This window comes from Ruegeria sp. CDSA077 (assembly GCF_059612265.1).
In genome coordinates, this window is sequence record NZ_JBXWQG010000004.1 from 56,522 (window position 1) to 114,192 (window position 57,671).

The following is a 57,671-nucleotide window of genomic DNA, read 5'->3' on the forward strand; positions in this document are numbered from 1 at the left end:
TTTGCAGATGGTCAATTTCACGATATGGTTGTGGTCGGGTTGCTGAGCAGCGATTGGTTCGAAAACCGAAATTCACTGGCGAAAGAATTGGGCGGTGAAACCATCGTTAAGCTTGGCAATAATGCCTCGGATTGCTGGTGTTGGCCCCCGCAAGAGACTGGGTCGGACTAAGAGACGTTATTACCAATCATTTCAAATCTTTTTTTGTTATACAAAAGTTAGGGTTCGTTCAGAACTCAGGAATCGAGTACCGCCAGTGAATACAGTTAACCCGAATTCATCAATCACTCAGAAGCTGGGTGCAGTCTTATTTGCAGATGTCGTCGGCTATTCTCGCCTGATGAGTGAGAACGAACTCGACACCTACAACGCATTGAAGACACTTCTATCGCAGATCGAAGCCGCATGCGCCCGTTATCAGGGGCGTGTTGTCGAAGTGCGCGGTGACGGCATCCTGGCCCTGTTTGAAACAGCGACCAGCGCGGTCGAATTTGGTGTTGAGCTGCACCAAATTTCTGCCCAGCACAACGATTCAGGATCAGATCAACAGCAAATCAAGTTTCGCGTTGGCATCCATCTTGGAGAGATCCTGATAGATGAGCGTGGAATTCATGGCGACAACGTCAACATTGCAGCGCGATTGCAAGAAATTGCGGAACCCGAGCGCGTCTATGTCAGCTCTGCGGTGTATGATCAGGTTTGTAACCGGTTGCGGTATGGGTACGAATTTCTTGGTCCGCAGCATCTGAAGAACATTCTTTCGCCGGTTTCAACCTACTGTGTCCGCAGCGAAGTTGCCGGTGCTACTTTGGCGGGCACCATGCGTCCCGACGCTATTGTCGATCTGTTGGAACGCCCGGACACTCCGTCGGTCGCTGTGCTACCGTTCAGCATCAGCGGCGGGGATGAGTCTGACGGCTGGATTGCCGATGGTCTGACCGACGACATCATTCTGAACCTTTCCAAATTCAGAAACCTGTTCGTCATCGCCCGAAACTCATCATTCTTCTTCAGGGCGCAGTCCATGCCACCGAAGGAAGCCGCAAGAAAGCTGAATGTCCGGTATATCGCCCGTGGCAGTGTGCGTCGCTCTTCCAGTCGAATCCGCATTACTGCGGAACTGGTCGATGCAAACACTGAACGCACGATTTGGGGTGAGCGGTTTGATCGAAACATTGACGATATATTTGATATTCTGGACGAGGTGACTGAATGTATCGTCGCGGCCACGGCCGTAATGATCGAATCCCATGAGCGCCAAGTTATGGTTCAGGCCGTTCCTTCAGATCTGGAGGCATATGGCTCTGTCCTGCAGGGGCAGCAGCACATCTTCAAATACACGCGCAACGACAACCGCAAGGCACAGAATTTCTATCAATCTGCGCTGGAACGGGACGGCAACTATGCCCGTGCCGCCGCCGCCTTGTCCCGAACGTTGAATCTGGATTGGCGATACTCGTGGACCGAAGATCCAGGCAGTGCTTTCGAGCAGGCGCTGTCTTTGGCACAGCGGTCGATCGAATTGGACCCAACAGACGCACGGGGATTTGGCGAGCTGGGATTTGTCCATCTGTATCGCAAGGAACATAGTGCGGCGCTTCAGTCTTACCAACGTGCTTTGGCTCTCAACCCCAATGATGCGGATATGCATTCGGATTTCGCCGATGCGCTTGCACATTCGGGGGAAAATGAGACCGCCATCACGCATCTGCAACAGGCCATGCGTCTGAACCCGTACTTTCCGGATCAGTATCTCTGGCACCTCGGCGGCGCCTATTACAATCTCAGGCGCTATGAAGATGTTATCGAAACCGTCAACAAGATGAACAATCCGACCGAGGGTCAACGGATGCTGGCCGCCAGCCATGCGCAGCTGGGCAACATGGATATGGCACGCATGATTGCTGAAAAGCACCGCGCCGCACACCCGAACTTTTCTTTGTCACGCTGGGCCAAGGTGCTGCCCGACCGTCTGGAAGACGACACGCAGCACTTTGTCGAAGGGCTGAAAAAAGCGGGATTTTAGAACGGAAAAAGGCGCGAGAACCCGCGCCTTCTTTGCTGACTTTGTCCGAAAATCAGTCGCCGCCGCGCACTTTGGCTCCGCTAACCTTGGCGCCACTGACCTTGGCACCGCTGACTTTCGCGCCACTGACCTTGGCACCACTTACTTTGGCACCGCTGACCTTTGCACCGCTAATAGCAGGGCTGTCAAAGCCGAAATAGAGGTCTAAAAGAACCTGTTCGAACTGGCCTGTCGTGACATCCATGCGCATGGTCTGATCGGACTTATCATAACTCCAGAACTTGATACCGTCAGCGACCTGATAGTCCGCCGCCGCAACACCGCCGATCGAAGGATCCGTGGGCGCGCGCGAGGCCTGGTTTGGTGGCTCGCCCTTTTTGGCGACATCTTGACCATCGCCGTGAACCAGGAAAATCACCGGCTCGGGCAGGTCGTAGTAGGTGCCTTCATAGGCAAACCCGTAAATCTTGGCAAATTTTGCTTCGTCATTTCCTGAGCTCGCGAGTTGCTCATCAAGATGTTTGTTGTTGCCTTTGCCTCTGCTTTTCTTTTTCGCAGGGTCGTAATCCAAATCGTCGATAACTCTGCCGTAAATCAACACTTCCGAAAAACTGAGCAAGGATTCCGCCATAAACTCATCTCCCAAATATGGGTTCATCACCCGAACCCCCTTCGATTAAATCCCGAGGATGACCGCATCGGTGTCTCCTCAAAAATCACCCCGCCTCTAAATGCCATAAATCTGCCGAAAAAAAAAGAATTTTGCTGTCATCAGTCTGGAACCTGCGTGCGGACGGAGTGTGCGTGACTGTCTTCATCGGGGTCCGGCAGCCGCGGACCGGCAGTTGCCACCCCTATATCACGCATCCGAAAGTTACCTTCGATGATCCGACGGAAGGCACCCCCGGTAATTTCCTGATCCACCGCCAGCATGGCCTTTTCCACACCGAAATAGCTGAGCATATCGGCGTCCAACATGCTCCAAGCGTCGGCCAGATAGGTGCCCAGGAAATCGCGCGCCTCAAGAAGTGCTACGCGGAATCCATCAGGGTTTTCGGCATATCGCTTGTCAAAAATACCCTGCATGACCGCGCTGTAATCGGGTGAATCCTCTAGCTGATCGGACAGGTCTTCCTCGGCCTGTGTGATAAGGTCATGAACCAACAGGCGCTCATGATAGATGTCCACCAAAATGTCGAACATTGCACCTGTCAGTGGCTCGGAAAGTGCATGTTCACTGGACCATCCGGCAGCGAATTCCGATAGTGACCGGTTGTTTGCGGCCGTTCTGATCTGTGCATTTTCCGAAAGCTCGGCAAAGCGATTCAGCCGGTTGAAGCTGTAGAGATTGCCTTTGGTGTTTTCCAACAGCGCCTCTACCACCGAGCCAAAATGCAAAGAGGCCAGAAGCGCCACCATATCGGCGGCTGATTCATGGAACCCGTAATATTCACCCGAGACATCTCCGTCGGTGGGCATGCCCACGACGCTGTAAATGATTGAGTGGCCGATTTCATGTGCGACCACGTCGAAATTCAGGCTGTAGGGGCGATATTCGTCCCCGTGTTCGTGGGTGCCCCCGGTTTCAAGGAAACCCCAACCGATATGCGCATTGTCCAGGCTTGGCAGCAGCGACAGTTCCAGCCGGTCAAAATCGCGGGCGAAATGCCATGGGATTGGTCGGTCAAAATAGCCCTGCCAGACGTCCATCGTGAAATGCGCCGAGCCAAACAGATGCGCTGCCTCAAAAGCCGGGTCCGACGGGCCAATATGGATAAAGTTACCGAACTCATCAGGCATTGCAGGGGGATGGATATATCCGTTCCAGGGCGGCAGATACATTCCCGGACCATCCGGTCCGGGCACGATGGCCCCATAGGGTGTAGTCTTTCCGACAGGGTTAACCGTGTACATGCGCGGACCCGATGGACCTGGGCCGATACTGCCCTGCGGGGCCGATATTTCGACTAGCTCAAGCTGTGGGTCCTCTTCCAGAAAAGGGGATTGCGGATACAGCAGAAATCGCGTTCCAGGCTCTTCTTCATCAAGGTGATCTGGTAAGTTCACAATACCCCCCTTTCAGGCCACGCCTCGGATCCGCCTTGGGGCGGCTAGTCAACGGTACTATTTAATCCGGCATCCGCGTGACAAAACAAATACTCTGCTTCTATCAAATCAAAAAATGCTTCCCGCCCGGCCAATCCAAGTGAAACTGCATATGATTCAAGATCATCCGGCACTGGTTGGTCAAGCTGTGTTTCAAAATACCACATAACCATAGGTAGGCGCCTGCTTGCGGGACCGCCTCGGGCAGTCAATGATTCAGCTCCCCTTTGTGCCTTGCGATGGGCACGATCCCGCAATTCGGCATAGCTCCCGTCACGGCGCAACTCGCGCAAAAGCGATGACTCAAGGACCGAAGCCCGAGAGGTAATGTGGCCGTGCACCCGAGCGGCATCGGCCAGCATCGCCTCGTATTCCTCGACACTCAGATCATTCTCGTCCAGCCATGCCATCAAAGCGGCGCGGCGCGACAGGCCGGCTTTTTGCCGGTGCGCATCCATTTGTGCCATCAGGGCAGGGCGGTCAGGTTCCTCATCCCGCCGATCAGCCTCTTCCCGCGCTAGCAGTGTCAGCGCGGCCCGTTCACGCAGCCGCGTATACATGTCCGGGTTCAGCCTGACTTCGTCGATAACCGCCTGATCGGCCTTCTGATCGGCATCCACTCGGGCACGCAGCCCTTTCCACATCAGCGTTTCTTCGGTCGGTTGCTGCGTCGCCGGGAAGGGAAGGTCGTTTGCCAGATCTTCGGCCATACGCCCAAGCATCTCAACGGCATCACGCGCTTTTGCATCAACCTTGCCGTTTGGCAGCCAGTCCACAAAGCCCTGGATATCAGAAAGCCCGTTCAACGCGTCAATTATGTTGGGCCAACTGCGCTGACGATAGTTCATGCCTTTGGCAATCCGCAGAGCCTCTGCGGCACGTTCATCGACCAACATGCCTAGATTTTGCGCCTCCTCAACCGTTGCTCGGACCGAGACCATGGGCTCGCTCAATGGCAAATAGCCCAATTCTGCTGGGCTGTGCAGGACCGCAACTTCGTCGTCATCCTGCAGGGTTTGGCTGTAGAAATCCTCAAAGATTCGACCCACGCCGATCATACCGAAATCAGCCAACTCTGCCGCGCGCAAAGCACCCATGCTGGCACTGCCATAAACGGGGATTCCCTGATCCATCGCCCAAAGAATCTCTTTGTGCCAGACCGACGGGACGCCCTCAAAAAAGCCGTCTATTATCCCGATCGCACGCGGACGATCACGTGCCACGCGATATACGTCCCCCTGCCGGACCGGGGGCAAGATCACAGGGTCCAAACATTGGGCCACAGCATCGGCAGTCAACGTCGGGCCCACAAAAATAACGACACTCATCAGTATGTTTCCATTACACGCTGCGCGCGTTCCCCGGCGATATAATCGGGGTCGTCATGAGGCGCTTCAAGCCCCGGTATGACAGCTCGGACAACGGCGATCTCATATTCCGGGCGCGATAGATCGACCGTGATCACCTGCGAAATACCTACAGTTTCGAGGCGGGTAGTCAGCAAGTTCAAATCCTCTTGGAATGAACCGGTGGCATATGTCGGAGTATTCGAAAAATCCTGCGTCGCGTCCGAGCTGTCAATCTGATTGCGAATATAGGCACATCTTTCGGTCTGCGCCTGGTCAGTAAACTCTTCTGGGTCCAGATCATCACGTGCGCCAGAGATATAGGTGAGGCGGGTTTGTGCCGCTTCGGTCAGGGCCCGCAACAAAGCGATGGCGCGATCTGGATGGCAGCCATCACCGATACCGATGTGGCCGTTCTGCCCGTCCGGCTCGCTGATCGTACAGCGGAAACAGGCGATTCCGATGTCCGAGGTGGTGTCCCAGATGCCCAGGTTCAGGCCCGCCGCCTCAATCATGCTTATTGCGTCCTTGCACCTGTCATCATCGATAGTGTCTGGGTGGATCCGTGCTGGCGCGGACTGAAATTGCCACAGTGTGGTGGCATCGCGTTCGATGAGTTCAAAGATCGCATGGCAACTGGCTTCAAACAGGTTGTTGCCGGATGCCAAACCGTTTGTCGTTCTGGGAAAAGCAACCTGCCCACCCATCGGCAAAGACGTATAATCGGTATCGACCATCTCCATTGGAACCCAACGGGCGCAAGCGGAATTCAAATCCCGACCCTCTACCCACAATCTGTTCGCATCAGGATCAAATCGGCCACCAGTCACCCGAGGCAGCTTATCAACATCCACCACCGGCGCATCGCGCGCTATATCGGTAAATCGTGCCAGACGTTGAGGCGCCGTTACCCGTTCCGCGTGCCAGCTTTCGATCGCTTCCATAACCCCCGACGCTTGCGCGGCCGGGACTGACAATCCTTTGCCGAGCGACACCGAAACCGATCGTGAATTCGGGCGCGCAACCATGACCGTGGGCAATCCGATACGATCCAGGCCGGTTAAGTTCGCTATTCGAGTAATGCCCATTTCACGCAAATAGGGCGTTACGATTTCCAATGTTTGGCTGGGGCTTCGCAGGCGATGAGTATCAAGCACATATTGCTTTTCCGATACGTCAGACATGATGCAACCTTGCCAAAAACAAAAGAAATTGGCCACCAGGCGAAAATACATGCCGGTGACCGGATCAGCTCAGGATGGGGGATGATTTCATATGGGTCAACTCTGCCGCCCATAATTGTCTCAACACGACAATCTACTTGCTGGACAATGATAAGCGCGGGCTGAACCAACTGTGTCCAGCAGCCAGCACCTAGAATCGAATTGCAGCAACGATAATCAAAGGATGTCGCACTATTTTAACATAATCTTCATTCTGCGGCATTTATTGCTAGACCGGAAACCCAAAATGTCTCGAAAAGCTGTCAGAAGCGCGCCTTCTTTCGTGCGAAGGTCCCAGGGCAATCGGGAAAGTTGTTCTATTGGGTCTAATTTATAAAATATAATCAATGCAATACACAGAACTATGGTGCGGGTGGAGGGACTTGAACCCCCACGCCTTACGGCGCCAGAACCTAAATCTGGTGCGTCTACCAATTTCGCCACACCCGCACGACCAGCAGCAGCTGCCGGAATGCCGCTCAATAGCAAAGCTTTTGAACGAGTGCGAGAGGGAAATTGTAGTTTACACGAAGAATATTGATGCCCGTTTCAGAACAAACCCAACCTCTGCTCAGAGGCACCACACAACCCGAAAACATATGAAAGACCGCACGACCACACCGACCGGAAAGGCCAATGGGCTTGCAGCTGACCAAGCTTTGCCTGACGCCGCCTAAAACAGAAATCTCGTAGACCAGGCAGACCCAAAAAAGACTTTGTGAAACATAGCGTCCTGTTAAAATTCACCATTGATGAACCTGCCAAATTTAAACACCCTCACGTTGTGCCGTGTTGTTGTTGCCTTTCCCGAAAGCGCACTTTGTTTGGGCGATGGATTCTGTCTCATGACAAGATTTTGCCAAATATGGAGCTGACCGCATGTATGTAAAACTATAATTTAATAAATAGTTACACCCCATTTAGGGGTCAGTTATCAAATTCGGCTCGCTGTGAACTTCAGCTGATATGCTCATATTTTTATACGCTTTTTAGTTTAGTAGTGGGCCCCGGCAACTCCGCAGCCATACTTGCGCCACAATTCAAACGCCAAAAAATCTTATTCGCGTCAAAATAAGACCGCCTTGCCAGTAGTTGATGGGTGGAAAGGAGTTAATGAGTCTTTTGCCTTCGGGCGTCTTACCAGTTCGTTCGCTCAACTCCAGTACAAGGGTCTTTACCGTGACCAACATGATGAACTCTGCATCTGCCGAGCAAGACGCGATTGGTCTTGCACGCGAAAGTTTTCTTGGTGAACTCAAAACCCTGAATCGCGAACACCCGAATACCGGGTTTGGCATCTCGCTGCGTACGCATTCTGGCGGGCATTATTTGCTTGCCAATTCCCGAATGCCCCTGCCCGAGGTCAAATCCCAGGGTTTCCCAACAGGGCGCAGTGTTGCGTGCCTGGAAAATAGCGACTGCTTCAGCTCGATCGAAGTGCTGGCCGATGCCCGCGCATATGAATCGATCACACCAAGCGCCGAAGCCGCAATTTTGGGCAACGCCCTGAACCTGATCGCCCGGATTGATACGCTGACTAGCGCACCTCACGGGCAGATCGAACCTCATATCGCCGCTACAGGAACCGGAGGCTAACCATGGCGCGTAACGATCATCTTTTGTCTGTTGGAAACGAAGCGCTGACCCCAATGACTTCGGCCATGTCGGCATTGACGACACAGATTGACCAACTGACAGAGGTGGCGGACGCGCGCTCCTCGGCACGTCTTGCGACGCTCAAGACACGCATGGAGAATTTCACTGCCAGCGTCACGCTGGTCGGTCAGGTCAAGGCGGGAAAATCTTCGCTTGTGAACATTCTGTCCGCACGCCCTGCCCTGCTGCCTTCGGATGTGAACCCCTGGACCTCTGTGGTTACCACGCTGAACATCAACACCAGAACCCAGGGTGATACAAAATCCCGGTTCACTTTCTTCGAACAAGAGGAATGGGACAATCTGATGGTTGGCGGCGGCCGGCTGGGAGAGCTGGCCAATCGGGCCGGCGCCGACGATGAAATGGACGATATCCGCCGTCAGATCGGCGAAATGAAAGCTAAGTCCGAGGAACGACTGGGTAAGCATTTCGACCTGATTCTGGGGCAAAGCCATCAATACGACTATTTCGATGAGGAACTGATCCAAAGGTATGTGTGTCTGGGTGATGAAGACGACCCGGACATCAACCCCAAGACCGGTCGTTTTGCGGATGTGACAAAGTCGGCTGAGCTGTACATGGACATCCCCCAGTACCCGATTTCCCTCAAGCTGTGCGACACACCGGGTGTAAACGATACGTTTATGGTGCGTGAACAGATCACCCTGCGCAGCCTGCGCGGGTCCGAAGTCTGCATTGTGGTTCTTGCAGCCAGTCAGGCTCTGACCACAATGGACATGGCGCTGATGCGGATCATCGCTCAGTTCGAAAATCGTCAGATTATCCTGTTTGTTAACCGAATTGACGAACTTGCAGATCCGGTCACTCAGGTTCCTGAGATTCGGGATCGGATTCTGGACACGCTGAAACAGAACAATATCGACACCAAGGCAAGTGTCGTGTTCGGCAGCGCCCTGTGGGCCGAGGCCGCGATAACTGGCAATCCCGATATTCTGTCTGAGGAATCCCGGAAAGCCCTTAACACGTTCTATCTGGCGGCCGGGTTTGGCGATCAAGCCCCGTCACTGGACAAGATTTGGGCGTTGTCCGGTTTGCCCGACCTATTGCTGGCGATGAATGAACGCATTGCCGAAGGCGCAGGAACTCGACTTCTGGACCGTGTACGCCACCGGGCGCGCAACATCGCCAGTCAGATCCGGGCGACCGCCGTGGCCAAAAAACTATCCGACAGCGAAGGGATCGTGCGAGAGCTGAACGGGGTAGCACCCGAAGACGCCGTGGCCGAGGTCAACGCAGAATATGAAAAGAAGGCCACTGAGCTTACTGCTTCCTTGCGCGCGAAAGTGCTTGAGCGTCTGAACTCGGCCGAAGCCAACTTTGTTAAACGTGCCACCGATTCTCTGATCGCGCATCTTGAGCAAAATGGCGAGCAAGGAACGTGGCAGTACGATCCTGCCGGGCTGCGGACCTTGCAAAAAGCGGCCTATTTTAGCTTTGCCCGGTCTATGCGCAAAGAAGTTGGTGCGTTGTATTCAGCGGCAGCCGCTGACATCGAAGCGTTGTATCAAAGCTTGCTGGGCAACCATCTGGGAGAGTTCAGCATCGAGGCACCAATCGTCCCGCGGGTACCACCTCCACTGGGTATCGGACGTACGATTGCCCTGGACTTGCAAAGCACATGGTGGCGCCGCTGGTGGCAACGCCGCAATGGTTTCGAGGCCTATGCGGCGGATTATACGCGCCTGATCACATCAGAGGCGAATTCGATCACCAAGGATATCGAAGAAAACCAGATTGCAGCCGTTCTTGAAAATGTCCGCGCCGCCCTTTCCGACTTTATGCGCGAGCAAAAGGAGACTCTGTTGAACATTTCGGCCTCGGCCGAAAAGGACCCCGTTCGCAGTGCAGCGCTGATGGAGGGGCTGGCCCCTCAGAAATCCCGCGACGATATCCTCGGCGATATTCTGAAAGATCTTAGTAACGAGGCAGCATAAGTAGCGATATGGCAAAAGATTCACAAACCCGCTTCGTCTCTTCAAAAGCATGGGACCGCATTGAGAAATGGTCCCGCAGGAAACCTGTTTTCGCACTTATGGGGGAATTCAGCGCCGGCAAATCAACCTTGATGAACTTTCTGCTGCGCTCGGAGGCACTGCCTACACAGGTTACAGCCACACAGCTGCCACCAGTTTGGTTCAGCTGGGGTAGAAGGTCGGCCTATGTACAACGCCCTGACGGAACTCGCGAAAACATTGACCTGGACCAGCTGGAACAAGTCGGGGTGAATGATGCCCAGTTTATTCGCATATTTCTGGAATCCGACATTCTTGAAGCCGTCGACCTGATCGACACTCCGGGTATTTCCGACCCCAAGATTTCTACTGATGTCTGGCGACGGGCTGTCGGTCAGGCAAATGGCGTTATTTGGTGTACGCACGCCACGCAGGCATGGCGCGAAACGGAACGGGCAACCTGGGTTTCCCTGCCCGAACGGTTGCAACACAATTCATTGCTGCTGGTCACACGTGCAGACGTTTTGGATGTCAAGGATCGCCAAAAGGTCCTTCGTCGTGTGAACCGCGAAGCAGGTCACCTGTTCAACCGTTCGATCCTGTTTTCAGCCCGTGATGCCATCATGGCCCGCGACAAAAGCGGGGACGCCGAATTGTGGACCCGCAGTGGCGGTGGCAAGATGGTCGACAGCTTCCTGGAAATCACAGAACTGATCATGGACAGCCGCGCTCATCAGCTGGCGCGTTATCAAATTGACACCAGCTTGTCCGATGCTCCTCAGGTACACCCGCTGCGCCCGCGGCGCAATTTCTCGAATGTACAGGGAACCGCTCCGCTGAAGCTGGTAAATCCGCTGCATGAGGGAACAGAGCCCGAGGTGGTGACACAATTCCCCGTGCGCCCTGCCCGGGTCGAACTGCGCCCTGATGAGGTTGAACGTGCCCCGCGCATTGACCCACAAGAGGCCGAACGTCTGCGCGCCGACATGACCTCGGGCGCCGAGATCGTAAAAGAAGAAAAAGAAGACGAATTGCGGGCGTTCTTCCGGGAGACCACTCCCGAGGACTCGGACGTTGCCGATCTGTCCGTTGCTCCTACCGAGGATGATGAAACAGACCCACAGGCCGTATCCGTCATTGATGAAACTGACTTTGTGGAAGTTCAGCCACTTTCTGCGGAAGTCGAAGTTGCTGAAGAAGAAAACCTGTTCAGTGACGAAGACGAAGCTGACACATTCATGGCCTCTTTGGAGGACCAGCTTACAGATGTTCCGGAGCCCGAAGAGACCACTCAGGCAGAGCCGGAAGAAACCCCGGTCGAACTTTCCGTATCCTCGATCACAGCGTTGATGGCTGAACAATCGGATGATGCCGAGGATGAGTTCGAACCAGAGCCGGAAACCAATGGCCTGGTGAACACTCAGGTTGTCGCCCTGCCAGAGAGCAGACCGGAAATCGCGGGCTCGTTTGAAGACATTGTGAACGTGTCCGTCGACACCCCGCTTAGCGCGGCGGCGATGTGGCGCGAGGTCACGGATGGCGAAGACATGCCCACCAACCCAGAAGCGTTGAAGAAGGTATTTCAAGCATTTCTTGAGGAGTTTGACCAAATCACGGCCGAACACAATGCGCGAAAATCAGATAACGCGGTAAGGCCCATGGCCAATACCTCTGAAGACACGGGTGTTGAACGACATGTACTTTAGCGGTGAGAAACCTAGGAGACAGGGCAACTGATGTCTATCGAAACAGCATTAAACGATGCGATGGCGACCATACCCGACTGCATAGCAGCCGGGTATGTCGACATGAAGACAGGTATGTTGCTAGGCACCCATGTCACAGACTCGGAAAGTGCCGAAGCGTTGGACACTCTGGCCATAGCGGTGGCCAACCTTTTTCAGGGGCGCGGTGTGATCGCGTTTGAGAATCTGCTGCGTTCGACCGACGCCGACGATACGGAAAATCCTGGGTTTGGCGAAATCGCAGTGTTTTCAAAGGATCGGCTGAATATTTTCCTGCGGACCCCGGACTACCCGGACCATGTTGTCTGCTACATCTGTCGCGACAGTGCCAATGTGGGGCTGGCGCTTACTAAATCGCACATAAGCCTGGGGCCGGTTACGGCCGCTGTATAACGGGACCAGAGGGGGTCACGGCATGATGGATACTGACATACTGGACATGCTCGAAGACATCGGGCGGTTGTCGGTCGCCCGTTTGAATCCGACGGTTACATTAGCTGCTGAGACGACTGAGATTCGTCGTGAAAAGATCCTGCGTACAATTCGCGGTACCATTTTGCCGCGTCGGCTGGAATTTACCGCGGCCAATGGCGATTGTCTGGCAATGGAGGTCAACAGCTCGCGGGTAACTGATGTTTTCCGGGTCCGCTCGGGCATGATACCGGATTTTGAAACTACTCCGCGTGAAGAGCTTGCGACTCGCTTGGCCGAATTGGTGTCCGATATTGCAGCAGCCCCTGCCCCGTTGGAGCTGCTTTCTCTGCAGCCGGACACAGCGCTTGAGGTTGATGATGTCGGTGTGACTTTCAGCGAGATTGCAAAGGCTTGCGGCACCATCGATCTGCCGCCCGAGACGGTCGTTTCTTTGGTTCCCGACACACCTGCCCCGCAAGAAACAGATATTCCAGCGTCCGCCGCCGGGGCGACAGCCGGAACCATTGCCAGCGCGTTTTTTGATGGCGCTGAACGGTTCGCATTGGGACGCGCCGAAGTCACCGTGGACGGTGCAGCCATATCGCGGCTCGAAGGGGTATGCGACGTCGGGCAACCCATGCACGCCGATCAGGATCTGCTTCGTCAGTTTGCACAGGATCTTGTTGGGTGGGACGGTGACGCCGCCACCGCGCTGGATCATCCTCAGCTGATTGTAATGCGGCCTTCAGGGGGCAAAGGGGATGCGCTTGCCGTTCTGCATGACGTGTCACAATTTGCGCTGGCCATTCATGAAGCGCGCAAACTGGGAGCCGTCGTAAACCTTTGGAAATCAGTTACGGGATCGGAAAAATGATCCGGTGCCAACAGTTCAATTTTTCAACGAATTCGATCCGTGAAATTAAGTAGTCAGGGTATGTGTTATGAGTGAGAATAATCGTCGCGAGTTACTTCGTATAGCCAACGAGATGAAAGGCGTCAGCAATGACGAAACCGGGCAGTTTATCTCTCGGATCATTGGTGATCTTTCGAACCTGAAGCCCTCGATTGCTTTTGTTGGTCAGATCAAGGCCGGCAAATCCCGACTGATCAATGGTTTTACCGGACAGGCCGAATATCTGCCGTCGGATGTGAACCCTTGGACAACCGTAATCACTGATATGCATTTCGGCCACCCGTCGGGCCGGACGCAAGGTGCCGAGTTCCATTTCTTCGACAACCGTCAGTGGCAGTCCCTGATTGCCGAAGGCGAAGAGCTGCGCAACATGTTCCCCGATGATGAGGACAGTTATAAGCGCGAGATGATCGAAGAACAGGTCGACGCAATGAAGACCCGCGCCAAGCTTCGGCTGGGCGATAGCTATGAACAGCTGCTGGGCCAACATCATGATCTGGAAGACCTGAATTCGGATGATTTGGCACGTTATGTTTGCGCAGGCGATGACCCGACCGAGGGTGGGACACATGATCCGGCATCGGACCGGGGCCTTTACAGCGACATCACCCGAAAGGCCGAGGTCTATTTTGACATCGGACATTTCCCATTTCCGCTTACGGTCACCGATACACCCGGTGTAAATGACCCTCTGCTGATCCGCGAAGAGATCTCTCGTCAATACCTCAAAGAGTCCGACTTTTTTGTGGTTGTCCTGTCGGCGCATCAGGCGCTTTCTCGGGCGGACTTGAAACTGTTCCGCCTAATGCAAGCGCTGGAGCTGGGCCAGATCGTGGTTTTTATCAACCGCGTGGACGAATTGGGAAATGGTGCCGAAGATGCGTTCAAGGTGCGGGCCGATGTTCTGGACGGGCTTGAGAAGGCGCTTGGGAACTCGAACATTGACGTGCTGACCGGCAGTGCCCAATGGGCGCATTACGCCCTGACCGGTGACGAAGCCGGTATCAATCACGACGATGTCCTGGCCTGGCTGCGCGCGCACCCCGATCAGATGAAGCAATATCTGGACGGTGTCGAAGAGATCAAACAAGGCCCCGGCCCGATCAGCCGCGAAGGTGTTTTGCGCTTTGCCGCTATGATCGCCTCCGGGTTGCCCGATCTGCGCCGGCATGTGACCCGAGCGCTGACAGAAGGCCCGCGCGATGAACAACTGCGTATGGCCTGGCAGCATCTCAACAGCTTTGCCCAAGGTGAATTGGACCGGTCCAAAGCGCATCTGCGCGCGATCGAGAACGACACAACAACCTCGGCAGAAGACGCTGGTGAAAACAACAGGATATTGGCCGATCTGCGGAACTCGGTCAGCGACAAGACCACCAAGATCATTGACGAAATGGATGAAGTCCTGGCCAACCTGAGAGGCGTAATGGATGACACCGTGGCCGAGGCCGTGTCGGGCGTTGTTCGCGGCCCGAACGGAGATTCTCCGCTGTTGTCTAAAACCGGAGAAACCGAGCTGAATTTCACGCCGCTGCGTGACCGCATGCGCGAACTTGTTCAGGGGGCCACCCAAGTTGTCCGCCAAAGAATGCTGAGCGAGCTCTACGCAATCGACATGCAAAGCAATGCCACGCTGCGGGCTCTGCCCGGCTGGCAGGACGCAACCGACAACCGGATGAATACCAGCGCAGTTCGCTGGTTCCGTCCGGACACGTCCGCTTTGACCCGTGGCATCACTGTCGAACTTCGGGTAAACTGGTTGTCCCGGCTGATTTCGCGTAAAAGTGTCGTGTCCCGTGCCGAACGCATGATCGTTCAGGAGTTTGAGATGATCGGAGATGATCTGGTGGATACCGCCCGCGGTGATTTGACCGAGCGGCTTAATACCGTGCTGGACCATTATCTGGCCCTGCTCGCCACACATCTTGAACATCGTGCCGGAACCGGCGAAACAAATGCCCGGGCCGAGGCGCAAGCCGCCTTCAACCACGCACAACATATTTCTGACGAGCTGGGCACCCTATTCAGCCAGCATCAAACAGATGAAATACTAGCAGAGGCAGCGGAATGATCGAATTTCCCGGAACCGACAAGGAAGTGAGGCAGCTCGAGCGCTTTCTGACCGCGACCGAAAGCCTGCCGAGCGACGTGGCGCTCGAAGATATGCGCGCCCGCGCCTTGGCGCATGCCGAACGCTTGTCAAACGCGGTCAATATTGGATTCGCCGGAGAATTTGGGGCGGGAAAATCCAGCCTGGCCAACATGTTGGCCGGGGCAGATATTCTGCCTACCGGGCCGCAGCATCTGAAACTGCCGCTCGTTATTGTGGCATATTCCGAAACCCCCGAAACAACTGTCGGGTGGTGGGACCGGGAACCTAAGGTCTATTCTGGAATTGCACTTGAAAAAGCCGCCAAAGACGAACCCGACTTTATCTCTGTTGGATTGAACACCCCTGCCCTGCAAGAGATATCGCTCTACGATCTGCCTGGGTCAGGCGCTTTGGATGATACCTATAAACCGACGCTCGATCTGCTTAAATTTGTTGATTGCGCGATCTGGTGCACCAACGGCACAAATGCATGGCGGGAAACGGAACGCCATCTTTGGGCTAAGGTTCCGGAAGAGTTGCGAGCAAACAGCATATTGGCTGTGACACATACAGATTTGCCTCCGGTACGCGACGCGCTTGACCGGGTGTTGGCTCGCTTGAACAAAGAAAAGCGCAATATGTTCCGCTCGGTTGTGCCGATCGGCACCCCAGTGGCTGTCCGTGCCATGGCGCAAGAGCCAGAACCGGATTTCGCCCTTTGGGAAACCTGCGGTGGACAGGGGCTGGCCGAGCAGGTGCTTGATATTGCTTCGAACCGGCGACAGGCAGACCTGAGTTCGGCGCGCGAAGATCTGGAACAGCACTTTCTGCCCTATCTGAAATCGATTGACGTTCAGGTGCCGGACATAGCCGCCCTCGACGCGCCCTCTATGCAGACCACGCTGGAAAACGTGCTACCCCCTATCGACAATCCGATCCTGGAAGACTGGCTTGCCGCGATTGCAAGTATCTATGAAGACCTGCGGGAAACCTCAAATATGGAGCCAGCGGCTTTCCTGCAAAGCTGTCAGGAAATCGTTGAGGACTTTGCCGAGCGCCTGGAAAACGATGGCGAGATTGACCCGACGGCGGATTGGATTCCGGGTGAGTTCGAAAAGGCCACGGACTTGTTGCTTTTGCTTCAGTTCGAAAGCGGCGTTGCGCCACTGAAGGATGCGATTAGCATCCTGGCACAGCTGAGTGACAACCTTGCTTGGGCCGGCAGCCGGGTTGAATCGGCACAGCCAAAGACCGGAACCTGAAATTTCCGCTCAAGGCTGAGCGGAAATTCCGCGAATCGTAGATGCGATTCCTACGAATCTATTGTTTCGAAATTGTAGACCAATCCTTAAGAATTTGTTTTTAGCTTTCGATTTTATCACAATATATTTCTATATGTAGTATAAATTGCCAAATATACACTACATATAGATCAATCGCAAAAACGATCCTTAGTGAAGCCATCAGGCGGCCCCAATAAAGTCAAATTTGAATCGTCTAACCGACTTGAGTGTCCTGCGGTTGTTTTTGGTTGTGTGTTTGCGGGCTATTTGCCCAGGTTTTTTGCCGCAAAACGATTAGAACGGGCGGAATGAAATGAGCCATAACCAGGCTGTCGGTGCAACGCACGACGAACCTAAGATTGAAGGACTTGAACCTGGCGCAAAGCTGTTGCGCGGGCAGTATGAGATTCTTCGTTTCCTCAGCAATGGCGGGTTTGGGATTACCTACCTGGCCCGCGACAGCCTAGAACGCGATGTCGTGATCAAAGAGTGCTATCCAGGCGCTCTGTGCCGTCGGAATGGTGACGCGGTTGAACCCATCAATCCCGACCACAAAGAAGATCTGCGCGCGATCATCGACCTGTTCATTCAGGAAGCCCGCAATCACGCCCGACTGGTTCATCCCAATATCGTTGACGTACATCAGGTCTTTGAAGACAACGACACGGCGTATATCGCAATGGACCTGATCCGGGGTTGCGATCTTCTGGATTATTCCGAGAACCCCGAAAACGACGCGGGCCCGGATTTCATTGTCCAAGTCACCGAGAAAATGCTGTCGGCCGTTTCGTTCATCCACCAAAGCGGAATGCTGCATCGCGATATCTCACCGGACAATATTCTGATTGACCAAAACGGAGACCCGGTCCTCATCGACTTTGGTGCCGCGCGCGAACAGGCAGCCAATCAATCTGCTGCCCTGTTGACTTTGCGCGTTATCAAAGACGGCTATTCCCCGCACGAATTCTATGTACGCGGCGCAGATCAGGGACCCAGCAGCGACCTCTATGTTCTCGCGGCGACGCTTTATCACGCCATCAGTGGCGAACGTCCGATCGACGGGCAAACCCGACTGAATGCCTTCAACAATGGCCAGGATGATCCCTATACGCCCCTCGCAGGTCAGTACAGCGGCTATCCCGATGGGTTCCTTGAAGCGGTCGACAAAGCGATGGAAGTTCACGCAACAGATCGTCTGCAAACGGCCCTGGATTGGCTGCGGATGTTCCGTGGTCCCGGCGTCATGTTTGACTCCTTCGCCTATCGTCCGGTCTCGGTCATCGTGGCGATGGACCGTAAGGACGAAGTCGAAGAGCAAGCCCGGATCAAAGCCGAAAGTGAAAATGCCGAGGCGGTGGTGACTGCCTTGTTGGCTGGGAACCCTGACATTGCCCTGGGTAATGAGGATAAGTCAGAGGGCGATCTGGCCAAGTTTGCACAAAAAGAAGAGGCCGCGGTTGCGGTCGACACGATCGTCAAGAACGGATCAGGCGGCAGCGGTAAAGTCATCGCAGGCGCTGCTGCGGTGGTGGTTGCCTTGGCTGCAGGCGGATTCGTTTTGTTCAGTGGCAGCGAAGAAACCCCCGAACCGACAGCAGCGCCGGTCCAGGTGACCGAGACAGAGGCACCAGCCTCGGAACAGCCGGAAGAAGTCGTGGAAACGGCGGCACCGGCCGCTGCGGAAGAGGCCGTGGAAACGGCAGGACCGGCCGCTGCGGAAGCTGAAGCACCAGAACAAGAAGTCGCAAGCACAGAACCTGTTGAGCAGACGGATACCCTCACGGCGCAAAACGCCGAAGCGCAACCTGTCGAGGCAGCCCCTGTTGCTGCCGACCCGGTAGAAATCAGCGCTGCTGCTGGCCAACCGGCAGAAACGCAGATTGCGTATTCTCATTGGGATGTGGAAATACCGTTCCAGACCTCGAAACGCCGCGCCTCGACTGGCAGCGTCGTTGTCGTGACCGGCATTGACCCCACGCTGGATACTTCCGTGATCGGAGAATGGGTGCAGCATGGGGCGTCAATTTATACTGTAAATGGAGTGCCGGTCCAGGCAGATGCAAGTTTTGCCGCCCAGATTTTGGATGACCTGAAGGTCGATCCGGATGGGTATATCCGCATCACTGCCCGTTATCGGGAACTCGGAAAAACCCGTGCGCAGAACGGATTGCTGGCCCTGCCCGCCATTCGCATGTTGGGTCTCGAGAATGGTTATGTGTTCACTATCAGGAACAGCAATGGAAACGGCTGGGCAACTGTTGTTGACACTGCACCAGACGCACCCGCAGCAGGCAGCCTGCGCAAAGGCGATGTACTGATCTCGGAAAATCATACCGGTCAGAACATTACCAACCCTGAAGGGCTGGACGCGCTTTTGCAGCTCCTTGTTTCTGAAAACCAGCCCGAAGCCCGCTTTACAGTTCTGCGTAACGGTACTGAAACGGGTGCGGTTATGCCCCTGGTACAGGAGTAATGATCCGGTCTGATTGTGATCTGCCTGTGTGTGTTTGCTGAGAGTGAAGCGAAAGCCATCACTCTGACGGGGACCGGCCCGTCGCAGAAGGTAAATGAGTTTTTTTGTTCCCAATCATCAGTGCCTGTGTACCGAACGTGCAGAGGTGAGTAGCAGCCCCATGGGACGTAGTTCCTGTGCCAAGAAACAAAGGTGTCGACACCATGTTTAAATATAAAAGCCCCCTTAGCCGGCTTCTCGAAGGTGCCGGCAAACCTCAAGAGACCGAAACCGAGGAGGTCGCGTCACCTGAGTCTGATAACGCTGAACCGATTGCGGATTTCAACGCACTTCGTAATGCACTGGCAGGCGGCAACATTGCTGCTGATAGCTACGATGAAAGCGAAGAACTATTACCCGAAGGCAGGATGCCGGTGTTCTCCGAAGCTGAACAAGCCACTGCCGATGAGATTATCGTCGAGGAAGTGGTCGCCGAAGTGCAAAGCGCCACCGAGGTTACAGTTGATGCCGACCCAAAGGACGACGAACCGGTTGTGACACTGCATGTGTCAACCGAAGAACTGACAGCCACGATTGAAGATCCCGCGCCTGAAATGGCGATGGAAGAACCGGTCGTAGACGTAGTCGTCGAGACAGTTGATCCGGAACCAGAAGCGCCTTCTGCCCCGGAGGTCGAGGCACAACCTCAGCCTGCTCCTGCGGCAAAAGAAGACAGACGCAGCCGTGTGAAAACCACCTTCCTGGGCTTCGAGCGCGCGGATACGCATGTTCAGGACCTGATGGAAACAGCCGAGCCGGTGGCTATGGCCAAGACCGAGACCGCGCAGGCGACATTCCCGGTAGGATGGCTTGTTGTAACTTCCGGCCCCGGCCGCGGTTCCAGCGTTACGCTGACAGAAGGCCTGATGCAGATTGGGCGTAATGATGACCAGGCGATCCAGCTGGACTTTGGCGACACTGGGATTTCCCGCAGCAACCATGCGGTAATTGCCTATGACCCGGAAGACCGCAAATGCTATCTGGGCCATGGCGGCAAGGCCAATCTGGTGCGCCTGAACGGCAAACCCGTTCTCAGCACGGTTCCACTCTCCACAGGCGATCTTATCCGGATCAGTGAAACCTCAATCCGTTTTGCAGCCTTCTGCGATGACGGCTTTGATTGGCGGGATGTTTAATTGATGCTGGCGACCCCAGCATATGATCTTGCGCTGATCCTGGATCAGGGTCAGCGCGACACGCAGGAAGACGCGGTCGCGTCGCGTATGTTCGACGCGGCGGATGCGGGCTATGTCATCGTCGCGGACGGAATGGGTGGGCATGCGGCAGGAGAAGTGGCATCTGAACTGGTAGTCAAAGCCTGGCGCGATGCACTGGATACCGAACTTGAAGCAGACGCTCCGGCTGAGACTGCGCTGATCGACGCCTTACCCTTGGCAGCCATGCAGGCAAATGCCGCGATTTCGACTTACTGCGAGGAGCAGGGTGAAGATTTCAACATGGGATCAACCATGTTGGGAGTTTTGCTGCTGGAAAAGCGCGTCTTCTGGATTTCGATTGGCGACAGCCCCCTATATCTCTATCGCGACCGTACCCTCAGCCAAATCAACGAAGACCATTCGATGGCTCCGATGATTGATGCTCAGGTTGCTGCAGGTACCCTTACGCCAGACCAGGCGTCGTCTCACCCCGACCGAAACCAACTGACTTCGGTGATAATGGGCGCCGCAATTCCCAAGGTCGATTGCCCGGAAGAACCATTGGGTCTTAGCACCGCGGATGTGCTGATCGTGGGAAGTGATGGGCTGCAATATCTGAGCAACACAGAAATTCAGGCAATTCTTGAGGAAAACGAGGATGCGCTGGCTCAAGATATTGCGGATGCGCTGTTGCGGGCACTGAGAACCAGGAACGACCCGGATCAAGACAATACGTCGATTGGCGTCATCAAACTCAGAAGAAACGACTAGAGGCAAAGCAACCGGACCAATGAAACTCCATCTGATCATATCCAGCCTGGCACTAGCTGCCGCGACGGGCGCTGCTTCGGCACAAGAAGCATGCTCAACCTATGAAATCCAGCGAGGCGACAGCCTGCGGGAACTGACCATCGCAGTCTATTCAACCGAAGATTTTCGGATCATCTTCGAGGCAAACCGCGATGTAATCGGAAATAATCCCAATGTTATCCGCGTCGGCGACGTTTTGACCCTGCCGTGTTTGGAAGATATCGGGCGCGCGGCTGCCGTGCCGCAGACAGAGGCCGAAGCAATGGCCGCCGAAATGGCCGCCGAACTTGTCAAGGCTGCGGAAGATCGCGCTGCCAAAGCTATCGCCGAAGCCGAGTCCCGCGTGGCCGAAGCCAAAGCAGAGGCGGTCATCGCCGCCAAGGCTGCGGCCAAGGATGAGATCGAGGCCGCGCGTGCTGAAGGTGCTGCCCTAATTCGCAATGCAGGTACCGGTGAACGTCCTGAAATCCGGGATCGTCAGTTGATTTTGATCACTGGCGGCAACTATTCCCCGTTCACGGATGAAGCTCTGCCGCATCGTGGTCTATATACAAATCTTGTTGAAACCGCGATGTTGCGCGCAGCGCCGGAACAGTCCTACAAGATCCAGTTCGTCAATGACTGGTCTTCACATCTGGATCTGTTGATGCCGACGCTGGCATTTGACGCAACCTTCCCGTGGTCGCGTCCAGATTGTGACGACGCAGATGCACTGTCTGAAAATGACCGTTCACGTTGTGAAACCTACAATTTCTCGAACCCGTTCTATGAAGTTGTGGACACGTTCTTTGCTCGCGAAGGTTCGGGCTATGAAGAGACCCTGACATATGCGGACTTTGCCGGTGCAACCATCTGCCGACCCGAGGGCTGGTCCCTGTCGCATATGGACGCGGTGGGGCTGTACGAGCCCGCGATCACGATGCTGCGCCCGGTTTCGCCGGATGAATGTTTCCATGCATTGATGGATGGAACCGCCGACATCGCCGCCATTGAGGCCCATCTGGCCGTCGAGGCAATCGGTCGGCTGGGTTACGAGCATCGCATTGTAGAAAACCCCAACCTGGCAGCGATCAAGTCTCTTAACATCATGACTCACAAGGATAATCCTGATGGAGAAGCGATCCTTGAAACGCTTAATCAGGGTCTGGCGATCATGCAGCAATCAGGCGAGTGGCGCGACATCGTCTCAACCGCTCTGCGTTATCAAATGGAAAATGGCTAAGGCCCTTATCGGCCTAAACTCAAAAAAGTCTGGAGGAAGTGGACATGTATAAATTTAACCTGAAGAAAGTCGTGATTTCGGCCACCGCCGTCACCGCCCTGAGCGCCGGAGCTGCCGCAGCACAGGAAGCCTGTAGCAACTATACCGTCGCGGATGGTGACACGATGGCGACCATCGCCATCGCGGCTTATGGCACCTCGAACTATCAGCCGATCTTCAACGCCAACCGCAACATCATCACCAACCCAAACGCGCTGGCGCCTGGATTGGTTCTGTCCTTGCCCTGTGAAGACGGTAGTCTGCCGAATGGCCAGTCAGCACAGGAACTGATCGCAGCAGAAGAAAAGCGTGCGGCCAGTGTGAAACGTTCGAACGTCTACGCCCCGCCAATCAAGCTGGTAGCGGGTAACGGATGGGAGCCATTCACAACCGAAAGTCTGAATGGTGGTGGGATCATGACCCGCCTGGCGACCACAAGTCTTCAGCGTGCCGGCAACAGCCGTGATTTCTCGGTCAGCTTTGTCGACGACTGGACTTCGCATTTGGAAACTCTCTTGCCGCTCGGCGCATTCGACATCTCGATCGCCTGGACAGTTCCAGATTGTACAAACCACACCTATGAGTGGTCTGCAGCGACTGAATCCCGGTGTAACGAGTTTGTTGCTTCGGTTCCGGTCTATGACATCGTCGGCGGCTTCTTCACTCTGCCGGAAAGCGAATACTCACAAGCGACGGCCTTCGAAGACCTCAAAGGTGCAACCCTGTGTCGTATGGACGGCTGGAGCATGGTTGTACTTGAAGAAGTCGGCTTGAATTCCGAGAACCTGACGTTGGTTCACCCCAGCTCGGCCCGCGAGTGTCTGGATGCCGTTTTGACCGGCTCAGCCGATGTGGCCGCGTTCGAGGTCGATCTTTTCGCCGCAACCATGAAGGACATGGGCCTGACCTCGGAAGATATCGTAGAAAACCCCTATGTTTCCACGCTGTCCTCGATGAGCTTCCTTGCTCACCGCACCAACCCGTTTGCACGCGAATACATCGCTATGGTCAACAAGGGCCTGAACGAAATGCGTGAATCCGGCGAATGGTACGCGATCATCTCGGACACGTTGCGTGAACAGAACGAAAAGCTGAACGCCGCGTCAAACTAATACCGATACATATGAACAGTCGCAGGGCCGGTCTTTGGACCGGCCCTGTCTTTTTTCAAGATCCGAAGATTTTTGCGACAGGAATGAGAGTCCGAATAATGGCTGCCGCGGTTTGATGCCTAAAAGGGCCGACCTTCCCTTCGAAGCCGAAACAACTTGGTCCCGGTGGCGCTATCTGCCGGCGTTTGATCCAAAAGACTCGACTCTGTAAAAGCGGAAGCATAAAAAGAACAAATCAAGAACATATTGGTATCTGGCATGTTCGATGGAATGCAGCGTCGCGTCGTTTCATTGTGGTTTCCTCGGTTGGCAAGCGACCGGGTTCTGCGTCGACGCCTGGTGAATGGGCCCTTTGTCCTGACGCTCAAACAACAGAATGCCAATCGTATTTATTGCCTGAACGCTCAGGCTGCGGAACAGGGGCTGCATCAGGGCATGTCCTATGCGGATGCGCGCGCCTTTTGCCCCGCTTTGCAAAGCTGCACCGCCGATCCTCAGGCCGATATGCGTTTCCTGCACATCCTGCGTCGCTGGGCAACGCGCTATTGCCCCTGGGTGGGGATGGAAGGCGAGGATGGGCTGGTGCTTGACGTCACCGGGTCAGCCCATCTCTTTGGCGGCGAAGAGGCGATGTTGGCTGATATGCGCGGACGGTTTGCGCGCGCAGGGCTCTGGGTGCAGATCGGGTTGGGGGATACGCGCGGTGCGGCTTGGGCGCTTGCCCGTTATAACGAGGGGGTCGCAGCCTCTGGCAATATGCTGACGGCCCTAAAGTCGCTGCCGGTGGCGGCCTTGCGTCTGGATGAGAAGACCTCGGTCGCCTTACAGCGCATGGGCCTGCGCAAAATTGGTACATTGGCGGCAGCACCGCGCGCACCGCTGACACGGCGTTTTGGTCCCGGTCTGCTGCTCAGGCTGGATCAGGCTCTGGGCGCGCAACCCGAAGCAATCACGCCGCTGTCCGATCCCCCCCATTACGCGGTGCGCATGACCCTGCCGGACCCCATCGGATTACTGTCGGACGTGATGGCTGGTACCGAACGGCTGTTGGCCCAGCTCTGCGCCAAGCTGAAGGCGCAAGAGATGGGCGCCCGGAAACTTTGCATGACATTGCGTCGGGTGGACCAGGACTGCCAGCTGGTTGAACTGCGCCTGGCCCGACCTCTGCGCGATCCTCAGCGTATCCTGTCTTTGTTCGAACGCGGTTTGGGGGAAATAGATGCTGGCTTTGGCATTGATCAAATGCGGTTGGAGGCCACCGGGGTTGAAGCGCTGCCAGTACAACAAATCAGCCATGTGTCGGACCACAGCAAGAGCCGGCTGGATGATCTGATCACCCGGCTGGGCACCCGGGTCGGGCTTGAAAACATACAGCGTTTCCTACCTGCGGACAGCCATATTCCCGAACACAGTTTCATCATCGCGGCCGCCGCCTATTCCAACCCCTCCAGCGGCTGGAGCATCCTGAACCCACGCCCGCTCTACCTGTTTCCACCCGAACCAATTGCGGCAACCGGCCCGCATCCGCCCGCGCGGTTCCGCTGGAGACGTATGTCCCTGACAACCGGCCATGCCACGGGCCCCGAACGCATCGCGCCCGAGTGGTGGCATCAGGATGAAAGCTGGCGCTCTGGCCTGCGGGATTACTGGCGAGTGGAAACCACGCAGGGGCGCAGGCTCTGGCTGTTTTACACGCCGCAGAATCCGGGCTGGTTTGTACAGGGAGAGTTCGCATGATCACAGCAAACCGCCCGACAGACGCCCTGCACCGCCATATGCCAAAGCCCCATGCACAGGGGCTGGGTTATGCCGAACTCTGTGTCACCACGAATTTCACCTTTCTGACCGGGGCCTCCCACCCCGAAGAGCTTGTCCTGCGCGCCGCCGAGCTGGGATTGTCGGCAATAGCTATCACGGATCACAATTCGTTGGCAGGGGTTGTGCGCGCATGGTCGGCACTGCGAGAGCTTAAACGACAGACCAAACAGCCCCTTCAAATCAGATCCGAACATCGTGTTGATGCCTCTTCCCGGCAGGAGGTTGGCCACAGGCAGGCGCTTCCGAAACCGGACTGTACTGTTCTGCCTAAACTGATTACTGGCTGCCGGCTGCTGCTGCGCGACAGTGCGGTAGATTGGGTGGCGTTGCCCTGTGATCTGGCAGCCTACAAACGCTTGGCCCGCCTGCTGACTCTGGGCAAACGGCGTACAGATAAGGGCGATTGCGAGCTCTATACGCAAGACATGCTGACGGCCTGCAAGGGCATGATCCTGATCGCCCTGCCCCAGACCACCCTGTCAGAGGCCGCATCAGATATTCAGACCGTGCGACGGCGCTTTCCCAATCATGTTTTTCTGGGCGCTGTTCCGCGCTATGACGGCAGCGATCAGGCCTACCTGGCCGAATGCGCCCAACTGGCCCAGAAAAGCTGCGCCCCCATGGTCGCGGTCGGGGATGTTCTGATGCACCGCGCCCACCGCAAGCAACTGGCCGATACCCTGACCTGCATGCGCGAAAATATTACGATTGATCAGATCGGTACACGCGCATTGGCCAATGCCGAACGCCGCCTCAAATCCGGCCATGATCTGGTCCGGCTGTTCCGCCATCACCCCAGCGCCTTGCGGCGCACGATGGAGATTGCCGACAGGTGCAGCTTTGATCTGGCGGAGCTTTCGTATGAATACCCCGATGAGATTGCAAGCGGGGAACATCCGCAAACGCGTCTGGAACGTCTGGCACACGAAGGGTTGCAGCGCCGGTACCCCGAAGGGCCGCCCGACACGGTGGTCGGGCTGATGCGCAAGGAACTGGCGGTGGTCGCGGATCTGCAGTTTCCCGCTTATTTCCTGACTGTACATGACATCGTACAATATGCCCGGTCGCAGGGCATTCTGTGTCAGGGGCGCGGGTCCGCGGCCAATTCGGTGCTCTGTTACCTCTTGGGCATCACGGATGTCAGCCCCAACCAGATCGCCATGGTCTTTGAACGGTTCGTGTCCAGATACCGGGGCGAGCCGCCGGATATTGATGTCGATTTCGAGCATGAGCGGCGTGAGGAGGTGATCCAGTGGATTTACGAGAAATATGGCCGCGAACGTGCTGGTCTTTGTGCAACTGTCACCCATTTCCGCACCCGTGCAGCCATTCGCGAGGTGGGCAAGGTCATGGGGCTGTCGCAGGATGTGACCGCTGGGCTGTCGAGCCAGATCTGGGGCATGAGCAATGGCGGCGTTGATCTGGACCGCATTCGCGAGCTGGGGCTGGACCTCAGCGACCGGCGCCTCATGCAAACCATTCATCTGATTGGCGAAATCATCGGATTTCCCCGCCATCTGTCCCAGCATGTTGGTGGTTTTGTGATCACCAAAGGCCGCCTGGACGAGCTTTGCCCGATTGAAAATGCCGCAATGGAAAACCGCACCGTCATCTGCTGGGACAAAGATGATATTGATGCTCTGAACATCCTGAAAGTCGATGTGCTGGGGCTTGGTATGCTCAGTTGTCTGCGCAAATCCTTTGGCCTGCTGCAACAGCATGAAGGCCAGACCCTGAGCATCGCCAAGGTGCCTCAGGACGACACCGCCACATATGACATGCTCTGCCGGGCGGATGCGATCGGCGTCTTTCAGGTCGAAAGTCGGGCGCAGATGAATTTCCTGCCCCGGATGCGCCCCCGCGAGCTTTATGACCTGATAATCGAAGTTGCCATTGTGCGCCCTGGCCCCATTCAAGGGGATATGGTGAAGCCCTATATCCGGCGACGCAATGGGCTGGAAAACCCCGAACCCTTTGGCCCGAAACTGGAACAGGTGACAGCGCGCACATTGGGCGTCCCCCTGTTTCAGGAACAGGCCATGCAGATTGCCGTGGTCGGGGCCGGATTCACGGCGGAAGAGGCCGACCATCTGCGCCGCTCATTGGCTACGTTCCGGCGAATGGGCACAATCGGCACATTCCGGGATAAATTCATCAATGGGATGCTGGGCAACGGCTATGACATCAAAGTAGCTGAGCAGTGTTTTTCCCAGATCGAAGGCTTTGCCGATTACGGGTTCCCGGAAAGCCATGCGGCGGCCTTTGCCATGCTTGCCTATGTCTCGGCCTGGCTGAAACGCCATCACCCGGCGATCTTTGCCTGCGCGCTTTTGAACTCTCAACCCATGGGGTTTTACGCGCCCGCTCAGATCGTGCGCGACGCCCGCGAGCATGGGGTCGAAATCCGCCCTATCTGCGTCAATCATTCCGAGTGGGACAATATACTGGAACGCCGCCCCGATGGCGCGCTGGCGCTGCGGCTGGGATTCCGCCAGATCAAGGGGTTCAGGGAAGAAGACGCCGGCTGGATTGAGGCCGCCCGCGGCAATGGATATCAGGATCCAGAGGCGCTGTGGCTGCGTGCGGGGCTGCGGCCTGATGTACTGACGCGCTTGGCCGAGGCAGACGCTTTTTCCGATATGGGGCTGACCCGGCGCGATGCACTCTGGCAGGTCAAAGCCATTCAAAGCCCCAAACCTCTGCCCTTGTTCAATGATCCGATTGACGGGGAAACGGTTCACGAACCCCTGGTCAACCTGCCCGCCATGCAGCTGGGCGAAGAGGTGGTCGAGGATTATGTTGCCACCCGCCTGACCCTGCGGGCCCACCCGATGGAACTGCTGCGCCCCTCTCTGCCAGGGCTGACCACACATGTCGCCTTGCTAGAGGTGCCCCTGGGGCGGCACAGCGTTTGTGGTCTGGTTATCACCCGTCAGCGGCCGGGCACGGCGTCGGGTATAATTTTCCTGACGCTAGAGGATGAAACCGGGGTCAGCAATGTGGTGGTCTGGCCCAAGGTTTATGAGCGTTTCCGCCGGGCCGTGATGGGCGGGCGCCTGCTGCGGATCACAGGGTATCTGCAGCGTGAAGGGATTATCGTGCACCTGATCGCCCAGGACGTTCAGGACATGTCACATAAGCTTTCCGAATTGGGGCACCCGCAACCAGAGGTCCTAAGCACCGAAGGGTCCCGCACTGATGATACACCGAAGAAATCCCGCTATCCTGCCAGGGCAATGCACCCACGGGATCAGGCAAAGCGGCTGTTTCCAAGCCGGGATTTTCATTGAACCGCACTGCTGCATATCTCTGGCAGGGTCCGCACTGTCGGATTGCCGCAACTCAAAACAATATTGAGGCAAACTCACCCCTACCCCGTTCACAGGGCAAGACACCCTGTGCTAGGTTAAGCACGTATAATTGTTTATGAATTGGTGAGTTTCCGATGGCGCGAAAATGTCTGGCAATCCTGATTACGTCGGCGGGTCGCCGTGTTGGCTTGTTGCAATGCTTCAGGGCGGCTGCGGAACGTCTGGATGTTGACCTGACCATCATCGCCTGCGACCTGAACCCAGATGAAAGCGCGGCCTGTGCACTGGCCGATCACGCCGCCGCCGTGCCGCGATGTGACAGCCCCGATTATGCAACCTCGATCCTCGAGATTGTGCGTCAACACGGGGTCAGCTTGGTGATCCCCACAATCGACCCGGAACTGATGCCGCTGGCACAGGCCGCACCCGCCTTTGCCAATCTGGGCGCGCGAGTCCATGTCTCGCCGGTGAACGTGATCGAGGTTGTCCGGGACAAGCGCCTGACAATCCAGAAACTGTCCGAAGCCGGGGTTCCAGTTCCGCGCACATTGGATCATCAGGAATTGCTAGAGCGGCCACAGGACATCAGTTGGCCCATCTTTGCAAAGCCAAGTGGCGGCAGTGCAAGCCGAGGGCTGGATATATTCGAAACCCTCGCTGATGTCCCCTCTGAATTCCCCGAACCGATGATCTTTCAGGACAAGCTGAACGGACCGGAATACACAATCAACATGTTTGTAGATGCCTCGGGTCAGCTCTGCACGGTGATCCCGCATCTGCGCATTCAAATTCGCGCCGGTGAGGTTGAAAAGGGTGAAACCAGGCGACGCAATGATCTGCAAACCATCGCCGAAGGCATTGCACAGGCCCTGCCCGATCTGCGCGGTGTCGCCTGTTTTCAGATCATCGATGACCCAGAACATGGCCCCGCAGTGCTTGAGATCAATGCGCGTTTCGGGGGTGGCTACCCTCTGGCCGATCATGCGGGCGCACAGTTCGCACAGTGGCTTTTGGAAGAGGTCGCCGAATTACCGTCAACCGCTCATAACAACTGGCGCGATGGTGTGAAAATGATGCGATATGACAGTGCGGTGTATCAGGGCTGATGCTGGTATTTGATCTGGACGACACCCTGTATCTGGAGCGAGATTTTGCCTTTAGCGGCTATAACTGGCTGAACGGTTGGGTCCACGAAAAAACCGGCGTTGAAGGGTTCGGACAACAGTGTCAGGCCGCGTACAATGCGGGGGAAAGACGACGCATATTCAATGTGGCTTGCGCGCAGACCGGCCTTGATGCGACCGATGCTTTCATACAGGACCTGATCACCAAATACCGGTCACACCCGCCCCTCATTTCGCTGTGCGAAGACGCCGAGCGGTTTTTGACAAACGCAGATCAGCCAATGGGGTTGATCACCGACGGGCCCGAAAAGATGCAGCGCAACAAGATCGCCGCGCTGGATCTGGACCGCTTTATTGCGCATATCCGCCCGACCGGTGCCTGGCCGGATGGCTACGGGAAACCGCATCCCCGCGCCTATGAAGAGATGGAATTGGCCGCGCAAAACCCGCGCAGAATGGTCTATGTCGCAGACAATCCGGCCAAGGACTTTATCACCCCGAATGCCCGAGGCTGGCGGACGGTTCAAATCCTCCGGCCCGGAGCGGTTCATGATCCTATTCCACCCAGTACCCAGCATACCGCATATGCCACGGTCACCAGCTTAGACCAGCTTACAGAAGTTCTGTCAGACCTTTAGCCGTGCCGGCTTTGGCAGCAACTCCGATTTGCACATTGGCAATCAAAGAATCCCAGTCCGACAGAACATGCTGCGGTTCCAGCCATTCCCTGTTATGGCGCGCATTCTGACGCATTTTATTCAGTAAGGCATCATCCTTTGACAGGCTGAAAATCGCCTTGGTCAGACCGGCAACATCCTCGGCCGGAACAAGCAATCCGTTTTCCCTGTCGCGGATCAATTCCCGTGGCCCATAGGCGCAATCGAACGATATGACCGGCAGACCTGTGACCGTGGCCTCGGCAACTACATTCGGGAACCCTTCAAAGCGAGACGGGAATACAAGAATATCCGCGTCTTGCATCCAGTCTCCGGGTTTTGGGCTGGCGCCGGGCAATGATACGACATCCGATAAATTCGCAGCAGAGATCTGCTGTTCCAACGCGTCGCGCTCTGGGCCCTCGCCAAAGATCGTCAACCGGATGTCTGGGTTGTCGCGCAGCACTTCGGGCATTGCCCGCAGCAGCATATCGAACCCCTTTTGACGATCCAAACGCCCGACAGCCACAAGCCGGGTCTGTCCGGACCCGATGTGGATCCCCCCCAGCGGAGCACATGGATTGGGGATTACACTGGCCTTTGGGATCAGGTCCGCAGGCAAATCCAAACGCGCACGTTCGGTCTGCATGACAATTCCGGATGCCCCCCGCGCAAGCCTGTTCACCGCTTTCAGCCACATGGGATTTCCGCTTTGAACCAGCGGATTGTTCCGCTCAGAGATCACGACGGGCACCCCGGTTCCACGCGCGGCCAACATGGTCAGCACATTCACCTTGGTCAGAAACGAGATGATCAGATCGGGACGCACAGCCCGGATGACCTTGCGAATATGCAAGTAGCGCCGTGCCTGCGTCAGTCGCCGCGAGATCTTTAGCGGCTGAATCATGTGTAAATGCGCGCACTCAGGATAGGCGAAGTAGGAACCAGAATCCTCTGTCGCCATCCCGGCGACGTGAACCTCATCCCCGGCCGAGATTCGATGCGCGGCGATCATTGCGGCGATCTTTTCCGCACCGCCCGCTCCGAACCCAGCTTGCACCAATAACAGTTTCATTTTTCACTCAGCGGCGCTTTTTACACGATCAGCTTGCTGTACCAGATCCAGAGTTTCCGGACGGTTCAACTCTTGTTCGACAATGGGTCGATTCAAGTCTTTGGACTGCAGGAAAATCCGCCCAATATATTCGCCCATTATTCCCAGGAACATCGCATTCAAGGTCATCGACAGCAGCAACAGGATGGTGGTCGTGGCAAAACCGCCCGGCCAGTTCTGGCCAAAGAACAGCTTGCCGATCACATATCCGATCATCAGCAAAAAAGTCCCTGTGCCAACCGTCAGACTAATCATCGAGGCAAGGCGCAAGGGCAGAAGCGAGTGGTTGATCAACCCGTCGACAGCAAGCGACAGCATGGCCCGAAACGGAAATTTCGACTCGCCAGCGGTGCGCGCATTGCGATCATATTCAAAGCCGATCTGGCGGAAACCCATCCCACTGATTAACCCGCGAACATAAGGAGAGCGATCATCGACCCGGCGCAGCTCGTCCAGAATACGCCGGTCAGTCAGCCGAAACTCGCCCGCATTTCTCGGCAAATCATCATTGCTGATCATATCGATCAACGCATAAAAGCCGCGCCGCGCGGCAGCGACGATGGGTCCGTCCGGCAGGCTACGGCGAATGCCGTATACCACGTGATATCCCTGCCGCCAGGTATCCAGCATCTGCGGGATCAGTTCGGGCGGGTCCTGCATGTCGCAATCCAGTTGGATCGAACAGGCCCCGTTTGCGGATCGATAGGCCGTCAGAACTGATGACTGATATCCCATATTGCGGGCAAATCGGATAACCCGGACACGGGGATCAGCAGCAGCAATATCCGACAGGATTTCAAATGTACGATCCGTGGAATGGTTGTCAGTGAAAATGATCTCGGGCTCATAAGAGGGCAGATCGTCAAACACCTTGGTCACACGTTCATAGGCCGTGCGAACGTTATCTTCTTCGTTCAAAGCGGGGATCAGGATTGAAACCAAAGTCACGCGTTCATCTCCGCTTGTTGTGACTGTTTTGTCCATTGAACCGTCCTTTCAAGGCCTTCACGCAAAGCGATTTTTGCCGACCAGCCATAACGTTTCGCCATCTGTGAAGGATCCGAAACCAACAATACCGGGTCATCCTTCGGCGGCGCAGAGGAAACCATATCCGGAGCTGCTCCGGTCAACACCTGCAACTCTCCTGCGACCGCGGCCATATCCGGAGCATCGCCAGTGACAACATTAATGACCGACCCCGCCTTGTCCGGTGCGTCAGCAATCAGCAGCAGCGCTTCGACTATGTCGTCAATATGTATCAGATCACGCCGATCATGTGGACGATGAAGGAAAACCGGGGCTTTCCGCAACAGGCGGCCAATGGCGTGGGGTATGAAGAAATCTTCTGACTGTCCGGGACCATAGGTCAGCGCCAACCGAGCCGTAACAGCCTTGAACGGCAGCCGGGGCTGAGCCATTTCAATATAGTGCGTTCCGGCCACCAGAGAGGCGCCATAGGAATTTCGCGGGTTCTCTCGCGAAGTTTCGACATAGGGCAGCTTGATATCACCATATTCCGCAATGGATCCGGTGCGCACAAACGCTTTGGGCGGCTGATCACAGATGGCCAAAGCCGACAGGATCGCAACCAGCGTCGAGAGATTTTGCAAAATACTGGCATTCAGATCTGCCAGGTCATCAGTCTCGGCAAATTTTGTCTGCGCGGCGGTGTGCAGAACTACCTCGGGTCGGAACGCATTCGCGACGCGTTTGATCGCGGCAACATCCGAATACCCATCGGTGAAAAAGCGGATTCCCGAAGCACCTTGCAAACGGTCCCGAGAGGAACCCGGCCGCGTAAGCACAGCGACCTCATCGCCCCGGGCCAAACAGGCCCGAGCCAGATGAGAGCCGATGAATCCGCTGGCTCCGGTGATCAGTACGCGCGTCATTGTTTTCCCTTCAGGGAATAACTACTGGCATTGGCAAAGGCACGATGAACTTGCCGCCAGCGGCTTCGAAATCAGCCATCTGCTCGCGGATTTCGTCAAAGAAGTTCCAGGCCAAAACCAACAGGTAATCAGGTTTGCGTTCCATGACCGCTTCGGGGGCCAATACAGGAATAAGCTTGCCCGGCGAATACAGGCCCTGTTTCAACGTGTTCCGGTCAACCAGAAAATCCAGAGTTTCCGTGCCGATATCAAAGTAGTTCAACAGCGTGTTACCCTTAGCGGGCGCACCGTAGCCAGCAATCGTTTTGCCAGATGCCTTAAGCTCGGCCAGCATGGAAACAAGGCTTTCCTGCATCGCGTGAACACGCTCGGCAAATGCTTCGTATGCCTCTTTGTTGGTCATGCCCGCGGCGTCTTCGTCGGCCAGCATATCAGCAACGATCGGCGCCGGGGTTTTGTCCAGCGCGGCGGGTTGCATGAACACGCGCATCGAACCGCCATGAACCGGCAGTTTTGTGACATCCACTACATCGAGCCCAACGGACTGGCCCAGCTTGACGACGGACAGAAGGCTGAGTTCAGAGACATGTTCGTGATAGACATTGTCGAACTCGTTGGTCTCGAGGATCATCTTGCCCCAAGGGACTTCGATGATGAAGACGCCGTCATCTGTCAACAGGTCCAGAACACCTTCGGTAAAGCCGTGCAGATCGTCGATATGGTTGAAGGTATTGGTCGTCGTGATGACGCTGGCCGGCCCTTCGGTTTCACGAATCTGCTGCGCGGTGGCGCGGTTGAAAAAGTCCACATGGACCCGAACGCCCCGTTCGCCGGCAATCTTGGCAAGGTTGGCCGCCGGGTCGATGCCCAATGTGCGCCCGCCCTGATCATTGGCATGGGACAGCATCAGACCGTCATTACAACCGATATCAATGATCAGCCCACCTTGCGCACGCTCTACCGCGACCGAGGCGAGTTCGGCGAAATGTGTATGCATTGTTGCCGCACCGGACGGGACATAAAGATAGTCCGTAAAGAAATCAGCAGGCACCTGATCTGCAACCTGGATCAAGCCACAATCCAGACAGGCCTGAGTATTCAGCGGGAAAGCCGGTTGCGGAACATCCTTTTGCTCGGGCCGTGCGAACATATTGGCGGGCGGGTGATCGCCCATCGGCAGCACAAGCATAAGGTTGGTAGACCGGCAGGTCCGGCAGGTCGTGCGAACAGACGTATTGATGCTTTGATCGTTCATCAGACCAGTGCTCCTTGGAATTTCAATGCAAATTCTTCAAATTTTGCATGCATATAATCGATTTGCGCTTGTATCAGACCATGGTGACAAGCCAGCAGGATACCCCCGCGCATAACCGCATCGGAATTGGGATAGCCCGCGGGATCTGCTCGGTATTCTACTTGCTTCATGGCAGGCTGACGCAGAATGTTTCCGGTAAAGACGGGCCGAGTTTGAATGTCCGAAGTCTCAAGGAATATCTGCATCTCGCGCCGTGTGAATGGGGCACCTTCGCGCAATGTCAGCGGGAAGGCCAGCCAACCGGTGCGCGAGTTCGGCAGTTGTTCAGGCAGGATGAACCAGTCTTCATAGCGGGCAAAAAAGGCGCGATGAGCAGCGAAGGCCTCTTCGCGCACGCGGATGTTGTTGTCCAGTTTGCTCAGCTGCACCAACCCGAATGCCGCGCTGATTTCCGAAGGTTCAACGTTATAGCCAAGATCCTCGAACAGAAATTTGGCATCATACTCGATCCCGTCCAGTTTGACGTTGAACCGGTTCTCGATGGCCTCGGATTCCACAAACAGCGAGGACGACCGCCCCCAGGACCTCAGCAAAAGCGCCTTGCGGCCAAGCTCTTCGTCATTCACGCACAACATGCCGCCATTCCCGGCGCCATTGATGACGTGGCTGCCGTAAAAGCTGGTGGTAGAGACGTCGGAATAGACGCCCGTGCTTGTACCGTCGATGGTTGCGCCCAGCGTGTCAGCGCTGTCTTCAATTACCTTCAGACCATGCGCATCGGCCAGCTCGCGGATACGGCGCCAATCTGGCAGGTTTCCGATCAGTGACGGGATCATGACGGCAGATGTATTTGGCGTAATCATGCGTTCGATCGCGTCTACGTCGATATTATAGGTCCCGACCGCGGCATCCACAAAGGTCGGGATCAGGCCCTGACGGACAAGCGGAGCAACCGTCGTGGCAAAAGTCAGGGCCGGAGTGATAACTTCGCTGCCCTTTGGCAAGTCCAGAATCTCGACCGCGAGATAGTTCGCCGATGACCCCGAGTTCACCATGATGCCGTGGCGTTTGGAAAACAAAGCAGCCACTTTTTCCTGCATCTCGCGCACTTTGGGGCCCATCTGGGTGGACGTTTTCAGAACTTCGACAACCGCGTCGATCTCTTCCTGGCCATGCACGGTTTGACCGTAATTCACTCGCATTATTCTTTTCTCCTCAATAACCCGCTATTGCGCGGCGACCGGAGCCCGGTCGAAATCCCGTGAAGACATCAGGTCACTGTAGAACCCGATCTGATTGTTTGTGATCCCACCCATCTCCGCACCGGCGGCATGGGCCTTGTACCAGTCTACTGTCAGGCGAACGGCTTCGGGCAATGTCAGTTGCGGACGCCAACCCAATCCCGTTTGCGCCTTAGTGCTGTCCAGTCGAAGAATACCTGCCTCATGCGGCGCGGCAGATGTCTGTTCAGCAGACGCCATCGAAAACTGTGGAGCTCCGTCGCCCCAGGCATCCTGCATCAAGGTTGCCAACTGCCGGACATCCACCGTCCCCGACACATCAGGGCCAAAATTCCAGGCGCCAGCAAAGCTTTGCCCATCCCGATACATTCGCGCGGCCAAGGCCAGATAGCCCGACAGCGGTTCAAGAACATGCTGCCAGGGGCGCACGCTGAGCGGGTTGCGGATAACCACCGGTTCGCCCGCCTCGGATGCGCGGATCACGTCGGGGATAAGCCGATCTTCGCCCCAGTCGCCCCCTCCGAACACATTCCCGGCCCGGACTGTTGCCAGTTGCGGCCCATCCGCTGATGAAAAGAAGGAATGACCATAAGATTGCGCCACAAGCTCGGTACAGCCTTTCGAGGCGCTATACGGGTCCCTGCCGCCCATCGGATCGTTTTCGCGATAACCCCAGGTCCATTCCTTGTTGTCGTAACATTTGTCACTGGTGACAACGACCACCGCCTTCAACGAGCGCATCCCCAAAGCGGCATCCAGAACATGGGCGGTTCCAGATACATTGGTCGCAAAGGTTTCGGCAGGATCCCTATAGGACCGGCGCACCAAAGGCTGTGCAGCCATGTGGAACACGATTTCAGCGTCCACCCCTGACAGTGTATCCAGCACCGCCTGACGATTGCGGATATCCGCGATCCGGCTGTCGGTCAGCCCGTCAACACCGCAGGCGTCAAAGAAGCTGTGCCCCTTTTCGGCCGGCAGTGACAGGCCTGTCACCTCTGCCCCCAGACGCCTCAGCCATGCACAAATCCACCCGCCCTTGAATCCGGTATGCCCGGTCACAAGAACACGGCGGCCGGCAAAAACGCCATCAAACTGAGAATTGACCTGCCCGCTCACGGTTCACCTCATATCGCCAGAGCAGGGTAGCTCTTGCCCGAACCTTCGTTGAAATTAAGCCAGGGCGGCGTTTCACCTTCGCACAGACCGTCCAGGGTATTCCTGTCGCGCAGGGTATCCATCGGGTGCCAAAACCCATCATGGCGATAGGCCATCAACTCTCCGTCGCGGGCCATCTGGGTCAGCGGGGTCTGTTCCAGCGGCTCATTGTCATCAACCATATAGTCCAAGACGCCCGGCTCGAAGACGAAGAAGCCGCCATTGATCCAGGTTTCGCGATTGCGGACCTTTTCGGTGAAGGCGTCAACCCTGTCGCCCTTGAGCTCGATGTTACCAAACCGCGCCGGGGGCTGAACCGCAGTTACGGTCGCCAGCTTGCCGTGTGATTTGTGGAAATCAATCAGTGCATTGATGTCGATATTTCCCACGCCGTCCGAATAGGTGCACATGAACGGCTCATCAGGAGTCAGCCAATCTTTGAGCCGACGGATACGACCACTGGTCATGGTATGCGCACCGGTGTCGACCACTGACACATTCCACCCGCCCGGAGCAGAAGGGACCAGTTGCAATTCCCCAGTGTCCAACGATACCGATATATTGTTGGCGATCAGGTGATAATTGGCAAAGAACTGCTTCAGCAGCAATGCTTTGTACCCGGCAGCCACAACAAAATCACGATGCCCGAAATGGCTGTAGATATCCATCACGCGTGCGATGATCGGACGCCCGCCCACTTCAACCATGGGCTTGGGAATGGAAACCGTTTCTTCGGCCAGACGCGAGCCTAGTCCACCAGCCAGAAGTACCGTTTTCATTGTCTATCCTTCCTTTATTCGATCAATAGAATTGATGGTCATGTGAATGGGCCCGCCCAGGAAAAATATAGGCAGGTTGAGTCGCGCAGGCACTGGTCATTGTTCAGCCCCTGCAGCTTTCAAGTATACCACACCTTGGCCGTAGCGGTTGTTCAGACCTGATAATTCGACTGGGCGGTAGTTGTTTGCCCGCGCATAGCTCAACAATGGGGCTTCCAGAACGGAATCGTATCCAAGCAGGAAAGCCGAAGGCGGGTTATCTGCAAACAGAGCCGGTAAGTCTTCGGCGCCTGCCATCACGTATTTGCCGGCAAGTTCCGGATCCGTGAAGGGTGCAATTCGGTAAGCGAATGGCCCCGTTGCAAATTCTGGATAAACGCTCAGGCCCGCCTCAAGCGGATAGATCGGCAGCAAAGTCGCGACCGGACCATCAGGCAGTGCACTGCCTGCCACCGCATCCCGAAGGACAGCACCGGAACCGGCAAAACGGGCCGAGGTGAACTTCGAAGGCTCTGTCAGCGAGACCAGGCCCATCCCGATACGCGGGAGTCCCAGGATGACCATCAAGACAATACCTGCCGCAAGCACAGGCACTGCCTCGTGCCGCCGTGGCGGGTCAAGCCGACGGAACAGAACCGCGAGCAGCAGAGGCAGACAGACCAGTGGCTGAATATAATATTGCGGAAAACCGGGCGTTGGGACAAAAGCCATCGAGGCAGTCAAGATAATGATCGCCAGAACAACACCACCATGCCGCAGTTGCGAGGGCTGCATTTCGTCGACACGCGCACCACCACGCAGGATAATCCAAAGCACGGACAGAATGGCCATAACCATCACCAAGCCCACTCCGGCAACCCATGCCGAATGGGCCAGCATCAACTTGCCCGACAATCCCAGGGCCAGCCCCGGTTCTGTTGCGGCGTTGGCTTCCCAATAGGCGACATGTGGTCCGGTGTGAAACCCCAAGACATGCGCCAGAAAGACGCCCGGATCAGCGAGCAGGAAGGCAAACAGGGGCAAGGCCCCGATCAACCCTCCGATCAGCAGCGGCAGAACCACGGCTTTCAGTCGTCGTGCCATCGAAACATCCGCAGGCAACAAGAATGCGGCAAGAGCAATCGGCGGAATAAACAGTACCGCACTGACCTTCATCCCCGCCGCAATAGACAATGCGACGCCCGATAGGACCAGCGTCAAAAATCGCGGCGCGGGCTTTGACGTCTCGATCAAAAACAGGCCAAGCCCGATGACCGCAAATGGCAATGGCAACAGATTGTTGGTTGCGGCCATACCGGCACCGGTCAGAAACAGCTCGCATGTCACGATGCCGATAACTGAAAAGACAGCGAGAACCGGCGATCCCGACAAGCGCAGCGTTACCCAGCCAGTCGCCGCGATCAATCCAAGCCAGGCCAGAAACAGGCCGATCCGAGCGGACCCCAACAGGCCGAACTCATCGAAAAGAATGCCGGACCCAAGGTAATACCACGCCGAATAAGGGACGTGATTGTAGAAGAAGTCCGAATAGAGCTCCCACTCTCCGAGCAAACGCGCCGGAGGGACGAACATCAGCTCATCCCGGCGCAGATCATAGGTCATCAGGCGGCCGAACAAACCGGCAATCAGCAACACAAGCCCCAGACCAGCGGTCACGATCCCAACCATAGCACCCATGCGCGTACTTGACGGGGTGGTGCCCTTAAAGCTTGATATTCTCGCATCGCTCATCTCAGCCCCTCCGATCCAACGCCTGACCCCGGCCAAGCGCACGCGAAATCATGAGGTAAGACAATATGACAACCGGCCCCAATGCGACCGCCTGTGCCAGATAGGGATCAAGCCCAACCTGCATCAAACCGCGCAAAAGCAGCGCATTCACAAAATACAGCACGACATAAGACATCGCATATAGCGGGAAACGGCGGTATCCCTGCACGCCAAAGACAAACCGGGCGTGGATACAAAAATTCCAGATCACACCCAAAATAAACTGAAGCAGAAGCGCAAGCTGTGGATGCATGCCCGCAAAAATCAAAAGGGCAAACACGCTGTAGCCAAACGCCGTGTTGATCAGGCCGGCCCAGATAAACCGTACCACCTGCGCACGTTCTTCTGACGGCGCGAAAGCCGAGCGTATATTAAGCCTCGCCATCAAATGTTGGCCCTTTCGGCGGAAATATTAAACACAGAAACCAAATTCGGCAAAATAACCGACACTAGAAAACAATTCTTAATCAGCTGCCAGCGGGCAACAGTTCCGGGTTTTCTCCTTCAGACTGGCTGACTGCATTTGCTGCGTTTGTGCCAGCGCTTTTGAAAATGGGCTTAGACGAGAATTCCGAGATCGGAACCGGACGCAGGCCATTTGCACCATACCCTGGCACCAACTCTTTCAGCAGGCGTTTGGCAGCCAGTTCGTCACCTTCTGCCGCAGCCTGTTCCAGTTTCCGGATCATGGCGCGCAGGCGGGCAACAGGAATGCCCTCGGGCCGTGCGGACCCGACGCCCGGAATGCCACATTCGTGGCGCTTCTCAGACGCATCAAACAATTCCTCGAACAGCTTTTCGCCTGGACGAATTCCAATGAATTCGATGTCGATATCCTCATAAGGCTTTAGCCCGGCAAGGCGGATCATCCGTTCTGCCAAATCCACGATCTTGACCGGCCGACCCATATCCAGAACGAATATCTCTCCGTGGCTGCTTTCCATTTTCAACCCGCTTGCGGCCGCAACCAGAGTCAGTTGCACGGCCTCACGGATGGTCATGAAGTACCGTTCCATCCGGGGATCGGTCACGGTCAGCGGACCACCGTTCGAGATTTGACGTTGAAACAGCGGGATCAGTGAGCCCGACGACCCCAGAACATTGCCAAACCGTACCGAGAAGAACCGGGTTTCTTCCTCGGTTCCGTTGGTTACACGGTCCTGCGCCTGAACGTAGAACTCAGCAACGCGCTTGGTTGCACCCATCACATTGGTGGTGTTTACAGCCTTGTCGGTGGAAACCTGCACCATCGCGATAGCACCATAGTTCCGGGCCGCATCCGCGACGTTACGGGTTCCGATCACATTGGTCAAAACGCCCTCGCAGGGGTTCATCTCAACCATCGGAACATGCTTCAGGGCGGCGGCATTGAACACCAGCTCGGGGCGATGACGTTCAAAGATGTCATTCACACGCGACGCATTGCGAATGCTTGCGATATACATCCGCCGGGGAACATCTGGAAAGTTCTGCGACAAATCCATGTCGATGGAATAGGCGTTGAACTCGCAATGGTCGATCATCACCAGTTCCGCCGGATCGAAAGAGGCTATCTGACGTGCCAGTTCGCTACCGATCGAACCACCGGCACCGGTCACCAATACGCGGCGCCCACGGAACATCTCGCGCAACATCGAGCGTTCGACAGCTTTTTGTGGCCGCTCGAGAATTTCTTCCGGGTTGATAATACAACCGTTGGCCGCATCCTGGCCTTCTTCCCCAAGACCCGGCACGCGTGAGACAGCGATACCGTTGGATTCACACCAGCTGGTCAGCTTGCGGATGCCGTCACTTTCAAAATGCGTGATCGGTTCGGTCAGGAACAAGCGTCTGGGCAAATGATCCCAGGCTTTAAGCCGCTCGACCACGCGATCGGCATCCAGAAGAGATCCGATAATCTGAACATCGTGGAAATACAGCCCCATGGTATTGCGCGCATCGTCAATAATGCCCACCGGCTGATACTTGGAATGCGTATTCCGCAAAGACCTGACAAATAGATCACAACTTGCACCCGTGCCAACCAAAAGCACCGGAACCTTGTCCTGATGTTCGGCCATCAACCGCGCATTCTGGCGATTCAGCTCACGGCTGCGGGCAACTACACGCAGGGCACTGAGCAGAAGGATCATCAAGCCAAGCTGAATAATGAAGGCCGCGAAGGGTACAGCCTTGGTTACTTCGAAAACTGCACTGGCAGCCATGAGGCACAGGACCAACATTGTCGATCCCCGCAGGATCAGACGAATGTCTCGCAATGACGTCGAGCGTGTGTGGCGCCGGTACATGCCCGCAAGCGGGAAAACCGCCAGTCCAATCAGGCTGGACAAGAGCATCAGCGGGAACATGGCTGGCGCCATCTGTTGCGCTACCGTTCCACCATTCGCAAGATTGATTGCCACTACGGCTGAGAAAGACGAAGCAACAATGTCTCCAAAGACTAATCGATGATTGGCACGCAACTCACTAACAATCTGCGTTTGCCAGCAATGAAAACCCGAAACCATTTACCTCACCCCTTTATCTCATCACCGGCTCAATTCCGGTCGAGAATTACTCGTACATCGTTACCCAACAGGATCCTGCAGCATCAAAACATTGCCACAGCTCCCAACTGATCACTCACAGACCGCTTGCAGCTGTCCTATATAAACCAAAGGCTCGCGATCAGATGATCAACCGAAAGCCTTGTACCCGTATCTTTGTTTTGCCCCCTTCACTTGAGCTTGTCTCAATCGCCCAAGTTGAACACACTCACTTCACTCGTTAATAATAATAATTCGCGCAAGTAACAAAATTGTTCCTCTGGTTCGCCGGTTAGCGCAATTTCTTCAATCTCCTTCAACGCTAACATACGTTTCCGCGCCCTCAAAAGTAATTTCTTCACACTTCATTAACGAATTGCAGCGTTTCCTGAAGTACTCTTTGACTGATATTTTGCTGAGGGTTGCAGAATTTCCTCCCTGTTTCGGCTGACTTGAGCGCCGATTGACCTAGCGTAAACAAGAGAAATGCTAATCTCACGGGGAAAATTACAGTCATTTTCTCAATCCGATGAAATCTTCGGGGGCCGCTGTCCGGGTCTCAATATTGCCCAATCGATCCACAATAAGCCCCTATCGGGGCATTGTGAACCAAGACGCAACAAAGATGACAACTCCTTTCGGCCAATCCTCTAATGAGTCGCAGGCCGGTTTTCCTGACAAAGGCTTTGTGAACTTGGCGCATGCTTGGAAAAATTTCCGCATAGTCAGGGTGCCGGTCAGCTCTGCCGCTTGAATCGAGAATCGATTTGGGATCAACTCTGCCCAGACTTCGTATCAGTGCGCCGGAACTTGGATCCGGCCAACAGGATGATCCGGAGAGATGTTGGTTCTTGGTTTGATATTCGTAGTTTTCAGCTACAGTTCTTGGGTTTGAATATGAACAGATTTCTCGAAATACTGTGTTGCCTGATCGCGGGCACGATCGCGCTGCCCTTTTTTCTGGCGGGTTGTGTGATTGTGCTGTTTTCGGTCGGGCGACCTTTGTTTTTTGGCCAACGGCGGGCAGGCTGCAATGGGCGCGTCTTTCGCATCTGGAAGCTGAGAACAATGTCCAACACACGCGATCAAAGCGGGGCTTTGCTGCCAGATTCGGAACGTCAGACAAAAACCACCAAGCTTCTGCGCCGCGTAAGGCTGGATGAGATGCCCCAGCTTGTGATCATCTTGCGCGGAGATATGGCCCTTGTTGGCCCCCGTCCCCTGCTTCCCGAAACCATCGAAGAGTTTGGAGACAATGGGCGGGTGCGCTGCACGGTTCGGCCCGGCCTGACAGGGTGGGCTCAGGTCAGCGGCAATACCGCGCTTTCAAATGACGAGAAGCTAAAGCTGGATCTATGGTATGTCGCGCACCGGTCACTGTCGCTTGATCTGAAGATATTGTTCGAAACCATTATGGTAGCCTTGGCCGGAGAGCATAAACGCCCTGACCGAATTCAGGCCGCAGACAACTGGCTGGACAGCCGAAAGGAGACACCTGCATGAAGACGGTATTTGTGGGGGCGGTCGAAGGATCGCATGTCGCCTTATCCGCCATATGTGCCCGAGGGTTTGTACCGGATTTGGTGGTGACACTACCGCCGGACTTGTCCCACCGGCACTCTGATTTTGCAGATCTCAAACCCACTGCAGATCGGTATGATATTCCTGTCCACTATACGGCCAAAAGTGACTCGGCCGGAACAATCAAAACCATTCAAGCCGTAAAACCTGATCTGATACTGGTCATCGGGTGGTCTCAGATATGCGGGCCGGAATTTCGGGCCCAGGCAAAGATCGGATGCGTCGGGTTTCACCCATCCGCTCTGCCCCGTCTGCGCGGACGCGGTGTGATCCCCTGGACTGTCATATTGGGCGAAACCGATGTAGGCGCGTCATTGTTCTGGCTTGGCGAAGGGGCCGATGACGGCCCGATTGCGGCGCAAGCTCGATATGCGGTCGATCCCGACACGGTAACAGCGCGCGAGCTGTATGACCGGGCGCTTCAGGCCCTGACGCAGCTGCTGCCTCAGCTTTTGACACAAATCTCCGAAGGTGACATACCGGCGGCGCCGCAACCGGAAACCGGGATCAGCCTTTGTGCGCGGCGGCGGCCCGAGGACGGCTTGATCGACTGGACCAGACCGGCGGCAGAGATTAACCGGTTGATACGCGCAGCCGGGCCGCCCTATCCCGGCGCTTACACGTATTCTGCATCCGGTGAGAAACTGATCCTGCTGGGCGTACAGAACACTCCCTTGCAAGGCTATTATATTGGCCTGCCCGGCCAGATACAGGCTATCGACGGAGACCGGTTTACGGTCGCCTGTGGGGATGGGAAATGTCTGGACATCACACACTGGACAGGCACGGATGCGCCGCTCGAACAGCACTCAAAGCTCAGGAATTCCGAATGACATCGCTGACACCTTTTGACGGACAGGACGGACCGGTACTTGTGGTCGCCCCGCACCCCGATGATGAAGTATTGGGGGCTGGTGGCACCATCGCCCGTCTGGCGGATGCCGGTCGCGCGGTCCATGTCGCGATTGTCACAACGGGCCGGTCACCCCGATTCAGCACGGAACAGATCGCTAATGTACAAGCCGAGGCGCGTGCAGCACATGATCATCTTGGTGTGGCACATACGCATTGGCTGGATTTCCCTGCCGCCGAACTGGCCGAACACCCCCACGGCGACCTGAACGCTGGCCTGGGAACTCTGATCCGTGACCTCGACCCAAGTGTTATTCTTGCGCCACATCCCGGCGACATCCATCTGGACCACCAACTGAGCTTTCTTTCGACTTTGGTGGCAAGCCGACCCTATCAGGATAAATACCCAACAACGATCGCGGCCTATGAGACGCTATCCGAGACCAACTGGAACGCGCCATATCTGACGCCGCCCTTCATCCCGAACATGTTCGTGGACATTTCGGATACCTTGGAACGTAAACTTGACGCCTTCCAGCTTTTCGCCAGCCAGGTCAAACAACCGCCGCATGAACGCTCGGTTCAGAGCCTGAGAGCGCTGGCAACCTTGCGTGGCGCGACGGTTCACCGGGCCGCGGCTGAGGGCTTTGTGCTGGTCAGAACGGTCATCTGACGGTCCTGGCCTGATCGCTTGGCTGGGATCAGCGCATCCACGCGTCGGACCAGAGTTGGAACATAAAGACCGTCCACAGTTGGGCCCCCCAGTTGCGTTTGCCTGATTGGTGCTCGGCCCAGCACTTTTCCAGCGCGGCCTTGTCCACAAAACCCTCAAGCCCGTTGCCATCCAGTAGAATGCTGGAAACGCGCGATTTCAGGGGCCCGCGCAGCCAAGCGTTGAGCGGTATACCAAACCCGCGCTTTGGCCGGTCGTACAGCGATTGCGGAACCCGCTTTTTCAACAGCTCGCGTAATGCCACCTTGCCAATCTTCCCATCGCACCGAAGCGATGCCGAGGAGCGCCAGGCGGCGGTGACAACGCGGTAATCCAACAACGGCGCGCGCATTTCAAGGCCCACCGACATCGACGTGCGGTCAGCTTTCACTAGAATATCATCCGGCAAATAATAGAGTGAATCCAATAACATCATACTGTCCAACCGGCTCAGCCCAGCGGGCAAATCATGCTTTCCGATCTCATTGCCCAGCGGAATGCCGGCCTTTCCAAGCATTCCGGAGGACCAGATCGAAAACTGGGCTTGATACCGGCACTGGAACTCGCGCCCCTGCAGAACCGGTGCAAGCTTGGCCAGACGGTCAGCGCTTAGATCGTCGCGCATGCTGCTTGGGGCGAATGGCCTAAGGACAGGGACCAGGGCGCTCAGAACCGATTGCGGCGCCTGCGACAGGGCCTGAATTGCCAGGTCTGGCATCTTGCCTTTCAGACGTTCAAAGGCCTGCATCCGAACATAGCGGGCATAGCCACCAAACGACTCGTCGCCGCCGTCGCCGGACATGACGACCTTAAGCTGCTGACGCGCCAGTTGCGAAACCAGCAGGGTCGGTAGTTGCGACGGGTCGGCGAAAGGTTCGTCAAACACCTGCGGCAAGCCCTCAATGGCTTGAAACGCCATTTCCGGAGTCGCCGTCACCTCGTGATAATCCGTCCCAAGATACTCGGCGATGGCCTTTGCATGGTCAGCTTCGTTGGTGTCCTCATCATCGAAACGCACGGTAAAGCTGGGCACTTTCCTGTTCGACTGCTCTTGCATCATCGCGGTGATCAGTGACGAGTCGATACCGCCCGACAGGAAGGTCCCAACCGGCACATCCGCAACCATCCGTTCGCCCACAGCACGCAGCAGTTCGGATTCAATCTCGGCGATTGCCGTTTCATCGTCAGGATAGGGGTTTGCGCGCGCCTCGGTGACTACGGCCTCGATATCCCAGAACCGCTCGATCCCTTGCAGAAGCGCGTCCAGCGAGGCCGGAGGCGCATCTAGTTTGACCTCAACCATAGAGCCTGCGGGCAGTTTCAGGACATTCGGGTAAATCGTGCGCGGGGCTGGGATGTATCCAAGCCGAAGAAACGATCCCAAGGCCGCGCGATCCACCTCTGCCGCTCCGAAATCAGGATGCGCGCGCAGCGACTTTAATTCGGACCCAAACAGAACGGTTTTCCCGGCCAGACCCAGATAGAGAGGTTTTTTGCCAATCCGGTCCCGCGCCAGTGTCACCGTCTGGGTTTTGCGGTCGAACACAGCAATGGCAAACATCCCGTGCACGCGATCCAATGTCTTGCGGATGCCCCAAAGCTGCATCGCCGCCAGCAAAACTTCGGTATCGGAGGTACCCCTGAAGTTTATGCCCAGATCCTGCAATTCCTGACGCAAGCCCAGATAGCCATAGATCTCACCGTTGAAGACGATGGTGAACCGTCCATCGGAGGACTCCATCGGCTGCACACCGGTTTCCGACAAATCAATAATGGCCAGACGCAAATGCCCCAGGGCCACACCCTGATCGGGGTCCACGAACAACCCGGTTCCATCAGGACCACGGTGTTCAATCGACTGACACATCCGGCCCAAAACGGATGAGGCCTGAGACCGATCAACGGTGCCAAAGTTGATAAATCCGGTGATGCCACACATCGCTCAGATCCCCTTCTGTTCTGGCTGAGAGGCAATCTTTTCGGGATCAAGACTGCCGCTCTCCAAAATGTTCCGATACTGCGCGGCAACGCGGTCAAGCTGGTAGGTATTGGCCACAATCGCCCGGGCTTTTTCTCTTTTTTCCAGATACGCCGGGGCCGACCAATTTGCGGCATGGACCAAAGCGTCTGCCAGCAATTCCGCGTTGCGGGGCGGTACGATCAATCCGCAGTCGCGAATGATCACCGCCGCATCACCCACATCCGTCGACACAACGGGGTGGCCATAGCTCATCGCTTCGACAATAACATTCGGAAACCCTTCGGTTCGGGATGAAAGCACCAGCGCATCAATCCGTTTGTAGAATGCAGCCATATCATGCAGGTCGCCGCACAGCTCTACATTGTCCGCAGTCAGGTTATTGCGCGCCAGCAATGATTGTACTTCGGAGTTTTCAGGCGACATATTCTCTCCGGCCGCGATGATGCGCAGATCGGGGACTGACCGCAGCGCCAGGGACAGAGCCTGGAAAAGGGTTTCGTGATCCTTCTGTGGATGAAACCGCGCCGCAATCCCGAAAACCCTGGGCGGATCGTTCCGCACCAATTTCACTTGCGGCATGATCAGACCGTTCGGAATGACGCAAGACCGCGCAGCAGCAAACCCGTTCTTCGCGTGCTGATCCAATGCGCGTTGCGAATTATAAATGATCCCCGCGCACCTGCCCGACAAACGCCGACACAGGTCCACCGCAATCCGTGTGCTGCGCGTGAACGAGCTGGTGTCGTCCAAAGCCTGCCTCACCGTCCAGTAAATTGGCACCTTTCGACCTGATATCCAGCTGGCAATCAGCCCGATGACCATCGCATGGTACATCCAGCACAGAACCGCCTGCGGTTTATACTGACGGATAAGACGCGATATCTGCAATATCGCGCGGGGCATGGACGACAGTGATCTGGCATTCAATCCGATCAGAACGGCGTTTGGATTTGCACATTGGCTTTTGATCCTGTCCGAAACCTCCGTCAGCGACACCACCAATACCCGATCCCCGGATTTGGCAATCAGCCGCGCCAGCATCGCCTGGGCCCCGCCCTGACCGGAAAAATCGGTGATGACATGCATGATCATCCGTTCAACACCCGAAACTCACTAACCTGATCCGGCGGCACATGCCGGGTCGGAACCTTCAGACACGCGCCCTGGATGCGGCGGTGTGAACTGCCTATGCACGCGCCCGATCTCCGATTTGGCGTACAAATTCTGCCAGACCGGTGATGTCTTGATGCGACCAGGTCGGATCAACCAGAAAAGCAAGGCTGGTTTCACCAAGCTCTTTCGCCACCGGCAAGGGATCAACCGGGCCGACACCAAGGCGTGCGAACATCTCTTCTCTATATATTTCAGAACAACTGCCCGAGAACACGGGGAAACCCGCCTCAGAAATCTCAGCTATGATGCGATCCCTGCTCCAACCCGAGGCCAGATTCTCTGGTCTTATGAACGCATAAAACCGGTAATAGGCGTGTGTCAGCCCGGCAGGTGGAACAGGTACCCGAAACGCAGCGCATCCGGATAGAGCTTCCGCCAAAATCTCGGCATTTCTGGTTCTATGGGCGCGCCACCCGTCCAATTTCGCCAGCTGAATGCGCCCGATGGCGGCGGAAAGCCCGGTCATCCGCAGATTGGTGCCCGGCTGGCCACTATGTAGCCAGCGAAACCCCGGAGGGTGGCTTTTGTTAAACACCTGTTCATAGTTTTTACCGTGATCCTTATAACTCCAGACCTTGGACCACAATTCATCATCATTGGTGATCAGCATTCCGCCTTCGCCGCCGGTTGTGATGATTTTATCCTGACAGAAAGAATACGAGCCGCAGGTGCCAAAGGTTCCCACGTGCTGGTCACCGATCATGGCACCATGCGCCTGCGCGCAATCCTCGATCACCCAGAGGTCCCGACTGCGCGCCAGATCCATGAGACCCGCCATATCCGATGGCCACCCGGCCAGATGGACTGCGATAATCCCCACGGTCTTGTCGGTCAGAACCGGTGCAATCGTTTCTGCGGTGATATTCTGGCTCTCGCGATCCACATCTGCAAATACCGGCTTGCCACCGGCCAGAAGGATCGAACTGGCAGACGCGATAAAGCTACGCGGTGTGACGATAACCTCGTCTCCGGGTCGGATGTTCAACGCCAGCAGCGCGGCGTCCAGAGTGACCGTGCCATTTGCCATGGCGATCGCATGCTGCGCGCCGGTATAGGCGCTGTATTCACGTTCGAACTCTTTGACATCGGGGCCGGTCCAGGCATTCACGCAACCGGATCTTAGCACTGCGCTGACAGCATCAATTTCATCTTCTTCGAAGAATGGCCATTTGGGCATCAGCTGTTTCCCTTCAGATAAGCGGCCAGAGGATAGCCGATGGAAGATGGGCCAAGCCTATTATTGCTCAAATTTAGACAGCAGGATTTCCGGATCATTTCTTTACCTCACGCCAAACCATCCGAGGAGGTCAGGCAAACTCAACAATTAACAAATTTTTGGCGGCCAGCGCCTGAATTGGAAACAAACTCCGCAGTTTCGGAAATATCTTTTTGTGCCGCGGCAGGCGAAACCTGACCTGAATCGATTGCTTATGCAAGGTTCCAGGTCACTTAACAGCGTGATTTTTCAACAATCAGGCCGCAGACAGTCAGAGGTGAAAAATAGGCAACAATCGGCTTTGGTGACAGCCCCGTTGACAGCTTCGGCGACATGGATCAGCATCGCCTCAACCTTGGTTTTTAAAGTTTGAAATGTTTCTTTGATGAGTGATTTTCCCAACACCGCTTCCGGTGCCCAGGCCGTACCTGCCGAACGTGGTTCGACAACTGGCGGACGCCCAAAAGTTCTGTTTGTCGGCAATCTTACGACCTCACTGACCAATTTTCGTTATGACCTGCTGAAAGAGCTTGCGGAACGCGCAGACGTACTTGCTTGCGCACCGGAAAATGATGCGACGACCGAAGCAGCCCTTGCCGAGATTGGCGTAACATTTCGGCAAATCCCCATGGCGCGCGCGGGGTTAAATCCATTTCAGGATCTGTCCACCCTGTTCACGCTGATCGGGATCTGCCGGGAAATACGGCCCGATATCGTCTTTGCCTATACGATGAAGCCGATCATCTTCAGCGGCCTTGCGGCGCGGTTGACCGGCGTTCGGCGGCGGTTCGCGATGTGTACCGGGTTAGGTTATGTATTTGCGGATGCCGAACTGACCCTGCGCCGAAAAGTGCTAAGAGCGGTGGCGACAGGCCTTTACCGGATCGGATTGAAAGGTGCCGACGAGGTGCTGGTTTACAACTCGGTCGACGCCGAAGAGTTTCGCAGCAGACGGTTGATGGCGAAAAAGGCCGCGCTGTCGATTGTGCCCGGTTCTGGCGTCAACCTCGCCAGATACGCAAAATCCAACCCGCCCACAGATCCGCCTGTTTTCCTGATGATCGCGCGCCTGCTGCGTGACAAGGGCGTGTTCGAATATGCCGAGGCCGCCCGGCAACTTAGGGAACAATTCCCTGATGTTCGTTGTCAGCTTTTGGGTCCGCTGGATGACAATCCGGACTCGGTCAATGCACAGCAGCTCGAAGAATGGGGTCAGCAGGGGCATATCGAGTATCTGGGCGAAACCAACGATGTTCGGCCATTTCTCAAGGAATGTTCGGTCTTCGTATTGCCCACCGTCTATCGTGAGGGCATCCCCCGCGCCATTCTTGAGGCGATGTCGACAGGGCGCGCCGTCATTACGACCGATGCCCCGGGATGCGCCGATGCGGTCAGCGACGGGGAAAACGGGTTTATCGTCCCCAAACGCAATCCAGAGGGGCTGGCGGATGCGATGAGAAAATTCGTTGAAGACCGCAGCCTGATCGAATCCATGGGTCAGGCCGCGCGGGCGCGTGCCGAGCAAGAGTTCGACGTCGCCCGGATCAACACGATCCTGCTGCGGAAAATGGGGCTGATCGACAGCGATACCACCCTGCCCTCGACTGCCACCGACTGATCCGCGCCCATTCTAAGCCGACGTCTGATCCGAGAAACTGCGCCACCCGCGGCTAAGACCCGGATCAATCGCATCAAGCTCGGCAACGTCAGGCCTATAGAAATCGGCCATTTTCTGCGCCAAAGCATCGGGCAATTCAGGGTATTCCACCTGCCGCGCCACCGCTTTGCGAATGGCCTTTAACGGCCCCGTATGCCGGATCGGGTCAAGCAACGGTCGAAGCGGCGCCAGAACCCGCCTCAGAGGCAAGGGCACGATTGGCGTATTTTTGTTTTTGACCCGCTCTTCTAGTGGCGGCTCCACGACGCCGGAATAACCGATGTGTTCGGCGACACGGCGTAAGGTTTCAACCGGTTGTGAGATCGTGTTTTCGTAGGCCAGCAACAGAATCTGATCGGTCGGAAACAGATCGTAGAAACGGCGCAGGTGATAGGCATATCTACCATTGTGCAGGAACCTTTCATCACCAGCCTTGTCAGGGTCCAGATACCGATGAATGTCGTCCCCAACAGTGCCTCTGCGAAACAGCATGCAGTAGTCGGAATAGGCCCTTCGAACCGGATCGCGCATCTGCAGGATCAACCTGACATCAGGATAGTCACGGGCAATCCTTTTGGCCGCCTCTGGATGTGTCAGATAGGTATTGCATTTTTCGCCTACGATACTCTGGTCTGAATAACCCTCGTATTGATCGCGATACCAGACCGCCCCCCGGTCATAATGATCCGAGAAATAGTGCAGCTCGGGATCCGGCATGAAAATTTGCGGTGTAGCCGTCAATGAATTCTGCAACCAAGTGGTCGCACATTTCGCAGCACCGAAAATCAGGAAATCTATTTTTCGTTCGTTCGGCAAACCCATTTTACCCCCAAAACCTTACATTTCGCATCCGGATTACGAAACCAATTCTCGGTACACGTCGGACACTTCGGCCACGTGTTTATCCAACCCAAAATTATCCTGCACATATTGGTATGCAGCCTGTGTTACCTGCTGTCTCAGGCTCGGGTCCTCAATCAGAGAGACGACCGGCTCAACAAAGGCCTCGGGGTCCTGCGGGTCTACCAGAAAACCGGTTTTGCCATGATCGATTGCCTCGACATTGCCGCCGTGCCGTGTGGCCACAACAGGCAGTCCAAGGTGCATTGCCTCGATCAAGGTGCGTCCAAATGGCTCGTTCAAGGCCGGCACAAGGGTGGCATCCATTGCGACCATGCACTTTTCAACATCCTGCCGAAAACCCATCATATGAATCTGCGCGCCCATCCCCTGTTCTCGGGCCACGTCCATGGAGCCTGAGTCCAACCCGTCATCGGGATTGAGTACTTTGCCAAACAGCAGGCCATGTACCGGCCTGTCCGCAAACTGTTTCTGAATGGCCACAAGGCTTTGGACAAAATGAACCGGCCGTTTTCGCGGTTCCAGATGGCCAAAATATCCTAGAAGAACTGCATTTTCCGGCGCACCAATTTCGTTCAGGATCATCCGACGCGCCGCGTCTGGATCCGGGCGCTGAATGCTCAGGTCGAAGGGGCTGCGGATGACCTGAAACTTTTTGTCAACCGAGCGTATCGGGCGCGAGGGTTTCGAAAAATACGACACGCTTAGGATGCGGTTCGAAAACACCGGCGCGACATAGTTAACGCCTACCGCGCGAGGATCCTGCCTGTGGTGCCAGATATGCTTGATCCCCAACCGTCTGGCCGGAAACACCCAATTCACATGCAATCGGCCCTCATTTGTGTGGACGACATCTGGCTTTTTGTCCCGCAAAAACCGGACGAGCTGGCCGTAGGTCCGGGTCCAGTATTCCGGAAAGCCAACATCCGCATCCGTTTTATTGTTTGGAGGGCCCATAAGCCTGGGGCCCTGCAATACTTCGACATTCAGACCCAGCGATTGAGCATACTGCCCGACCGACCCGGCTTCGTTGTGGCAAAGGACCAATGGTTCAAACTGATCCCGGTCCAGACAGGACGCAAGTTTGAGCGCGGAAACATGACTGCCGCCCAGATCTGCCCAACCTGCAAAGGGAAATAAAACGCGTATCTTTTTCATTCTGGCCTGCCGCCTTTTTGGCTCAGCGCCGGACATCAGAACCGCGCGCTGAACCATAAATCATTGAACTGAAATCTATTGTGTTTGCGTGACGAAGGTTCGAGAAACCGAAAGCGTATCCCCGGGGGACAAGACAGTGTCACCCGAAATCGCCGTTGCGGCTCCTCCGGCCGCGCGGGTGACCGAGTATACGATCACGATCTCTTCGACCGCATCAACCTCTTCAACAACGCCAAGCGCTGCCAGCTCGGCCTGCAGGATTTTCGCGGTGCCCAGCCGGGTCTGCAAATCCTCGAGTTCGATCTGCACCAGATTCAGCCGCACCAGCGCATTCGAGCGCGCGGTATCAAGCAACTCCAGCTCATCGCGTTGCGCGCGGTTCAGCTGTTGCCGGGCCAAGCCCAGAGCGATCTCGATATCCACGCTTTTGCTTTCCAGGTCGTTCAGCGAGTTGGACAGAGATGACACGCGGGAACTGACCGTAAGGCCCTTTTTCTGTAGTGCCAGAGCATCATCCAGATCTTTGCGCGTGATCCCGATCTGATTTGCGCGCAATTCCAGCTGCCGTTCGAGGCTATCGATCTGATCTTTGAGGGTTTCCTGTAGTTGGATGATGCGTTCACCCTGCCCTTCCCGGGCCTGTTGATCCGCTTGCAGAATCTCCCCCTGCAGACCTTGCGGGGGTTCAATTTTGGCATCACCACCGTCCGGGGTTAGTGTTGACAGATCAGCCAGCAGTCGGCGTTGTTCGGCTTGCAGAGCTTCGATCTGTTCATTGTACAGCTGAACCTCACCCTGAACCCGCAGCCCGGTAAAGTTCGTTCCTACGTCATTTTGCAACGGCAACCGGTATTCCCCGCCCGCAAGCGCCATCGCCTGCTGCGCAGTCAGTTGGGGCCGATAGGGGTACGAGCCTGGAATCTGGACATCCCCCAGAATGTATACGGGCAGATGGCCGATGACTTCGATCGCCAGATGAGGCGGTTCTGCCATCCCCACGCGAGTGCGCATCTGAGTTTCCAGCAGCAGTACCAATTCTTCGGTCGTTCGCCCTTCAGCATGAACCTGACCGGCCAGAGGCACCATCAGCATTCCTCCCGAAGAAAGCGCATATTCACCGGAAACGCCTTGCCAGTTCACAAAAGACGCGCCCACCGGATCCCAGCGCATCGCACGCAAATTGATCTTGTCCTGCGGTGCCAGAACATATTCCTCGGCCTGAAGCGCACCGATAAAACAAGCCGAAGCCGCGATCACAGAAAGCATCAGTTTTTGCAATAATTTCACGACATTCTCCTAAGTGTATTCGTTGGTCCAAACACCGGCAGGCGCGACACGCTAAGCGCAATGGCTAGGACAAAGGGTACGTTCCAGAACCGGGCATAAAAGGTCGTCGCTCCGGCAAGCAGCACGACATACATCAGCATGGCAACGATGGTCAGTGCCCCGACCGATGGCGAGCGGCCGACAGAAATGGCCATCCAGGCCAAGTATATGCTGGCCAAAATAAAGCCGACCATACCGAGCAGAGAAATCAAGCCACCTTCGGACAGAGTCAGCAAATAGGCCGAATGAACCACGATTCCCTGTTCGCTGGCCAGGCTGTACTGGTTTGCACCCAGCCCGATCAACAAAGTGCCACGGGATACCTCGAAGGCCTCTTGCAGCAGGAATAGCCGGTCAGAGAACGTGCCCGCCTGGCTAATGTCACCTGCAAGAACGGCATTCAGCACTCGTTCGCGAAAGACCTCGGGCAAGAAAAGCTCACCAAAGTTCAGGATCACCAAAACCGCAATCAACGTGCCGACGATCAGGGTCACAACATGACGCGGGGACCCGCTGCTGAGGATAATGGCGACAGTCCCCACTATGGTCACGATCAGACCAGAATTCGAACCGGTCAGGATGACGCCGTAAAACAGGATTGGCAGCCCGATCAGCCCCCAGATGCGGCTGCTTTGCTTCTGCAGGATCAGGCTAAGCAGGAAAACGATGGCCATCGCCAGCATGAGCGCGCATTCATTTGCCCGCTCGACCAGCGAAAGCATACGACCATTGGCGGATACAAACCGGTGTAGCGGGTCTTCCATGAAGTTGATTGCATAGATGCCAAACAGCACAACAATGCCCATACCAATGATAAATGCCTTCATCAGCAGGACGATCTGATCAAAGCTTCGATTGCCGATCAGGACTGGCAGTACGATCAACGAAAAGAAATACTGAACAAACACAGTCAGCAGCTCGGTCGGGTCACCGTTGATCAACGAACCTATGGTCAGGCCACCTGTGAAAAACAGGAACGAACTGTACCAGAACCCGCTTGCGGGCCCGAATATCTTAACCGGCAGCTGGCCAGTTGCCAGCATGACAAACCCAGCCAGCACAAAGAAGAAATCCGAGAGGGTGAAATAGACGAAATCCACTCTGAGATAGTTCATCGGCGCCAGGGCTACAGCCGCCATCAGGAAATAGAGAGCTGCCATGTCCACGCTTGGCAAATAGCCGATTCCATTGGTCGGCTTGCCAAAGGAAACTGATTGGGCCGATGCAGGTCTCATGGGCGCACCTGCTCCTTTCCGTGTAATGCAGGGTTCAGCAATGTACGCCGCAAGTGTAACACACACAGCCCTAGCCAGACGGAATTACACAGCACATGCGCCACAGCGGCACCGACCACACCCAAAACAGAAACCATCGGTGCGATGAGGATCAGAAACAAAATGGTGTTCAACAAACCGATCCGAACCAAGGCCCGGTCTTGCCCCAGGCTCAGCAGTGCAGGGTTCAGCAGTATCCCACCAAGATAAATACCTACCGCGATTGCCTGCACGCGCACGACCGGTACTGCGGGGGCATAATCCACGCCAAAAATCGCAGTAACGATCGGTTCCAGCATCAAGATCACTGGAATCAAGACAAGTGCAATTACCCCCCAGAACCCGGCGCTGAGACCCGTTAGCATTTTTTGCAAACGGTCAAATTCATTTCGGGCGGCAAACCGGGTGAACTCGGGATAGATCGCCTGGCTTAGCGGTCGTCCAAGACGCAGTGCAGCTTCGCCGCACCGTTTCGCGATATGGTAATATCCCACCATCGTCGGTGAAATCAGAACACCCAATATGATCACGTCCAGGCGCTGCGTGGTCTGACGCAAGATGACCGAGAGATTGCTGTTCCAAACAAAGCGCAGAAACCCGGAATTTTCACCCAGAGTTTGCTTTATTCCAAGCATCGGACGGCCATAGCCATTCCGCGACATTTCTCGCAGCCCCGCGGCAAAGGCCAGAACGCCGTCTAAAAGGCTGACAGCAACAAATATCGCGACAAAGCCAGGCAGCCCAAACCCCAGTTGCCAGGCAATCACCCCCAGCACCATCCGCACAGACGCTGCGAAAATATCCAGTTTGGCCAACAGATCGAACCGGTCGAAGGACCGCAACAAAGCCAACCCGGTTGGCCTCAGCGAAACCAGAATTCCCAGCGATGCGACCGGCAGCACCCATGCAAGATCCTGATCCAGCCCCAGCCATCCGGCGATAATCGGTGCGAATGCGATCGCAGCGCCGGCGGCCAATACGCCCCCAACCACGTCAATCAGGACCGACAGCCCGACAAGTCGGCGAAATCGTTCGCGGTCTTCTTCCTCCAGCGCAGTGCTTCCATATCTAATCACCGCCTGCCAGGGCTCAAGATGAAGGAACCGGGAAACGATTCGCGCATAGGCCTCGCCTATTGCCATTACCCCCAAGCCTGCAGCCCCAAGTGCGCGAGCGGCCACCGGCAGAAACACAAGGCCTAGCAAAGCGACTGCTATCTGAGAGGAAAAGATCCATTTCAGATTGCGCAGTAAACGCCGAAGCACAGCAGTCGGGATTGAGGTTGCGCCGGGCTGAGAGGTCATGTCTGATCCACCCGCCCGCCGCACAAACGACCGGCCAATTCCACCCCTTGGCGGCTGCCGGTCATTGGACCACGCCGCAAAAGCGTCGCGGGCGCTGTGCCCTCATATTCGCAAATAAAAACCAATACCCAATCACCAATCTAACAAATCCTACAAGGGTCTGCGAACCGTAATCAGCTGCTTTTCCCAGGCTCATCCGAGTAATGATATGTATAGGCACCATACCCATATTGCCTTTGCTTCCGCATGTTCACACCATTCATGATCGTACCGGAAATCTTGATATTGCTCATCCGCAGCTTTT

General features: G+C 55.8%; 45 protein-coding genes and 1 tRNA gene (2 of these 46 running past the window's edge). 22 read left to right on the forward strand and 24 right to left on the reverse strand.

What is annotated here, in order from left to right; genetic code table 11:
• On the forward strand, positions 1-171 hold the 3' portion of the coding sequence (locus AC2FLE_RS11055) for a GNAT family N-acetyltransferase (RefSeq protein ID WP_246097210.1). Its footprint begins 477 nt before the window's first position; only the last 171 of its 648 coding nucleotides appear in the window; the start codon falls outside the window, past its left edge; its stop codon occupies positions 169-171.
• Between the two features lie 85 nt (positions 172-256).
• The gene (locus AC2FLE_RS11060) at positions 257-2,026 is read left to right on the forward strand and encodes an adenylate/guanylate cyclase domain-containing protein (protein WP_281286267.1); all 1,770 of its coding nucleotides are present in this window, start codon (positions 257-259) and stop codon (positions 2,024-2,026) included.
• 52 nt (positions 2,027-2,078) lie between these two features.
• On the opposite strand, the gene AC2FLE_RS11065 is transcribed toward AC2FLE_RS11060, so the two are convergent.
• The 5 genes from AC2FLE_RS11065 to AC2FLE_RS11085 form a co-directional block, all read right to left on the reverse strand.
• Positions 2,079-2,657, reverse strand: coding sequence for a hypothetical protein (locus AC2FLE_RS11065; RefSeq protein ID WP_496697019.1), 579 nt, complete (start codon positions 2,655-2,657; stop codon positions 2,079-2,081).
• Between the two features lie 140 nt (positions 2,658-2,797).
• A complete protein-coding gene (locus AC2FLE_RS11070; RefSeq protein ID WP_496697021.1) occupies positions 2,798-4,093 on the reverse strand; it encodes a gluzincin family metallopeptidase in 1,296 nt (431 codons plus the stop codon).
• Between the two features lie 44 nt (positions 4,094-4,137).
• Entirely contained in the window at positions 4,138-5,460 is a 1,323-nt protein-coding gene (locus AC2FLE_RS11075; RefSeq protein WP_496697023.1) for a TfuA-like protein, read from the reverse strand.
• Positions 5,460-6,662 (reverse strand): YcaO-like family protein, encoded by a 1,203-nt coding sequence (locus AC2FLE_RS11080; protein WP_496697025.1) that lies wholly within the window; start codon positions 6,660-6,662, stop codon positions 5,460-5,462. Before AC2FLE_RS11080 ends, AC2FLE_RS11075 begins: the two co-directional genes overlap by 1 nt.
• Before the next feature lie 404 nt (positions 6,663-7,066).
• Positions 7,067-7,151 (reverse strand) — tRNA-Leu (locus tag AC2FLE_RS11085).
• A 663-nt stretch (positions 7,152-7,814) separates the two neighbouring features.
• On the opposite strand from AC2FLE_RS11085, the gene AC2FLE_RS11090 reads away from it, so the two are divergent.
• The 16 genes from AC2FLE_RS11090 (at position 7,815) to AC2FLE_RS11165 (ending at position 30,520) form a co-directional block, all read left to right on the forward strand.
• On the forward strand, positions 7,815-8,297 hold the full coding sequence (locus tag AC2FLE_RS11090; protein WP_246097206.1) for a hypothetical protein: 483 nt from the start codon (positions 7,815-7,817) through the stop codon (positions 8,295-8,297).
• Between the two features lie 2 nt (positions 8,298-8,299).
• The gene (locus AC2FLE_RS11095; protein WP_496697027.1) at positions 8,300-10,312 is read left to right on the forward strand and encodes a dynamin family protein; all 2,013 of its coding nucleotides are present in this window, start codon (positions 8,300-8,302) and stop codon (positions 10,310-10,312) included.
• A gap of 8 nt (positions 10,313-10,320) precedes the next feature.
• Positions 10,321-12,036, forward strand: coding sequence for a dynamin family protein (locus AC2FLE_RS11100; protein ID WP_496697029.1), 1,716 nt, complete (start codon positions 10,321-10,323; stop codon positions 12,034-12,036).
• Between the two features lie 30 nt (positions 12,037-12,066).
• Complete coding sequence (locus tag AC2FLE_RS11105) at positions 12,067-12,468, forward strand: hypothetical protein (RefSeq protein WP_142636257.1); 402 nt, start codon at positions 12,067-12,069, stop codon at positions 12,466-12,468.
• 22 nt (positions 12,469-12,490) lie between these two features.
• Positions 12,491-13,363, forward strand: a complete 873-nt coding sequence (locus tag AC2FLE_RS11110; RefSeq protein WP_496697031.1) for a hypothetical protein — start codon at positions 12,491-12,493, stop codon at positions 13,361-13,363.
• 67 nt (positions 13,364-13,430) lie between these two features.
• Complete coding sequence (locus AC2FLE_RS11115) at positions 13,431-15,473, forward strand: dynamin family protein (RefSeq protein WP_496697033.1); 2,043 nt, start codon at positions 13,431-13,433, stop codon at positions 15,471-15,473.
• On the forward strand, positions 15,470-16,756 hold the full coding sequence (locus AC2FLE_RS11120; protein WP_496691618.1) for a dynamin family protein: 1,287 nt from the start codon (positions 15,470-15,472) through the stop codon (positions 16,754-16,756). The genes AC2FLE_RS11115 and AC2FLE_RS11120 overlap by 4 nt, the downstream gene beginning before the upstream one ends.
• A 334-nt stretch (positions 16,757-17,090) precedes the next feature.
• A complete protein-coding gene (locus tag AC2FLE_RS11125) occupies positions 17,091-19,250 on the forward strand; it encodes a serine/threonine protein kinase (protein WP_496697035.1) in 2,160 nt (719 codons plus the stop codon).
• A 203-nt stretch (positions 19,251-19,453) separates the two neighbouring features.
• Positions 19,454-20,425 carry an FHA domain-containing protein gene (locus tag AC2FLE_RS11130; protein ID WP_496697037.1) on the forward strand — a complete coding sequence of 324 codons (972 nt, stop codon included), beginning with the start codon at positions 19,454-19,456 and terminating at the stop codon, positions 20,423-20,425.
• Positions 20,426-20,428: 3 nt separating this feature from the next.
• Complete coding sequence (locus tag AC2FLE_RS11135; protein ID WP_281995081.1) at positions 20,429-21,217, forward strand: PP2C family protein-serine/threonine phosphatase; 789 nt, start codon at positions 20,429-20,431, stop codon at positions 21,215-21,217.
• 19 nt (positions 21,218-21,236) lie between these two features.
• Positions 21,237-22,478, forward strand: a complete 1,242-nt coding sequence (locus tag AC2FLE_RS11140) for a transporter substrate-binding domain-containing protein (RefSeq protein ID WP_142636243.1) — start codon at positions 21,237-21,239, stop codon at positions 22,476-22,478.
• Positions 22,479-22,522: 44 nt separating this feature from the next.
• Complete coding sequence (locus AC2FLE_RS11145) at positions 22,523-23,629, forward strand: peptidoglycan-binding protein LysM (RefSeq protein ID WP_496697039.1); 1,107 nt, start codon at positions 22,523-22,525, stop codon at positions 23,627-23,629.
• A 258-nt stretch (positions 23,630-23,887) separates the two neighbouring features.
• Entirely contained in the window at positions 23,888-25,366 is a 1,479-nt protein-coding gene (locus tag AC2FLE_RS11150) for a Y-family DNA polymerase (protein ID WP_496697041.1), read from the forward strand.
• The gene (locus AC2FLE_RS11155) at positions 25,363-28,737 is read left to right on the forward strand and encodes an error-prone DNA polymerase (RefSeq protein WP_496697042.1); all 3,375 of its coding nucleotides are present in this window, start codon (positions 25,363-25,365) and stop codon (positions 28,735-28,737) included. Before AC2FLE_RS11150 ends, AC2FLE_RS11155 begins: the two co-directional genes overlap by 4 nt.
• Positions 28,738-28,892: 155 nt before the next feature.
• Positions 28,893-29,864, forward strand: a complete 972-nt coding sequence (locus tag AC2FLE_RS11160) for an ATP-grasp domain-containing protein (protein ID WP_496697044.1) — start codon at positions 28,893-28,895, stop codon at positions 29,862-29,864.
• Positions 29,864-30,520: an HAD family hydrolase gene (locus AC2FLE_RS11165; protein ID WP_496697046.1), complete on the forward strand. Its 657-nt coding sequence runs from the start codon at positions 29,864-29,866 to the stop codon at positions 30,518-30,520. The genes AC2FLE_RS11160 and AC2FLE_RS11165 overlap by 1 nt, the downstream gene beginning before the upstream one ends.
• Here AC2FLE_RS11165 and AC2FLE_RS11170 read toward each other — a convergent pair.
• The 10 genes from AC2FLE_RS11170 to AC2FLE_RS11215 all read right to left on the reverse strand — a co-directional run bounded on the left by AC2FLE_RS11170 (position 30,495) and on the right by AC2FLE_RS11215 (position 42,095).
• Positions 30,495-31,613 carry a glycosyltransferase family 4 protein gene (locus AC2FLE_RS11170; protein WP_496691626.1) on the reverse strand — a complete coding sequence of 373 codons (1,119 nt, stop codon included), beginning with the start codon at positions 31,611-31,613 and terminating at the stop codon, positions 30,495-30,497. The genes AC2FLE_RS11165 and AC2FLE_RS11170 overlap by 26 nt on opposite strands.
• 3 nt (positions 31,614-31,616) lie before the next feature.
• Complete coding sequence (locus tag AC2FLE_RS11175; protein ID WP_185956666.1) at positions 31,617-32,636, reverse strand: glycosyltransferase family 2 protein; 1,020 nt, start codon at positions 32,634-32,636, stop codon at positions 31,617-31,619.
• Positions 32,597-33,544: an NAD-dependent epimerase/dehydratase family protein gene (locus tag AC2FLE_RS11180; RefSeq protein WP_496697048.1), complete on the reverse strand. Its 948-nt coding sequence runs from the start codon at positions 33,542-33,544 to the stop codon at positions 32,597-32,599. The genes AC2FLE_RS11175 and AC2FLE_RS11180 overlap by 40 nt, the downstream gene beginning before the upstream one ends.
• 10 nt (positions 33,545-33,554) lie before the next feature.
• Positions 33,555-34,799, reverse strand: a complete 1,245-nt coding sequence (locus AC2FLE_RS11185; RefSeq protein ID WP_496697050.1) for a methyltransferase domain-containing protein — start codon at positions 34,797-34,799, stop codon at positions 33,555-33,557.
• Complete coding sequence (locus AC2FLE_RS11190; RefSeq protein ID WP_142636227.1) at positions 34,799-36,001, reverse strand: DegT/DnrJ/EryC1/StrS family aminotransferase; 1,203 nt, start codon at positions 35,999-36,001, stop codon at positions 34,799-34,801. The genes AC2FLE_RS11185 and AC2FLE_RS11190 overlap by 1 nt, the downstream gene beginning before the upstream one ends.
• Positions 36,002-36,025: 24 nt before the next feature.
• The gene (gene rfbG, locus AC2FLE_RS11195; protein WP_496697052.1) at positions 36,026-37,159 is read right to left on the reverse strand and encodes a CDP-glucose 4,6-dehydratase; all 1,134 of its coding nucleotides are present in this window, start codon (positions 37,157-37,159) and stop codon (positions 36,026-36,028) included.
• An 8-nt stretch (positions 37,160-37,167) separates the two neighbouring features.
• Positions 37,168-37,977, reverse strand: a complete 810-nt coding sequence (gene rfbF, locus AC2FLE_RS11200) for a glucose-1-phosphate cytidylyltransferase (protein WP_142636222.1) — start codon at positions 37,975-37,977, stop codon at positions 37,168-37,170.
• A 96-nt stretch (positions 37,978-38,073) separates the two neighbouring features.
• Complete coding sequence (locus AC2FLE_RS11205) at positions 38,074-39,708, reverse strand: glycosyltransferase family protein (protein ID WP_496697054.1); 1,635 nt, start codon at positions 39,706-39,708, stop codon at positions 38,074-38,076.
• Position 39,709: 1 nt separating this feature from the next.
• Positions 39,710-40,132 (reverse strand): GtrA family protein, encoded by a 423-nt coding sequence (locus tag AC2FLE_RS11210; RefSeq protein WP_496691638.1) that lies wholly within the window; start codon positions 40,130-40,132, stop codon positions 39,710-39,712.
• Positions 40,133-40,214: 82 nt separating this feature from the next.
• Positions 40,215-42,095, reverse strand: coding sequence for a polysaccharide biosynthesis protein (locus AC2FLE_RS11215; RefSeq protein ID WP_496697057.1), 1,881 nt, complete (start codon positions 42,093-42,095; stop codon positions 40,215-40,217).
• Between the two features lie 1,074 nt (positions 42,096-43,169).
• Between AC2FLE_RS11215 and AC2FLE_RS11220 the strand changes: the two genes are divergently transcribed.
• The 3 genes from AC2FLE_RS11220 to AC2FLE_RS11230 are packed head-to-tail and all read left to right on the forward strand — an operon-like array spanning position 43,170 to position 45,378.
• The gene (locus AC2FLE_RS11220) at positions 43,170-43,775 is read left to right on the forward strand and encodes a sugar transferase (RefSeq protein ID WP_496697059.1); all 606 of its coding nucleotides are present in this window, start codon (positions 43,170-43,172) and stop codon (positions 43,773-43,775) included.
• The gene (locus tag AC2FLE_RS11225) at positions 43,772-44,686 is read left to right on the forward strand and encodes a methionyl-tRNA formyltransferase (RefSeq protein ID WP_496697061.1); all 915 of its coding nucleotides are present in this window, start codon (positions 43,772-43,774) and stop codon (positions 44,684-44,686) included. The genes AC2FLE_RS11220 and AC2FLE_RS11225 overlap by 4 nt, the downstream gene beginning before the upstream one ends.
• Positions 44,683-45,378: a PIG-L deacetylase family protein gene (locus tag AC2FLE_RS11230; RefSeq protein WP_496697062.1), complete on the forward strand. Its 696-nt coding sequence runs from the start codon at positions 44,683-44,685 to the stop codon at positions 45,376-45,378. The genes AC2FLE_RS11225 and AC2FLE_RS11230 overlap by 4 nt, the downstream gene beginning before the upstream one ends.
• Positions 45,379-45,406: 28 nt before the next feature.
• On the opposite strand, the gene asnB is transcribed toward AC2FLE_RS11230, so the two are convergent.
• The 3 genes from asnB to AC2FLE_RS11245 form a co-directional block, all read right to left on the reverse strand.
• Positions 45,407-47,356: an asparagine synthase (glutamine-hydrolyzing) gene (gene asnB / locus AC2FLE_RS11235; RefSeq protein WP_496697063.1), complete on the reverse strand. Its 1,950-nt coding sequence runs from the start codon at positions 47,354-47,356 to the stop codon at positions 45,407-45,409.
• A 3-nt stretch (positions 47,357-47,359) separates the two neighbouring features.
• Complete coding sequence (locus AC2FLE_RS11240) at positions 47,360-48,490, reverse strand: glycosyltransferase (protein ID WP_496697065.1); 1,131 nt, start codon at positions 48,488-48,490, stop codon at positions 47,360-47,362.
• Positions 48,491-48,584: 94 nt separating this feature from the next.
• Positions 48,585-49,748, reverse strand: a complete 1,164-nt coding sequence (locus AC2FLE_RS11245; RefSeq protein ID WP_496697066.1) for a DegT/DnrJ/EryC1/StrS family aminotransferase — start codon at positions 49,746-49,748, stop codon at positions 48,585-48,587.
• Between the two features lie 424 nt (positions 49,749-50,172).
• Here AC2FLE_RS11245 and AC2FLE_RS11250 point away from each other — a divergent pair, with 424 nt between their 5' ends.
• Positions 50,173-51,405, forward strand: coding sequence for a glycosyltransferase family 4 protein (locus AC2FLE_RS11250; protein WP_496697068.1), 1,233 nt, complete (start codon positions 50,173-50,175; stop codon positions 51,403-51,405).
• 12 nt (positions 51,406-51,417) lie between these two features.
• On the opposite strand, the gene AC2FLE_RS11255 is transcribed toward AC2FLE_RS11250, so the two are convergent.
• The 6 genes from AC2FLE_RS11255 to AC2FLE_RS11280 form a co-directional block, all read right to left on the reverse strand.
• Positions 51,418-52,266: a sulfotransferase family protein gene (locus AC2FLE_RS11255; RefSeq protein WP_496697070.1), complete on the reverse strand. Its 849-nt coding sequence runs from the start codon at positions 52,264-52,266 to the stop codon at positions 51,418-51,420.
• A gap of 33 nt (positions 52,267-52,299) precedes the next feature.
• Complete coding sequence (locus tag AC2FLE_RS11260) at positions 52,300-53,463, reverse strand: glycosyltransferase family 4 protein (protein WP_496697072.1); 1,164 nt, start codon at positions 53,461-53,463, stop codon at positions 52,300-52,302.
• Positions 53,464-53,538: 75 nt separating this feature from the next.
• The gene (locus AC2FLE_RS11265; RefSeq protein WP_496697074.1) at positions 53,539-54,750 is read right to left on the reverse strand and encodes a polysaccharide biosynthesis/export family protein; all 1,212 of its coding nucleotides are present in this window, start codon (positions 54,748-54,750) and stop codon (positions 53,539-53,541) included.
• A complete protein-coding gene (locus tag AC2FLE_RS11270; RefSeq protein ID WP_496697076.1) occupies positions 54,747-56,024 on the reverse strand; it encodes an O-antigen ligase family protein in 1,278 nt (425 codons plus the stop codon). Before AC2FLE_RS11270 ends, AC2FLE_RS11265 begins: the two co-directional genes overlap by 4 nt.
• On the reverse strand, positions 56,021-57,367 hold the full coding sequence (locus tag AC2FLE_RS11275) for a lipopolysaccharide biosynthesis protein (protein ID WP_271948781.1): 1,347 nt from the start codon (positions 57,365-57,367) through the stop codon (positions 56,021-56,023). The genes AC2FLE_RS11270 and AC2FLE_RS11275 overlap by 4 nt, the downstream gene beginning before the upstream one ends.
• 173 nt (positions 57,368-57,540) lie before the next feature.
• Positions 57,541-57,671 carry the end of a GumC family protein gene (locus tag AC2FLE_RS11280; protein WP_271948779.1) on the reverse strand. Its footprint extends 1,726 nt past the window's final position, so only the last 131 of its 1,857 coding nucleotides appear in the window; its start codon lies beyond the right edge, outside the window; its stop codon occupies positions 57,541-57,543.

Coding starts and splice junctions, on each gene's coding strand:
- AC2FLE_RS11065 (WP_496697019.1), bottom strand. CDS start 2,657: ATGGCGGAATCCTTGCTCAGTTTTTCGGAAGTGTTGATTTACGGCAGA.
- AC2FLE_RS11075 (WP_496697023.1), bottom strand. CDS start 5,460: ATGAGTGTCGTTATTTTTGTGGGCCCGACGTTGACTGCCGATGCTGTG.
- AC2FLE_RS11080 (WP_496697025.1), bottom strand. CDS start 6,662: ATGTCTGACGTATCGGAAAAGCAATATGTGCTTGATACTCATCGCCTG.
- AC2FLE_RS11090 (WP_246097206.1), top strand. CDS start 7,815: ATGAGTCTTTTGCCTTCGGGCGTCTTACCAGTTCGTTCGCTCAACTCC.
- AC2FLE_RS11095 (WP_496697027.1), top strand. CDS start 8,300: ATGGCGCGTAACGATCATCTTTTGTCTGTTGGAAACGAAGCGCTGACC.
- AC2FLE_RS11100 (WP_496697029.1), top strand. CDS start 10,321: ATGGCAAAAGATTCACAAACCCGCTTCGTCTCTTCAAAAGCATGGGAC.
- AC2FLE_RS11105 (WP_142636257.1), top strand. CDS start 12,067: ATGTCTATCGAAACAGCATTAAACGATGCGATGGCGACCATACCCGAC.
- AC2FLE_RS11110 (WP_496697031.1), top strand. CDS start 12,491: ATGATGGATACTGACATACTGGACATGCTCGAAGACATCGGGCGGTTG.
- AC2FLE_RS11115 (WP_496697033.1), top strand. CDS start 13,431: ATGAGTGAGAATAATCGTCGCGAGTTACTTCGTATAGCCAACGAGATG.
- AC2FLE_RS11120 (WP_496691618.1), top strand. CDS start 15,470: ATGATCGAATTTCCCGGAACCGACAAGGAAGTGAGGCAGCTCGAGCGC.
- AC2FLE_RS11125 (WP_496697035.1), top strand. CDS start 17,091: ATGAGCCATAACCAGGCTGTCGGTGCAACGCACGACGAACCTAAGATT.
- AC2FLE_RS11130 (WP_496697037.1), top strand. CDS start 19,454: ATGTTTAAATATAAAAGCCCCCTTAGCCGGCTTCTCGAAGGTGCCGGC.
- AC2FLE_RS11135 (WP_281995081.1), top strand. CDS start 20,429: ATGCTGGCGACCCCAGCATATGATCTTGCGCTGATCCTGGATCAGGGT.
- AC2FLE_RS11140 (WP_142636243.1), top strand. CDS start 21,237: ATGAAACTCCATCTGATCATATCCAGCCTGGCACTAGCTGCCGCGACG.
- AC2FLE_RS11145 (WP_496697039.1), top strand. CDS start 22,523: ATGTATAAATTTAACCTGAAGAAAGTCGTGATTTCGGCCACCGCCGTC.
- AC2FLE_RS11150 (WP_496697041.1), top strand. CDS start 23,888: ATGTTCGATGGAATGCAGCGTCGCGTCGTTTCATTGTGGTTTCCTCGG.
- AC2FLE_RS11155 (WP_496697042.1), top strand. CDS start 25,363: ATGATCACAGCAAACCGCCCGACAGACGCCCTGCACCGCCATATGCCA.
- AC2FLE_RS11160 (WP_496697044.1), top strand. CDS start 28,893: ATGGCGCGAAAATGTCTGGCAATCCTGATTACGTCGGCGGGTCGCCGT.
- AC2FLE_RS11165 (WP_496697046.1), top strand. CDS start 29,864: ATGCTGGTATTTGATCTGGACGACACCCTGTATCTGGAGCGAGATTTT.
- AC2FLE_RS11170 (WP_496691626.1), bottom strand. CDS start 31,613: ATGAAACTGTTATTGGTGCAAGCTGGGTTCGGAGCGGGCGGTGCGGAA.
- AC2FLE_RS11175 (WP_185956666.1), bottom strand. CDS start 32,636: ATGGACAAAACAGTCACAACAAGCGGAGATGAACGCGTGACTTTGGTT.
- AC2FLE_RS11180 (WP_496697048.1), bottom strand. CDS start 33,544: ATGACGCGCGTACTGATCACCGGAGCCAGCGGATTCATCGGCTCTCAT.
- AC2FLE_RS11185 (WP_496697050.1), bottom strand. CDS start 34,799: ATGAACGATCAAAGCATCAATACGTCTGTTCGCACGACCTGCCGGACC.
- AC2FLE_RS11190 (WP_142636227.1), bottom strand. CDS start 36,001: ATGCGAGTGAATTACGGTCAAACCGTGCATGGCCAGGAAGAGATCGAC.
- rfbF (WP_142636222.1), bottom strand. CDS start 37,977: ATGAAAACGGTACTTCTGGCTGGTGGACTAGGCTCGCGTCTGGCCGAA.
- AC2FLE_RS11205 (WP_496697054.1), bottom strand. CDS start 39,708: ATGAGCGATGCGAGAATATCAAGCTTTAAGGGCACCACCCCGTCAAGT.
- AC2FLE_RS11210 (WP_496691638.1), bottom strand. CDS start 40,132: ATGGCGAGGCTTAATATACGCTCGGCTTTCGCGCCGTCAGAAGAACGT.
- AC2FLE_RS11215 (WP_496697057.1), bottom strand. CDS start 42,095: ATGTTCCCGCTGATGCTCTTGTCCAGCCTGATTGGACTGGCGGTTTTC.
- AC2FLE_RS11220 (WP_496697059.1), top strand. CDS start 43,170: ATGAACAGATTTCTCGAAATACTGTGTTGCCTGATCGCGGGCACGATC.
- AC2FLE_RS11225 (WP_496697061.1), top strand. CDS start 43,772: ATGAAGACGGTATTTGTGGGGGCGGTCGAAGGATCGCATGTCGCCTTA.
- AC2FLE_RS11230 (WP_496697062.1), top strand. CDS start 44,683: ATGACATCGCTGACACCTTTTGACGGACAGGACGGACCGGTACTTGTG.
- asnB (WP_496697063.1), bottom strand. CDS start 47,356: ATGTGTGGCATCACCGGATTTATCAACTTTGGCACCGTTGATCGGTCT.
- AC2FLE_RS11240 (WP_496697065.1), bottom strand. CDS start 48,490: ATGATCATGCATGTCATCACCGATTTTTCCGGTCAGGGCGGGGCCCAG.
- AC2FLE_RS11245 (WP_496697066.1), bottom strand. CDS start 49,748: ATGCCCAAATGGCCATTCTTCGAAGAAGATGAAATTGATGCTGTCAGC.
- AC2FLE_RS11250 (WP_496697068.1), top strand. CDS start 50,173: ATGAGTGATTTTCCCAACACCGCTTCCGGTGCCCAGGCCGTACCTGCC.
- AC2FLE_RS11255 (WP_496697070.1), bottom strand. CDS start 52,266: ATGGGTTTGCCGAACGAACGAAAAATAGATTTCCTGATTTTCGGTGCT.
- AC2FLE_RS11260 (WP_496697072.1), bottom strand. CDS start 53,463: ATGAAAAAGATACGCGTTTTATTTCCCTTTGCAGGTTGGGCAGATCTG.
- AC2FLE_RS11270 (WP_496697076.1), bottom strand. CDS start 56,024: ATGAGACCTGCATCGGCCCAATCAGTTTCCTTTGGCAAGCCGACCAAT.
- AC2FLE_RS11275 (WP_271948781.1), bottom strand. CDS start 57,367: ATGACCTCTCAGCCCGGCGCAACCTCAATCCCGACTGCTGTGCTTCGG.